This is a genomic window from Saccharibacillus sp. JS10, from assembly GCF_024436065.1.
Classification (GTDB): domain Bacteria; phylum Bacillota; class Bacilli; order Paenibacillales; family Paenibacillaceae; genus Saccharibacillus.
Map to the genome: position 1 here is coordinate 1 of NZ_JANFNS010000001.1, position 57,671 is coordinate 57,671.

General features: G+C 44.9%; 53 protein-coding genes (1 of these 53 running past the window's edge). 46 read left to right on the plus strand and 7 right to left on the minus strand.

Annotation, left to right across the window (positions count from 1 at the left end):
• From NOM90_RS00005 to NOM90_RS00100, 20 genes are all read left to right on the plus strand, one after another.
• The coding region (locus tag NOM90_RS00005; protein WP_255939046.1) for a hypothetical protein at positions 1-191 on the plus strand (191 nt) is incomplete at its 5' end.
• A 336-nt stretch (positions 192-527) separates the two neighbouring features.
• The gene (locus NOM90_RS00010) at positions 528-2,186 is read left to right on the plus strand and encodes a right-handed parallel beta-helix repeat-containing protein (protein ID WP_255939047.1); all 1,659 of its coding nucleotides are present in this window, start codon (positions 528-530) and stop codon (positions 2,184-2,186) included.
• Between the two features lie 276 nt (positions 2,187-2,462).
• Positions 2,463-3,641, plus strand: coding sequence for a right-handed parallel beta-helix repeat-containing protein (locus NOM90_RS00015; protein ID WP_255939048.1), 1,179 nt, complete (start codon positions 2,463-2,465; stop codon positions 3,639-3,641).
• Positions 3,642-4,254: 613 nt separating this feature from the next.
• The gene (locus NOM90_RS00020; RefSeq protein WP_255939049.1) at positions 4,255-5,010 is read left to right on the plus strand and encodes a YveK family protein; all 756 of its coding nucleotides are present in this window, start codon (positions 4,255-4,257) and stop codon (positions 5,008-5,010) included.
• Positions 5,011-5,022: 12 nt separating this feature from the next.
• Complete coding sequence (locus NOM90_RS00025) at positions 5,023-6,243, plus strand: glycosyltransferase (protein ID WP_255939050.1); 1,221 nt, start codon at positions 5,023-5,025, stop codon at positions 6,241-6,243.
• A 22-nt stretch (positions 6,244-6,265) separates the two neighbouring features.
• Positions 6,266-6,907, plus strand: coding sequence for a CpsD/CapB family tyrosine-protein kinase (locus NOM90_RS00030; protein WP_255939051.1), 642 nt, complete (start codon positions 6,266-6,268; stop codon positions 6,905-6,907).
• 56 nt (positions 6,908-6,963) lie between these two features.
• Complete coding sequence (locus tag NOM90_RS00035; RefSeq protein ID WP_370866541.1) at positions 6,964-7,656, plus strand: sugar transferase; 693 nt, start codon at positions 6,964-6,966, stop codon at positions 7,654-7,656.
• Positions 7,657-7,689: 33 nt separating this feature from the next.
• A complete protein-coding gene (locus NOM90_RS00040) occupies positions 7,690-8,850 on the plus strand; it encodes a glycosyltransferase family 4 protein (protein WP_255939052.1) in 1,161 nt (386 codons plus the stop codon).
• A 30-nt stretch (positions 8,851-8,880) separates the two neighbouring features.
• A complete protein-coding gene (locus NOM90_RS00045; protein WP_255940488.1) occupies positions 8,881-10,221 on the plus strand; it encodes a UDP-glucose dehydrogenase family protein in 1,341 nt (446 codons plus the stop codon).
• 37 nt (positions 10,222-10,258) lie between these two features.
• Positions 10,259-11,593, plus strand: coding sequence for an O-antigen polymerase (locus NOM90_RS00050; protein WP_255939053.1), 1,335 nt, complete (start codon positions 10,259-10,261; stop codon positions 11,591-11,593).
• Complete coding sequence (locus NOM90_RS00055; protein ID WP_255939054.1) at positions 11,586-12,728, plus strand: glycosyltransferase family 4 protein; 1,143 nt, start codon at positions 11,586-11,588, stop codon at positions 12,726-12,728. Before NOM90_RS00050 ends, NOM90_RS00055 begins: the two co-directional genes overlap by 8 nt.
• A 23-nt stretch (positions 12,729-12,751) precedes the next feature.
• The gene (locus NOM90_RS00060; RefSeq protein ID WP_255939055.1) at positions 12,752-13,882 is read left to right on the plus strand and encodes a glycosyltransferase; all 1,131 of its coding nucleotides are present in this window, start codon (positions 12,752-12,754) and stop codon (positions 13,880-13,882) included.
• Between the two features lie 42 nt (positions 13,883-13,924).
• Positions 13,925-15,391 carry an MOP flippase family protein gene (locus tag NOM90_RS00065; RefSeq protein ID WP_255939056.1) on the plus strand — a complete coding sequence of 489 codons (1,467 nt, stop codon included), beginning with the start codon at positions 13,925-13,927 and terminating at the stop codon, positions 15,389-15,391.
• A 47-nt stretch (positions 15,392-15,438) separates the two neighbouring features.
• On the plus strand, positions 15,439-16,347 hold the full coding sequence (gene galU / locus NOM90_RS00070; protein ID WP_255939058.1) for a UTP--glucose-1-phosphate uridylyltransferase GalU: 909 nt from the start codon (positions 15,439-15,441) through the stop codon (positions 16,345-16,347).
• A gap of 61 nt (positions 16,348-16,408) precedes the next feature.
• A complete protein-coding gene (locus NOM90_RS00075) occupies positions 16,409-17,806 on the plus strand; it encodes a sugar phosphate nucleotidyltransferase (RefSeq protein ID WP_255939060.1) in 1,398 nt (465 codons plus the stop codon).
• Between the two features lie 8 nt (positions 17,807-17,814).
• On the plus strand, positions 17,815-18,786 hold the full coding sequence (locus tag NOM90_RS00080; protein ID WP_370866542.1) for an LCP family glycopolymer transferase: 972 nt from the start codon (positions 17,815-17,817) through the stop codon (positions 18,784-18,786).
• A 22-nt stretch (positions 18,787-18,808) separates the two neighbouring features.
• Positions 18,809-19,528: a PIG-L family deacetylase gene (locus NOM90_RS00085; RefSeq protein ID WP_255939064.1), complete on the plus strand. Its 720-nt coding sequence runs from the start codon at positions 18,809-18,811 to the stop codon at positions 19,526-19,528.
• A gap of 46 nt (positions 19,529-19,574) precedes the next feature.
• On the plus strand, positions 19,575-20,831 hold the full coding sequence (locus NOM90_RS00090) for a polysaccharide pyruvyl transferase family protein (protein WP_255939065.1): 1,257 nt from the start codon (positions 19,575-19,577) through the stop codon (positions 20,829-20,831).
• A gap of 168 nt (positions 20,832-20,999) precedes the next feature.
• Complete coding sequence (locus NOM90_RS00095) at positions 21,000-21,374, plus strand: hypothetical protein (protein ID WP_255939066.1); 375 nt, start codon at positions 21,000-21,002, stop codon at positions 21,372-21,374.
• A 183-nt stretch (positions 21,375-21,557) separates the two neighbouring features.
• Complete coding sequence (locus NOM90_RS00100; RefSeq protein ID WP_255939067.1) at positions 21,558-21,686, plus strand: hypothetical protein; 129 nt, start codon at positions 21,558-21,560, stop codon at positions 21,684-21,686.
• 58 nt (positions 21,687-21,744) lie between these two features.
• Here the strand turns inward: NOM90_RS00100 and NOM90_RS00105 are convergent, their stop codons facing one another.
• Positions 21,745-22,149, minus strand: coding sequence for a winged helix-turn-helix transcriptional regulator (locus tag NOM90_RS00105; RefSeq protein ID WP_255939068.1), 405 nt, complete (start codon positions 22,147-22,149; stop codon positions 21,745-21,747).
• A 243-nt stretch (positions 22,150-22,392) separates the two neighbouring features.
• On the opposite strand from NOM90_RS00105, the gene NOM90_RS19185 reads away from it, so the two are divergent.
• Positions 22,393-23,232 (plus strand): methyl-accepting chemotaxis protein, encoded by an 840-nt coding sequence (locus NOM90_RS19185; protein WP_305120881.1) that lies wholly within the window; start codon positions 22,393-22,395, stop codon positions 23,230-23,232.
• A gap of 92 nt (positions 23,233-23,324) precedes the next feature.
• On the opposite strand, the gene NOM90_RS00115 is transcribed toward NOM90_RS19185, so the two are convergent.
• Entirely contained in the window at positions 23,325-23,567 is a 243-nt protein-coding gene (locus NOM90_RS00115; protein WP_370866543.1) for a hypothetical protein, read from the minus strand.
• A 372-nt stretch (positions 23,568-23,939) separates the two neighbouring features.
• On the opposite strand from NOM90_RS00115, the gene NOM90_RS00120 reads away from it, so the two are divergent.
• Together NOM90_RS00120 and NOM90_RS00125 are read left to right on the plus strand one after the other, a co-directional pair.
• On the plus strand, positions 23,940-24,737 hold the full coding sequence (locus tag NOM90_RS00120) for an SDR family oxidoreductase (protein ID WP_255939070.1): 798 nt from the start codon (positions 23,940-23,942) through the stop codon (positions 24,735-24,737).
• A 379-nt stretch (positions 24,738-25,116) separates the two neighbouring features.
• Positions 25,117-25,506 (plus strand): DnaJ family domain-containing protein, encoded by a 390-nt coding sequence (locus NOM90_RS00125; RefSeq protein ID WP_255939071.1) that lies wholly within the window; start codon positions 25,117-25,119, stop codon positions 25,504-25,506.
• Positions 25,507-25,597: 91 nt separating this feature from the next.
• On the opposite strand, the gene gluQRS is transcribed toward NOM90_RS00125, so the two are convergent.
• A complete protein-coding gene (gene gluQRS / locus NOM90_RS00130; RefSeq protein WP_255939072.1) occupies positions 25,598-26,545 on the minus strand; it encodes a tRNA glutamyl-Q(34) synthetase GluQRS in 948 nt (315 codons plus the stop codon).
• Positions 26,546-26,651: 106 nt separating this feature from the next.
• Between gluQRS and hrpB the strand changes: the two genes are divergently transcribed.
• The 11 genes from hrpB (at position 26,652) to NOM90_RS00185 (ending at position 37,629) form a co-directional block, all read left to right on the plus strand.
• Positions 26,652-29,189, plus strand: a complete 2,538-nt coding sequence (gene hrpB / locus NOM90_RS00135; protein WP_255939073.1) for an ATP-dependent helicase HrpB — start codon at positions 26,652-26,654, stop codon at positions 29,187-29,189.
• A gap of 138 nt (positions 29,190-29,327) precedes the next feature.
• Entirely contained in the window at positions 29,328-30,011 is a 684-nt protein-coding gene (locus NOM90_RS00140; RefSeq protein WP_255939075.1) for a general stress protein, read from the plus strand.
• 121 nt (positions 30,012-30,132) lie between these two features.
• Positions 30,133-30,756 carry a DUF4269 domain-containing protein gene (locus NOM90_RS00145; RefSeq protein ID WP_255939077.1) on the plus strand — a complete coding sequence of 208 codons (624 nt, stop codon included), beginning with the start codon at positions 30,133-30,135 and terminating at the stop codon, positions 30,754-30,756.
• 212 nt (positions 30,757-30,968) lie between these two features.
• Positions 30,969-31,334 carry a replication termination protein gene (locus NOM90_RS00150; RefSeq protein ID WP_255939078.1) on the plus strand — a complete coding sequence of 122 codons (366 nt, stop codon included), beginning with the start codon at positions 30,969-30,971 and terminating at the stop codon, positions 31,332-31,334.
• A 161-nt stretch (positions 31,335-31,495) separates the two neighbouring features.
• Positions 31,496-32,488 (plus strand): Gfo/Idh/MocA family protein, encoded by a 993-nt coding sequence (locus NOM90_RS00155; protein ID WP_255939079.1) that lies wholly within the window; start codon positions 31,496-31,498, stop codon positions 32,486-32,488.
• A gap of 154 nt (positions 32,489-32,642) precedes the next feature.
• Positions 32,643-33,932: an MFS transporter gene (locus NOM90_RS00160; RefSeq protein ID WP_255939080.1), complete on the plus strand. Its 1,290-nt coding sequence runs from the start codon at positions 32,643-32,645 to the stop codon at positions 33,930-33,932.
• A gap of 97 nt (positions 33,933-34,029) precedes the next feature.
• Positions 34,030-34,629, plus strand: coding sequence for an ArsR/SmtB family transcription factor (locus NOM90_RS00165; RefSeq protein ID WP_255939081.1), 600 nt, complete (start codon positions 34,030-34,032; stop codon positions 34,627-34,629).
• Positions 34,630-34,709: 80 nt separating this feature from the next.
• On the plus strand, positions 34,710-35,735 hold the full coding sequence (locus NOM90_RS00170) for an aldose 1-epimerase (protein ID WP_255939083.1): 1,026 nt from the start codon (positions 34,710-34,712) through the stop codon (positions 35,733-35,735).
• A gap of 38 nt (positions 35,736-35,773) precedes the next feature.
• A complete protein-coding gene (locus NOM90_RS00175; protein WP_255939086.1) occupies positions 35,774-36,358 on the plus strand; it encodes a nitroreductase family protein in 585 nt (194 codons plus the stop codon).
• 33 nt (positions 36,359-36,391) lie between these two features.
• Complete coding sequence (locus tag NOM90_RS00180) at positions 36,392-37,294, plus strand: aldo/keto reductase (protein WP_255940490.1); 903 nt, start codon at positions 36,392-36,394, stop codon at positions 37,292-37,294.
• Between the two features lie 86 nt (positions 37,295-37,380).
• A complete protein-coding gene (locus NOM90_RS00185) occupies positions 37,381-37,629 on the plus strand; it encodes a hypothetical protein (protein ID WP_255939089.1) in 249 nt (82 codons plus the stop codon).
• Between the two features lie 91 nt (positions 37,630-37,720).
• Here NOM90_RS00185 and NOM90_RS00190 read toward each other — a convergent pair whose 3' ends face one another.
• Together NOM90_RS00190 and NOM90_RS00195 are read right to left on the minus strand one after the other, a co-directional pair.
• On the minus strand, positions 37,721-39,067 hold the full coding sequence (locus NOM90_RS00190) for a hemolysin family protein (RefSeq protein WP_255939091.1): 1,347 nt from the start codon (positions 39,065-39,067) through the stop codon (positions 37,721-37,723).
• A 37-nt stretch (positions 39,068-39,104) separates the two neighbouring features.
• Complete coding sequence (locus NOM90_RS00195; protein WP_255939094.1) at positions 39,105-39,482, minus strand: hypothetical protein; 378 nt, start codon at positions 39,480-39,482, stop codon at positions 39,105-39,107.
• 261 nt (positions 39,483-39,743) lie between these two features.
• Here NOM90_RS00195 and NOM90_RS00200 point away from each other — a divergent pair, with 261 nt between their 5' ends.
• The 11 genes from NOM90_RS00200 to pepF all read left to right on the plus strand — a co-directional run bounded on the left by NOM90_RS00200 (position 39,744) and on the right by pepF (position 53,419).
• Positions 39,744-40,655 carry an NAD(P)/FAD-dependent oxidoreductase gene (locus NOM90_RS00200; protein WP_255939096.1) on the plus strand — a complete coding sequence of 304 codons (912 nt, stop codon included), beginning with the start codon at positions 39,744-39,746 and terminating at the stop codon, positions 40,653-40,655.
• A 117-nt stretch (positions 40,656-40,772) separates the two neighbouring features.
• Complete coding sequence (locus tag NOM90_RS00205; protein WP_305120883.1) at positions 40,773-41,126, plus strand: DUF3243 domain-containing protein; 354 nt, start codon at positions 40,773-40,775, stop codon at positions 41,124-41,126.
• Positions 41,127-41,394: 268 nt separating this feature from the next.
• Positions 41,395-43,095: a molecular chaperone HscC gene (locus tag NOM90_RS00210; protein WP_255939097.1), complete on the plus strand. Its 1,701-nt coding sequence runs from the start codon at positions 41,395-41,397 to the stop codon at positions 43,093-43,095.
• A gap of 1 nt (position 43,096) precedes the next feature.
• A complete protein-coding gene (locus NOM90_RS00215; RefSeq protein ID WP_255939098.1) occupies positions 43,097-45,577 on the plus strand; it encodes a J domain-containing protein in 2,481 nt (826 codons plus the stop codon).
• A gap of 84 nt (positions 45,578-45,661) precedes the next feature.
• Positions 45,662-46,243 (plus strand): DUF1266 domain-containing protein, encoded by a 582-nt coding sequence (locus NOM90_RS00220; RefSeq protein WP_255939101.1) that lies wholly within the window; start codon positions 45,662-45,664, stop codon positions 46,241-46,243.
• A gap of 103 nt (positions 46,244-46,346) precedes the next feature.
• Positions 46,347-46,949, plus strand: coding sequence for a nitroreductase family protein (locus tag NOM90_RS00225; RefSeq protein ID WP_255939103.1), 603 nt, complete (start codon positions 46,347-46,349; stop codon positions 46,947-46,949).
• Positions 46,950-47,220: 271 nt separating this feature from the next.
• Positions 47,221-47,775 carry a hypothetical protein gene (locus tag NOM90_RS00230; protein ID WP_255939104.1) on the plus strand — a complete coding sequence of 185 codons (555 nt, stop codon included), beginning with the start codon at positions 47,221-47,223 and terminating at the stop codon, positions 47,773-47,775.
• A gap of 192 nt (positions 47,776-47,967) precedes the next feature.
• Positions 47,968-48,129: a hypothetical protein gene (locus NOM90_RS00235; protein WP_255939105.1), complete on the plus strand. Its 162-nt coding sequence runs from the start codon at positions 47,968-47,970 to the stop codon at positions 48,127-48,129.
• A gap of 337 nt (positions 48,130-48,466) precedes the next feature.
• Entirely contained in the window at positions 48,467-49,702 is a 1,236-nt protein-coding gene (locus tag NOM90_RS00240) for an MFS transporter (RefSeq protein ID WP_255939106.1), read from the plus strand.
• Between the two features lie 141 nt (positions 49,703-49,843).
• A complete protein-coding gene (locus NOM90_RS00245; protein ID WP_255939107.1) occupies positions 49,844-51,424 on the plus strand; it encodes a cellulase family glycosylhydrolase in 1,581 nt (526 codons plus the stop codon).
• Between the two features lie 180 nt (positions 51,425-51,604).
• Positions 51,605-53,419, plus strand: coding sequence for an oligoendopeptidase F (pepF, locus tag NOM90_RS00250; RefSeq protein WP_255939109.1), 1,815 nt, complete (start codon positions 51,605-51,607; stop codon positions 53,417-53,419).
• Between the two features lie 55 nt (positions 53,420-53,474).
• Here the strand turns inward: pepF and NOM90_RS00255 are convergent, their stop codons facing one another.
• Both NOM90_RS00255 and NOM90_RS00260 read right to left on the minus strand, forming a co-directional pair.
• Complete coding sequence (locus NOM90_RS00255; RefSeq protein WP_255939111.1) at positions 53,475-54,068, minus strand: YjgB family protein; 594 nt, start codon at positions 54,066-54,068, stop codon at positions 53,475-53,477.
• A 113-nt stretch (positions 54,069-54,181) separates the two neighbouring features.
• Entirely contained in the window at positions 54,182-56,464 is a 2,283-nt protein-coding gene (locus NOM90_RS00260) for an AraC family transcriptional regulator (protein WP_255939113.1), read from the minus strand.
• 475 nt (positions 56,465-56,939) lie between these two features.
• Here NOM90_RS00260 and NOM90_RS00265 point away from each other — a divergent pair, with 475 nt between their 5' ends.
• Positions 56,940-57,671, plus strand: the 5' portion of a protein-coding gene (locus NOM90_RS00265) for an ABC transporter permease (RefSeq protein ID WP_255940492.1). The gene runs 231 nt beyond the window's last position; only the first 732 of its 963 coding nucleotides appear in the window; it begins with the start codon at positions 56,940-56,942; its stop codon lies off the right edge, out of view.

Here is a 57,671-nt window from a genome sequence, read left to right on the forward strand (position 1 = left end):
TAAGAGTGAAAGTTCACTCGAACAGAAACGTTGCCATAAAGATTAAGCGTCTTAAAGCTATCTTTTCCTTTGATTTTGTGATCTTGAACGACCTTGCAGCCGGCAACGCCGCTGCCTCTTTCCCAATGGCGGCGAGTTTAAGCCGCCAAGTCTTTGCTCCGTTCTACTCGCTCAAGCGCCGAAAGGCTTGAGCGATCTTCACTCCGAAGCCAGAAGGCTTTTTATTCAATCGAAGTGCCTTTGCCCTTTTCCCCATACCTCTAAATCTTTACTTTAAATGAAAGGGGAAAAGGACAACGAAGCGCAGATTGAAAAAAAAGCCCTCCCCACACATTAATTATGTCAAAATCGTAACCTTTTGATTAAAAATGTAGTAAGATAGAAGTTGAATATAATTATTACCCTATTATACGCCGATAAAACACAAAGTAGGGCTTTTTTTAAATTTTTTTTAAAAAAGTGTTGGTTGGAATGTTAATCGAAAAAGAAATCGTTTTGCGCAAAGCAATCGAATTAGGAGGTACATCTTGAAAAAACATAAATTTTTATCCGGATTGGTTGTTTTATCTTTAGGAATTACAGGAAGTATTGGAGGCTGGGCAGCTACCGAAGCCGCGGAAGTAAAGCACACTTATTCGGCTTCGGAAGCTTTTCAGAAAAATATACAAGGAGCAGGGCAGTGGTACTACGAAAAGCTGTCGGGTACCGCGTATTTGGATTTGGCGTATGATCAAAAAACGAAGCGCTGGGCAGCACCTGGCGGTTATCCGTGGATCAGTGCAACCGCTCTTCATCCTGATCAGAATTTTGATGCGGTACGCAAATGGGTTTCTCCAGGCAAAGGAACCATTTCGATCTCGGGCAGTGTCAAAAAAGAAAGCGCCGCTGGAGATGGAGTCATTGCCAGTATCAAAAAAGACGGTGTAAAGTTATGGAGCGCGACAATCAAAAATACAACAGCGGTTACACCTCAAAAAGTAACCAAGATCCCGGTCAAAGTAGGCACTGAAATTTCTTTCATTGTGAATAAAGCCGGTAATATGAATCACGATCATGTGTTATGGGAACCTAAAGTGGTATATCAAGGAACTGCTGCAACAACAAACTCGACAACTGGCGCAGCGGTCAAATCTAAAACTGGAATTACAGCAAAAAGCAAATCGTTGCCTTACGTATCCGTACTCGATTATGGAGCAAAGCCGAATGATTCCAAAGACGATTATGCTGCTTTTGTCGCTGCGATCGATGCTGCGAAGGCATCAGGAAAGTATGTGCACGTACCTGCAGGCAATTATAGACTAAGCAATATTTTGACGATTGATGGAGTAAAGGTTCAAGGTGCAGGCAAATTTTTGACAACATTAACCTCAACAAATCCAAAACGCGGTTCGATAGATCTTAAAGGAAATGGCGTACAGTTGAGCAATCTGAAGCATGCGTATCAAACGACTGTACCACGTGGAGATGGATCGAATGAGAAAAATAATATCACGGTCAGAGGCGCAAAAAACTTTAAAATTCAAAATGTCTATGTAAGCAAATCCAGCACAGCAGGAATTATGGTGACTTACGGAGCATCTAATGGCATCATTCGCGGAAACACCGTAGATTCAACAGGCGCAGATGGTATTCATATGACAGGTGCCAGTCAAAATATTACGGTTGAAAACAATATTGTGCGCAAAGCTGGAGACGATACGATCGCTGTAGTGAGTTATACCGATAGTGATGTAAATCCTGTTAATCAGATCACGATTCGAAAAAATCATGTCGGTTATGGCTCCAAAGCACGCGGAATTGCTGTAGTAGGCGGAAACGATGTGAATATTTCCAATAATTCGATTCAGGATACCTCAATGGCAGGCGTATATGTAGCTGTGGAAGCTTCTTACAATACAAGAAATGTGAATCGAGTGAATGTAACGAATAATTTGATTAATCACACGGGTACTGCGAAACCACAAAATCATCCAAATGTACTTGTATATGCTTCTCAAGGTACGATTGATAACGTCGTATTTACAGGAAATACAATCAAAAATGGAGCACATCGAGGGATCGGAGTTTGGGGAAATGGTACAATTAAAAATATTACGTTTAACAAAAATACGTTGATCAATCGTGTAGGCAAATCTACAACATTTGTGAACGGAAATATTAAGTTAAATCAAAATGTAGGGTTTTAGAAGGTAGGATTTTTGCGTATAAAAGAAGGAGTTTTTAGAAAAGAAAAGCGGATTTCGGCGATTGCCGGATTCGCTTTTTTTGTTGGTTTTTGAAAAGAGTTATGAAAATGATGCTTAGAAAAGAAAGAGGGGGTTTAAATAACACTAATCCTACGTAACCGCTTTTGACCTTTTTGAAACACAAAAGGAAAGGTTTTCCGGATTGCGGTTTGGAGAAAAATCAGAAAAAAGAAACATGGTTGATGGAGAGACAAAGAATGTGTTGAAGGAGGAATTATGACAAAAAAATCAACTCGAAACATAGCTTGGATTATTGCCATCCTGGTTGTGTTAGCAGCGGCGTTTGGCATTTGGAGAGGATATATCGCAATGAATACAGACCAGTCGTCTAATGATTCCAATCCTTCTCAGAATGGACCGACAGCAGATGTGCCTAAAGATGCTCTTTCGATTGTAGATGAAGGAGCAACGCCGGACGATGATACGGATGATTTGGAAGCTATTCAACGTACACTCGATCAAGCCGCACAAAACAAACAATCGGTGTATATTCCTCCCGGTAATTATCGCTTGGGTGGAATTTTGAAAGTAAACGGAGTGAAGCTTTTAGGCGATGGGGCTAATCAAGCCATTCTTACTTCTACAGATCCGGAGAACGGTTCGATTGATGTGGAAGGAGATGGAGCGGTATTAAGCGGCTTTAGCCATGTCTATGAAAAGACGGTAGAACGAGGAAATGGAGCCAATGACAAAAATAGTATTACGCTGCGAGGAGCAACAAACTTTACGATTGAAGGGCTGATGATCGATAAATCCAGTACAGCGGGAATATTTGTAGGCGATGAATCTTCTAACGGTAAAATCGTAGGAAATACACTTCAGCAGACAGGAGCAGACGGTATACATATCACGAACGGGAGTCATGACGTGATTGTAGAAAATAATAAAGTAAGTGAAGCCGGCGATGATACGATTGCTGTAGTGAGCTACGAAGAAAATACGAATGTAACTCAAAATATCGATATTCAAAATAACGATGTCGGGTACGGTTCAAAAGCACGCGGAATCTCGGTCGTTGGCGGAGAAAATGTAACGATCGAAAACAATCAAATCCAAGATACCGAAATGGCAGGGATTTATATTTCTGTCGAAAAAGAATGGAATACGAGAAATGTCAAAAACGTAGTGATCAACAACAACACGATTGAGCATACCGGCACGAGAATGGGATCACAGCATCCGAATGTGTTGGTATATGCTTCGCAAGGAAATATCGACGAGGTCAAATTTAATGGCAATACGATCGCGAACTCTGTACATGGAGGCATTGGTGTATGGGGAGAAGGAGATATTGGGAATATTTATTTTGATGCAAATAAACTGGAAAATACGAAAGGTCTTGCAACGAATTTTAAACGAGGAACGATACATTCTGAGGGGAATGTAGGGTTCTAACCTTCAAAAAGAAGCCGATAGCTTGCTATCAGGCTTCTTTTTGTGCCTTTTGCTTGCTAGTTCTCTTAAAATAGGAAAAATGGTGTGAGTATATGTAAGGTATGCTTAGGTATTTGGAACCAAAAGTAGTATATAAAATTTGAAATTGATTCAATGAAAAATAGGGCGTTTATAAACTACACATTGCAAAAGCAAGTCCAGTCAAATCAATCTTTACGAATCATGACCTCTAAATCATGCTGTTACAATCTCGATTAACAAGATCCATTTACAAACCGGGACAACAGAAGGGTAGGTGAAATGATCGTATTGATAGCAAAAAAAAGAAAAAGGACTTTTGGCATCCTAACCCGTCGACATCTTTCGATTCGACACGACCATATCACGGAAAGGGGTGACACAAAGTTTGAGTGATCTACATAATCAAACTAAATACGAAAATGTATATTGGACATTTTTTGTCGTAAACCCGAATCAGGCTGATCTTAAGCCATAGGGTCAAATTTTTGTTTTCAGTTTTGAAAGTGTGAGGAATTTCCAAATTATTTACAAAAATGAATAAGATTTTTCAAAAGAACAATCAACCATTTTATTGAACGCGGAGGGATCGTGCATGGAGTTAAAAGAATACTTGGGTGTTATCAAAAAAAGATGGTGGGTATTGGCATTAACGGTGCTGGTATGCGTGGTAGCTGCGATTGCATTTAATTCCAGATATCAACCTCTTTACAAAGCATCGGTCGATTTGATCGTCAATGAACCTTCGATCAGCAGTACAGGACAAGCACAAGTCGATTCAAACTCGATTGAAGCCAATCTGAAGCTCATTAACACGTACAAAAAAATCATTACTTCAGATTCGATCACAAAACTTGTTGTCGAAAGACATCCTGAGTTGAATCTAACTTCGTCGCAGATCAGCGACAAGCTGATGATCGATTCCACCCAAAACACGCAAGTCATCAATGTATCAGTTCAAGATTCGTCCTATGAAAAGGCAGCAACGATTGCGAATTCGACAGGTAATGTATTCATCAGTCAAATTCCAGAAATCATGCAAGTCAACAATGTCAGTGTATTGAATGCAGCAGATCCTAATTTGTCTCCAACTCCGGTCAACGATCATAGACAGATGGTAATTATTTTAAGTCTGGTTGTCGGATTAGTCATTGGTTTAGGCATTCTGTTCTTGATGGAATACTTGGACGACTCGGTGAAAACAGAATTTGACGTCGAACACGCTATTGGATTGCCGGTACTTGCCAAAGTCGAACGTGTTGCAAAAAGCGATTTAAAAAATCGACAGGTGCATGGTCCGGATTCCGCGGAAGAAACGGCTGTACTCCGACCTGCTAACGAGCAGCGATAAACGAGGCCCACTATGAAACCTATTCAACCGGAACTTCCCATTCTCATCTATCGTGATCAAATCTTGCCGCCGTCCGAGACGTTTATCAAAAGTCAGGCTGAACATTTTGAGTCTTTCCATTCGTACTTTATGGGTTCTCGTCTTGTACCTGGGTTACAGATCGAAGCCGATAAGCAGATTATTATCAACACCGGGGGAGTATCAGGTCGAAAAAAGGAGCTAGAATTTAAACTTAGAGGACCTGGGCGAAGACTAACTCGCAAACTCCAAGACATCAAACCCAGGTTGATTCATGCACACTTCGGTCCAGAAGGATGTTTGGCGCTACCTATTGCGGAAAAGCTCAATATTCCGTTAGTCGTTACCTTCCACGGTTACGATGCAACGACGAAAGACGAATATGCTAGAAAATCTTATTATACGCACCGAAATTATTTGAAAAAGCGTGCCAAGCTTCAAAAGAAGGGCGATCTTTTTATCGCAGTATCTGATTTTATTCGAAGCAAATTGCTCAGTCAGGGTTACCCGCCGGAAAAAGTTATTCGGCATTATATCGGAATCAATATCGAAGATTTTGCGCCAAGCCCTAAAGTCATTCGGCAGCAGACGGTTTTGTTTGTAGGACGTCTGGTTGAAGTTAAAGGCTGTGCGTATCTGATCGAAGCAATGTCGAAAGTCCAACAAAAAAATCCTCATGCGGAACTGGTCATTATCGGCGATGGACCGCTGCGTGGCGAATTGGAGCAGATGGCAGCGCAAAAATTGAAAAAGTTTCGATTTTTGGGTACTCAACCTCCTCATGTTGTGAAGGAATGGATGAACCAAGCCAAAGTGTTTAGCGTTCCAAGTATCCGAGCTGAGAATGGAGCCGAAGAAGGATTAGGCATGGTGTTCTTGGAGGCAGCCGCGATGGGGCTTCCGGTCGTAAGTTTTGCTACAGGTGGAATTCCCGAAGCTGTCGAGCATGGCAAAAGCGGATATTTAGCACCTGAACGCGACCATGCCAAATTATCTTTTTATATCGATGAACTATTGAACAAAAAGCAAGTATGGAAATCGTTTAGCGATTACGGTCAAGACCGGGTAAGAAGCCAATTTGATTTATACGAGCAGACTCGAAAAATCGAAGAGCTCTACAAGATGGTGATCGCAAAGCAATGGAATGGCGATCCATCCACATCAGATTCACAAGATTCTATATTGGCGCCAATCATTGAAGCCCAACCTATTTGATCATAGAAAGGTGAAGATACTCATGACCAGAGCAATGAGCAGTGGAACTTACTTGGTCGCGAACAAAAACGCGACTGCTGATGCTTCCGAATCTTATCGAACACTTCGTACCAATATTCGCTTTTCAACAATGGGACGTTCTTCAAAAGTTTTACTTGTCACTTCTGCCAGTGGTCAAGAAGGCAAAACAACGACGGCGACTAACCTCGCCGTATCGTATGCACAAGAAAACAAAAAAGTATTGTTGATTGATGGAGATTTGCGAAGCCCTTCGTTGCAAGAAGTTTTTCCTCGTTCGAACAAAAAAGGGCTAACCGATATTTTAAGTGGACAAAGTCAATGGGAAGAAGCCGTATCTACGACTGCTATTAGCAATTTGTTCGTTTTGACAGCGGGAACGGTTCCGCCGAATCCTTCTGAAATCTTAGGTTCTGATCAAATGCAGCAATTGTTAAATCAGATGTCCGTATACTATGACGTGATTTTGATCGATTCACCTGCTGCTTTGGATGTATCGGATGCTCAAATTCTTGGAACAATGTCGGACGGTGTGGTATTGGTGGCTCATCAAGGAAAAGTAACCAAAGATCAATTGAAGCGCGTAAAGCGCAGCATGGAACATGTAAATGCACATATTTTGGGCGTTGTATTAAATAAAGCATAAAGAAGTTTCGACAACATTGATGCCCACAGACAACAAAGATGAACGGAGGGGAACCCATGAGTGTCGTAAACAATGAAGCAGAAGCTACAGAATATAACAAGTCGGCGTTTGAAAACCTTACATGGGATCGGGGAGTCGCATTTCATATGACAAAACGGAGTATGGATATGGTGGCGTCTCTTATCGGATTGGTCTTGTTATCGCCTTTGTTTATCGTATTGGCGATTTTGATTAAGATCGAAGATTCGAAAGGCCCTGTTTTTTTCAAACAACAACGATTCGGTAAAAACTCGAAAATGTTCAATATCTACAAGTTCCGCTCGATGGCGACGAATGCCGAGCAGAGACTCAAAGAAGACCCTGTTTTATATGAAAAGTACGTCGCAAATAACTACAAGTTGGAACAAGATGAAGATCCGCGTATTACTTCAATCGGTCGTTTTCTTCGGAAAACAAGCCTCGATGAATTGCCGCAATTGTTCAATGTCTTCAAAGGCGAAATGAGTTTGGTCGGTCCAAGACCGATTGTAGCTCAAGAACTTAAGGAATATAAAGATCGTAAAGACGATCTGCTTTCTGTGAAACCCGGCGTTACGGGATATTGGCAAGTGAGTGGGCGTAGCGATGTTGGTTATCCTGAACGTGTAGATCTGGAACTATTTTACGTCTATCATCGGACAATCTGGCTAGATATTCGGATCTTGTTTGCAACAGTCATCAGCGTGCTTCTCAAAAAAGGCGCGTATTAAGATTCTATATCTAAAACGAAAGGATGTGTTCGGATGAAAGTCGCGATTATTCATGATTGGTTAACGAGCTATGCGGGATCTGAAAAAGTGCTAGAGCAAATGATTGAACTTTTCCCGGAAGCGGAACTGTATAGTTTGGTCGATTTTATGCCGGAAAAAGACAGAGGGTTTCTGCGAGGGAAAAAAGTACATACCTCTTTTATTCAGAAATTACCGCTCGCTAAAAAGCAATACCGTCAATATCTCCCGTTTATGCCGCTTGCAATCGAACAGTTCGATTTGTCATCGTACGATCTGATTTTATCCAGTTCTCATGCAGTAGCAAAAGGCGTAATTACCGGGCCAGATCAATTGCATATTTCTTACGTTCATTCGCCGATTCGATATGCGTGGGATATGCAGCCGCAATACTTGAAAGAGTCGGGTTTGGAAAAAGGGCTCAAAGGTGCGATGGCTAAATTGATCCTAAGCCGAATTCGGATGTGGGATTACCGAACGTCGAATGGTGTCGATCATTTTGTCGCAAATTCTCAGTTTATTGCAAATCGGATTTGGAAAGTGTACCGCCGCGAAGCTTCGGTTATCTATCCTCCGGTGAACGTATCTGCTTTTACCGCGCAAGAGCAAAAAGAAGATTTTTATCTGACGGCATCGCGAATGGTTCCTTACAAAAAAATGGATATGATCGCAGCGGCTTTTGCCCAAATGCCAGATAAGAAGTTGGTCATTATCGGAGATGGTCCAGATATGGAGAAAGTACGCAAATATGAGTCGCCGAATATTCAAATCCTTGGTTATCAGCCGGATCATGTATTGGTCGATCATATGCAGCGTGCACAAGCGTTCGTTTTTGCAGCCGAAGAAGATTTCGGAATTACGCCAGTCGAAGCACAAGCTTGCGGAACTCCCGTTATCGCGTATGGCAAAGGTGGCGCTTTAGAGACGGTCAAAGGGCTGGAAGAAGTGGCGCCTACGGGAGTCTTTTACCATACACAAACTACAGATGCGTTGATAGAAGCCGTACAACGTTTCGAAGTCGAAAAAGCGAAAATTTTACCGGCAAATTGTCGAAAAAATGCAATGCGCTTTTCACCAGAAGTGTTTAAGCAAAATTTGCAAACGCATATTCATAATAAACAAAACGAAGAACAACGTAGATTTGGTGCAGAACGAATGATTTCACGGGTGCTATAAACCGATTCTCAAAACAAAGGAGACTTCATGATGAAACTCACATTTATCGGAACAGGGTATGTCGGTTTGGTATCGGGTGTTTGTTTTTCGGAGATTGGCAATCAAGTCACTTGTGTAGATAAAGACTTGGAAAAAGTCGAACGGCTAAAAGGCGGCGAAGTTCCGATCTATGAACCGGGCTTGCAAGAGTTGATGGAGAAAAACAGTGCTCTAGGAAATTTGAAGTTCACTTCAGACTTGATGAATTCGGTCAACGAAGCAGACGTCGTGTTCATCTGTGTCGGAACACCTTCGCTCCCGAGCGGTGAAGCGAATCTGGAATATGTCGAGCAAGTGGCTCAAGATATTGCACTGGCGATGAACGGATACAAGATTATCGTGACGAAGAGTACGGTGCCGGTCGGAACAAACGATAAAATCAAAAAAATCATCAGCCAGTTAAGCCCACATCCTTTTGACGTTGTATCGATTCCAGAGTTTTTACGTGAAGGCTCGGCAGTAAAAGATACACTTCATCCGGATCGAATCATTATCGGTACAGACAGCGAACGTGCAGCTGCAACATTGACAGAGCTGCATACGCCGCTGACTCAAGAAATTATGGTCACGGAAGTGCGCAGCGCAGAAATGATCAAATACGCGTCGAATGCTTTTCTCGCGACCAAGATCTCTTTTATCAACGAGATCGCGAATATTTGCGAAAAAGTCGGCGCAGACGTTACGCATGTGGCACAAGGGATGGGCTATGACAAACGAATCGGTTCTTCGTTCTTGCAAGCCGGTATCGGGTATGGCGGATCATGCTTCCCGAAAGATACACATGCTCTGATCCAAATTGCCGGTAATGTCGATTACGAATTCAAGTTGCTCAAATCCGTTGTAGAAGTGAATAACGATCAACGCTTTAATATCGTAGCCAAGCTTAACCATTCACTCGGTAATCTACAAGGCAAAACGATCGGCATTTGGGGATTGGCATTCAAGCCAAATACAGATGATGTACGTGAAGCTCCAGCACTCGATATCATCAAAACGCTGCTGCAAGAAGGAGCAACGGTAAAAGCTTACGACCCGATCGCAACCGAAAACTTCCGCCGCTTTTTCCGCGATGACCGTGAGGTACAGTGGTGCGAATCGGCGATGGAGACTGCTGAAGGCAGCGATGCGTTATGTTTGCTGACAGATTGGTCTGAGTTCAAAGAAGTAGATTTGAACGAATTAAATGGAGCAATGAGACAACCGATTTTGATCGACGGACGAAATGTATATTCCCGAGAGCAATTGGCAGATACCACGTTCCAATATTATTCGATCGGACGTCCTGAACTGGAAAGTTTGTCGCCGTTTCGTAATACGGTCGCCTCGGATTGATCCGAGGCGTTCCCCATAGCAGAAAGGAGGATCGAAGATGACAGATCAGGTCACTAAAAATCTTATCGAAAAAAAGGTACAACGAATATGGTGGTTAAATCCGATTGTAATATTCGCTTTGTTAATGACAGCGATCTTAATCGGAGCGTACTACATACCGGCAGGTAGTTACGAATCTTTTTATCGCGTAAACAAGTTCATCGATGAATCCAATATCATCTATTCGATTCTTCCGGTCTGCTGCTTTATCTTTGGAGGGATTATCGCTCTTCTGGCAGGAAGAGGAACGAAGCCTTCTCAAGCATTCGGCGAAGTGATGGAGAGAAAAGATTCGTTTATCAAGATTTGGATTGGCGTTTTATTCGCTTTTACTATGTTCGGTTATGCGATGTGGTTTCTGATTATGCTCCGTAACGGTTTTAGTCTGGGATTGTTCGTCAATGTACTGAGCGGAGAACCCGGAGCGATCTACGGCATCAAAGAAAGCTTTGATAATGTAGCGGGCGTAACTTCATTCACGAATTTCAGCGTTCCGTTCGTTATTTTGACCAGTTACTACCTGTTTTACAACAAAAAGAAGATTTACATAGCGATGCTCGCAATCGTGTTCGTCTTGACGATGCTCAGAGCCATATTCTTTTTGGAACGTCTGGCAATTATGGAATTTATCGTTCCCGCAGCAGTCGTGTATTTCTCAATGCGGGCGAAAATGGGTAAACGAACACGGTTTGTTGGGATCTATCCAATCATTGGCGTTATTGCTTTGGTCGGATTTTTCGGAGTCAGTGAATATTTCCGGTCATGGCTAAGCTACTACGTGAACTATTATCCGTCTTTTTGGGAATTTATCGTCACTCGGTTTTTCGGCTATTACGTCACTGCAATCAACACCGGAACTTTGTATTTTCAACATTTGGGCTTCCACTGGTTGCCTTTCCCAAGTTCGACCGCCGAATTTATATGGAAGTTCCCCGGTGTGCCTGATACCGCTTATGAATCGATCTACGGATTTGAACCTCAAGCGGTCATTAACAACACGTTAGCGACAATGGGGAATCCAGAGTTCAACAATCCGTCGGGTCTATTGCAACCATATAGCGATTATGGATTTACAGGCGCTTTGATCTTCTGGGTAATCGTAGGGTTGCTTACAGGGCTTCTATATAATCACTTCAAAAAAGGTCACACGTTCGGTATGATGATCTACCCGATTTGGTTAGTCGGCGTACTTGAGATTCCACGTTACTTCTATTTCGGTAGCGGACGATTTTTCCCATGTTGGATCATTATCGTCGCCTTTACATTAATTTTGCACTATAACCGTAAAAAGCTGACCAGTTGGCGGATGAAAGGAGTAGGAGTCAATGACTAACACAAAGATCTACGTGAACGGGCGGTTTCTTAAAGCTTCTGTAACAGGCGTTCAACGTTATGCGTACGAGTTGCTACGAACGATTGACCAGTTAATTGGGCAAGATGATCTAGCGGTTCGCGGTTATGAGTTTATTGTGCTAGCACCGAAAGGTGAGATTCATGAACTAGGAACAACGAATATAGAAGTCCGTCAAGTCGGCAAATTAAGTGGACAGTTATGGGAGCAGATTGAATTGCCGATGTTGGCGAAAAACGGTTTTTTGCTGAATCTATGCAATACGGCGCCACTCCTCAAACGCAAACAAGCCGTAACTTTGCATGATGCAGCTGTATATTCGGTGCCCGATACGTATTCGACGGTATTCAAACTTTGGTACAAGTTGATGTTCCGTACCCTCGGAAAAGTGTCACCGCTTATTCTGACTTGTTCGGAAAATTCGAAAAAAGAGTTGATGCTTCATTGTGGGATTAATGAAAACAAAATTCGCGTGGTGTATCACGGCAAAGAGCATGTGCTTCAAAGCGGCAGTGCACCCGATTACCCAGCTCAGCAAGGCCTAGAGCGACCGTTCGTCCTTGCTGTAAGCAGTCGTAGTCCGAATAAAAATTTTCGTTCCATCGTTCGTGCAGCCGAGCTGATCGGAGATCAAGGGTTCGACTTCGTGATCGCTGGAGGAACCAATCCTAAAATATTCAAATCGGAAGACGCTGAACTGGGGAATCATGTCCGGCATATGGGCTATGTGGAAGACGAAGAATTACGAACCTTGTATGATCGAGCAGCTTGCTTCGTGTTCCCATCCTTCTATGAAGGCTTCGGATTCCCGCCGCTTGAAGCGATGGCATGCGGATGCCCGGTTGTCGTGTCGGATACGGCATCTTTACCGGAAGTATGCGGAGATGCCGTTCTGTATTGCGATCCCAATCGACCGGAAGATATTGCGGAGAAGATTAACACAGTGATGCAAGATCCGGAATTGCAACGCGTAATGAAGCAAAAAGGTTTGGCGCAAGCGGCTCGTTTCTCGTGGGAAAAATGCGCATACGAGACCTTAGCTGAACTTAAAGCCCATACGATCGGACGTCATGCTGCTACTGTCACGCATAGCGAAAGTCGCAACGCTCAAGCTTAATAGAGAAAAGGAGAAGAGACGGTATGAATATCATGTTTGCGAGCCATACGTATATGGGAAGCCCGTTCGTTGTCGGCTCTCATCATCTGTCCCGGGAAATGCAAAAGCTGGGGCACAACGTTATTCATGTCAGTACGCCCCTTAGCGTCTTTCACCTTTTGAAATGGAAAGATCGGGATATTCAAGCTCGGTTTCGAATTTTAAAAGGAGAAAAAGTCGATACTTCAGCAGTCGTTAATTCGGTGCCGATGTCGATCTTGCCTTGGGAACTTGCAGGGCCTATTTTCAAAAAAACACAAAAAAACTGGATGTTACCTTCTATTAAAAAGGTGATGCGCGAGCATCATATGGACTCGGTCGATTTGCTGCTTATCGACCAGCCGCGTTTTGTGGGTCTGGAAAAGCTCGTTTCGCCCAAAGTAACGATTTACCGCCCTACAGATATCTACAGTAAGATGACCGGCGATGCTTCGATCGCGAGTGCCGAACAAACGTTGATGTCGGTCGTAGACGGATTGGTCTCGACTTCCGGGCCTGTGTTGTCGGAACTACAGCCTTATAATCCGGCAGTACCTACGCTGCTACTTGAGAACGGAGTTGAATACGATCATTTTTCCAAACCAACGGTAGAACCGGAGGATCTGAAAAATATTCCTTCTCCGCGTGCAGTCTATGTAGGCGCACTGGACGAGCGGCTGGATCTCAAAGGATTAAAACTGCTTGCCGAGCAAAAACCGAATATCCAACTTGTTATTATCGGTCCAATCAGCGAAGAAACGAAAAAAGATTTCGCAGCATTCCAAAACCTTCATTTTCTCGGCGCGAAAAAGTATCCAACCGTGCCTGCATATTTGCAGCATTGCGATATTGCGTTACTTCCGCTTAGCAATCATGCCGCGAATGCAGGGCGAAGCCCGATGAAGCTGTACGAATACGCAGCGGCAGGATTGCCTGTTGTCGTGACCGAGACGCCTGAACTGCTTCGTAGACAAGAACGTTTTCTTCACTTTTATAAAGATAGCGCGGAGCTGCCGCAAAAAGTCGAAGATGCTCTGGAAATTCGTGCAGATCGGATTGGGATTCGAGATATGGCAAAAAGTCATGCTTGGGAAACTAAAGTGAATACGCTACTCAGTTTCGTCGATCGTCTATAGATCCCAAATAGATAAAGAAATGCAATGATAAGGAGTGGCGACATGTCTTCATTAAAAAAGAAAGGGATCAAAGCGGCGAAATGGTCGAGTATCGCGACCATTGTCACGATTGTGATTCAGTTGTTGCAACTGGTTGCACTATCCCGCATTTTGAGTCCGATCGATTACGGTCTGATGAGTATGACGATGGTCGTCGTAGCCGCTGCGGTCAATCTTACCGATGCAGGCATTTCCAACGCCATTATTCATCGTCAAGACGTAACCAAAAACCATCTATCCAGTCTCTACATACTTAATTTGGCTACTGGAGCATTAATCGCAGTCATTATCTTCTTTTCGGCACCGCTTGTCGCTTGGTTTTATAACGAGTCGCAATTGGTCAATCCGATTCGTTGGATGGCGCTGCTTTGTTTGTTACCTGCTTTCGGCCAACAATTCGAAGTTTTGTTCCGCAAAGAACTCAAGTTCGATAATATTGCCAAAATTCAAATCGTTTCGTATACGGTTGGTTTGATTTTGGCGGTGGGTGGAGCGATTGCAGGGCTGGGCGTCTATGCGCTTGTTTTGTCCAATCTCGGTAATGCTTTTGTTAAGTCGTTCATGTTAATGATCCAAGGTTGGAAAAAATGGACGCCTGCGCTTCATTTTGCGAAAGAAGATCTGAAAGGCTACTTGAGCTTTGGCGTGTATCAGATGTCTTCGAATGTCATTCAGTCGTTGATGTCCAATATCGACTATATTCTGATTGGTCGTATCTATAGCGCTCAAGTACTTGGCTATTATTCGTTCGCCTTCCAGCTCTGCACAATGCCTGTACTGAAGCTGACACCGCTGATCAATACGGTGAGTCTGCCGCTATATGCCAAAATGCAAGACAACGTGGAGCGACTGCGTAACGGCTATATCAAAACGATCAGCCTGGTTAGTTATCTGAACGCACCGATCTATCTTGGGCTGCTTGTCACCGCGCCTGTACTTGTGCCTTTTATTTTCGGAGCAAAATGGGAACCTAGCGTAATCCTTATTCAAGTGCTTTCCGTTGCAATGCTGCTTCGTTCGCTGATTGTGCCGATCCAACCGTTGCTTCAGGCAAAAGGACGCACCGATATGTATTTCCGCTATACGCTAATGAGTATGTGCGTACAAGTTCCCGGGCTTGCAATCGGAACGTGGTACGGAGGCATCATGGGCACATGTATCGCTTATGTCGTCATTCAATTGATTTTGACCGTGATTCAATACCATTACGCAATGCGACGTATGATTGGCCCTTGCTTAAGCGAATATATGCGAAGCATGGCACCGGGGCTAATCTATGGAGTCATTATGGTTGCAGGCGTGCTGTTGATCAATATATTGTCGGTTGCTGTATTTTCTCAAGAAGCGAATTTTATCATTCAAGTCGCAGTTGGCGCACTTATTTACTTTTCCGTTATCTTTCTTTTTAACAAAGATTTGTTTCAAAACATCAAAAATAGGCTTATAAGTAAAACTAAGTTAGCTAAATGACGGTGAAGCGTTAAATAAGTTCACACATCCAGAGGAGGGCATCAACCATGACTAGAGTGAAAAAAGCGATTATCCCAGCAGCAGGCTTAGGAACAAGATTTTTACCGGCGACGAAGGCTATGCCAAAAGAAATGCTTCCGATTGTAGATAAGCCAACCATCCAATACATCGTCGAAGAAGCCGTTTCATCCGGTATTGAAGACATCATCATCGTAACCGGACGCAGCAAACGAGCGATCGAAGATCATTTCGATAAAAATATCGAGCTAGAAGCTGATTTGGAAGAAAAAAATAAAGAAGAACTGCTGAGCATCGTGCGTGAAGTGACGAATCTGGTAGAAATCCATTGTGTTCGCCAAAAAGAACCGCTTGGACTCGGACATGCCATCTGGTGCGCACGCAAATTTATTAACAACGAACCTTTTGCGGTGCTGCTCGGCGATATGATCATCGATAGTCAAGTTCCTTGCCTCAAGCAAATGATGGACGAACAAGCACGTACCGGCGGGAACATGATCGCTGTCGAAGCGGTGCCGTGGAAAGACGTTAGCAGCTACGGCGTAATCAAAGGCGACAAGTTGACAGACAACTTGAATCTGATTACCGATCTGGTGGAAAAACCAAAAACAGATGCCCCTTCGAATCTGGCGATGATCGGTCGTTATATTCTGGAACCGGAAATCATGGATATTTTGGAACATCAAACAGCAGGCGTAGGCGGCGAAATTCAATTGACGGATGCACTCAAAAAACTCGCAGAACTGTCCAGAATGTACAGCTTCCGTTATGACGGCACTTTGTATGACGTAGGTAGCAAAATCGGCTATCTGAAAGCGAACGTCGATTTTGCATTAAAACGTAACGGTCTCGGCGATGAACTTCGTGAGTATTTGATGGAAAGCTTGATTGACCCGGCAGTAGCCGCAGAAAAGAAAGACAATCTCAAAATCGTATAAATCAGTCTTGATCAAATAAGCACCCATACAACAATCGACTCGACAGAATGGAGGGGCACGCATGAAATTGGTATTATTGTCCGGAGGTTCAGGTAAACGACTATGGCCGTTATCCAATGACGCTAGATCGAAGCAATTTTTGAAAGTGTTAGAAAATCGAGATGGTGAGATGGAATCGATGGTGCAGCGCGTTTGGGGACAAATCAAAAGTGCGGGATTAGCCGATTCCACCGTCATTGCGACAAGCAAAGTACAAGTCGAAATTTTACAAAATCAACTCGGTGGCGTACCGATTATCGTAGAGCCCGAACGTAGAGATACATTCCCGGCTATCGCGCTTGCCGCATCGTATCTGTATTCGCAAGGCGTAGGGTTAGACGAGACAGTATGTATTTTGCCGGTTGACCCGTACGTCGATGATCGTTTCTTCGACCGTATTGCGGATCTGGAAGGCGCCTTGCATAATTCCGGAGCAAAAATGGCATTAATGGGCGTAAATCCTACGTATCCTTCTTCCAAATACGGATATATCGTACCGGAGTCTGACGATACAGGCAGCGGCTACCAAAAAGTCGGACGATTCACTGAGAAACCGAGCGAAGATCGGGCGGAGCGATTGATTGAACAAGGCGCGCTATGGAACTGTGGCGTCTTTGCATTCAAGCTCAGCTATATGATGGATCACCTGCTGCGCGCTGGGCTGCCGATGCAGTATGAAGATCTGCTGGCTCGTTATGCAACTTTGGAAAAAATCAGCTTCGATTACGCAGTTGTTGAAAAAGAATCGCATATCGCAGTCATTCCTTATGATGGATATTGGAAAGATCTTGGCACATGGAATACGCTGACTGAAAATATGGGCTTGCAGCGTATCGGAAAAGGCGCAATCAGCGAAGATTCGACCAATACGCATCTTATTAACGAACTGGATATTCCGGTGACCATTATCGGCCTTAGCGATGCCATTGTAGCCGTTAGCCCGGACGGAATTCTCGTATCGGATAAAGAAAGCAGTCCGAGAGTTAAAGATATGGTGGATGCCGGTCAACGTCCGATGTATGAAGAACGCCGTTGGGGTTGGTACCGAGTTCTTGATTATTCCAAATTCGACGATGGTACTGAAGTGCTGACGAAGCGAATCGGGCTTGAAGCAGGCAAAAACCTGGGGTATCGCAAACATCTATATCGTACAGATACATGGACGATCATTAGCGGCGAAGGCATCTTGGTCAAAGCAGGAAGCATCTCGCGTGTGCAAGCCGGTGACGTGATTACGATCGAACCGGGTACGTATCATTGCTTAAAAGCTTTCCACAACATGGAATACATCGAAGTCCAAAAAGGCGAAGTTGTACAAGAAGAAGATTTCGAAGAAATGTTCAGTAGTTGGAACGATATTGAAAAGCACTGCGTAGTCAGCGGAGCGAAGGTGGCGGCAAATAGCCGTAATGCACAATGAAGCGCTGGGTGAAAATCACAACGGCTAGTGCGCTTGTCGTTGCGATCGGAATTGGGGGCTATGCGTATTCGATCTATCGCCCTGTGGTGGATACGATGGAATCGATTTACGAACCCCTCAAATCCGATGTTGCTGTAGGTGCCAATGAGCCGAACACCGCAGGCGGAGCCGTGACAGCTTCTGTAGGGACTAGCAGTGCTGAACAAGCCGCGCAGACGCTCCCTGCGGATCTCGGTCAAAATCGACCATTCAATCTATTGATCTTGGGCGTGGATGAACGAGAAAACGATGTTGGACGTTCTGACGCCATCATGATGTTAACCGTCAATCCGCAAAAACATTCAATCTTGATGTTCAACATTCCGCGTGATACGCGTACCGAAATCGTAGGTAAAGGAAAAGTCGACAAAATCAATCATGCTTATGCGTTTGGCGGCGTCGATATGTCTGTCAATACGGTAGAAAATTTCCTCGATGTTCCTGTTGATTACTACGTTAAAGTCAATATGGAAGGTCTGGAGCAAATTATCGACATTTTGGGCGGCGTTACCGTTAACAACCCGTTTCAATTCGATTTCGAAGGTACGGATTATGTCAAAGGTCCAATTCATATGAATGGGCATGAAGCGCTGATGTATTCACGTATGCGTTACGATGATCCCAAAGGCGATATCGGACGTAACGACCGTCAACAGTTGGTCTTGTCTGCTTTGATCGAAAAAGGAAAAAGTATTTCGAATTTGACAAAAGTGAATGCGCTGCTTGGTGCGGTGCAAGATCATGTCAAAACCAATTTGACCAAAGAAGACATGATGGATCTGGTTAGCAATTATCGAACCGAAATTCAAGATGTGAATAAAGATGAAGTACAAGGTAGCGGCAAAAAGATCGACGGGATCTATTATTATATGGTGAGCGATAGCGAAAAAGCACGTATTCACACAGAAATCACCGAACAGCTTCAGACCGAAAATCCATAATTATGGTAAGGAGTAGACGTGGATGGCAGTCAATCTATTTTTTATCCCACACCAAGACGACGAAGCTCTGACGTTTGGAGCAGCGATTCGAAATCATCTCAATGTTGGAGATGAATGTCACATCATTTTGTATACGGATGGTTCTTCTTCCAATGTGGTGCGTCAGCTTAACGGAGAAACCAAAAGTAGTATGCACCGCAAAACGTTGAACCCTGAACGCGAAGGTTATGCCCCGCTCAGTCGTGACGACCTGGTGCGATGCCGAAATGATGAATTTTTGCGTTCGTGCCTTGCGCTCGGCGTTCCCGCCGATCATGTTCATTTTGTGCAGCAGTTGCAAGACGGAACATCTACCGTCGAAGATTGTGAAGAATTGATTCGTGCTTTCACCGACCAATACCATGGAGCGCGAGTCAAAACCTTTACTGATCTTGGCAACAATCATAAGGATCATGCGAATATGGGCGCAGCAGCACGGAAGTTATATCAGCAAGAGCGTATTGCAGATTTACGTCTATACGTAGAACCGTATAATCTACGTCAAGCGAAAAAAGCAGGTTCAGGTATTCAAATCTTAAAAGAAAAACCGGAAAGTGACCGAGATAAAGTAGTCGCGGCGCTTCAGGAATACAAAAAGTGGAATCCGGCGCTTGAGCAGTTTGCGATTGGGTATCATTCCGTGCGAAAAGAAATCGATGCCGTCATCGCCCGTCCCGTTTCTTATTATCATAAGCCTTATTAATGCTTAACTTCTTCGACCCTAAATCAATGTAAGGAGTGATGAAAAAATGAGCAAAATTTTAATTGTAGGCGGACAAATGGAGAACAAAGGTGCTCAAGCTATGACCTTTACGGTGATTAATGAAATTAAAAAACGTTTTCCTGACAAAGAAATTTTAGTCAATTGTATCGATCCGGACCGCGGTTACGCATTTGATATCATTAAAATCGGTAAAAAACTTAAAATTGAAATGCTAGGCGGCGTTTTTGGAACATTAGGCAAACTGATCCCAAATGCTGAACACGTCAACGTAACGCGCGGTGATATGGAGCGAATTATGAAAGATACAGATATGATGATCGATATTAGCGGATTCGCATTGTCTTCACAATTTACCATTCGTCATTCTGTGAATTATCTGGTCAATATTATGCTGGCAAAACGGTATAAAGTACCGATGGTCTTGATGCCTCAATCTTTCGGGCCTTTTGAATACGAAAGCAAGTATAAATCGATCATTATGGCTTTGATTAAAAAGTACATCACTTATCCGACTTACATATATGCACGTGAGGATGAAGGGATGCAGTTTATGAGTCGCTTTACGACTAAAAATTTGAAGCGTTCAATGGACTTGGTTTTGCAGGGCAGCAGTGATTATGATTTGGACGTATTGTTCAAACCCGGGGCGTATCAACCGAATGAACGCGTCTATGTCAAAGCAAATTCAGTTGGTATCGTACCGAATGTCAAAACGATGAAGTACGGTTCGCGCGAAGATCTGCTGCAAGCTTATCGCAAAATGACCGATCATCTGCTCAAACGTGGCAAAAACGTCTATCTGCTTCGTCATTCGACCGAAGATTTAGAAATCTGCAAAGGCATCAAACAATATTATCCCGAAGATGCGCGGGTCGTACTTCTGGAGAATGAATATGATTGTATCGAAATTCATCATATTTTGGATCAATTTCAATTTATCGTCGCGTCGCGTTACCATTCAATCATCCATGCGTACAAAGACGGGATTCCGGTATTGGCACTCGGTTGGGCAACCAAATACCAAGAACTTCTGGGTCGATTCGGGCAAAAAGATTATATGTTCGATGTTCGCGACCTCGCGCATGTAGAACGAGAAATCGAACAAAAATTAGATTTGATGATTGCGCGCCGTGACGAAGAATCGCAAAAAATCAAAGAAGTCACCGCAGAAGTACAAAGCCACACGATCTTTAGCGAAGTATTTGGCGAATTGCCAACTTCCAAGAAAGTGCAAGTCGAAGAACCGAAAGAGATCGAAGATGTCTCTTTGCAAATCGGTTAATTCTAAAAAGAATATATAGGGGCTGTGTGAAGAAACCTTTATTGAAGATATTCATCGTCTTCGGTAAAGGTTTTTTTGCGTCAAACATCCGTAGGCAAAGGTAGGGATATATGCTAACCTTACCGAAGTGCAGAAGAAAGAAAGCTAAAAAAGGAAGGAAGAATCGAAATGACGCAGCAATTGTTTATCGGAGACATTTCACTTAGCGATGGAACCATCGAATCGGTATTATTACTGGAATCAGCAGCGAGAATCGAATTTCGTCTATGGGACGGAAGCAAAGCGATTTTTCGATTCAAAGGAGTTATAGGAAGCCGCGATCGCAACGCAGTCGGTCAAGAACTGGAAGCTTTGGATACGTATGAACTGCTTCCTATTACGATGGCGAAAGCCGATCCCTTTATCCAAGAAATATTGGAAGATCGACCGGAAGGGCGACAAGCAGAGATCACTTGTTATGCTTTTATCAGTTCGCTAACGATGCGACCGATTCTTGAAATTTACGCAGAAGAAGTCGAAAGCGAACGGACATCCGCTTTTTAGATCGATTTGGAAACGACTGGCGTACATACAAAATATTTTGAACCGCCATATCGTTTAGGATAAAAAAAATGTGTTTATTTAGGGCATGTAGAACGTGAAGTGTTCTTCTTTTGTCGTAGATTAAAAAGGTTGTATTCATTGTATAAGCTGATCTTATTTCGTAAGTTGAGGGAGCTGAAACGTATGTCGATCGATCGTTTTATTTGGAGTAAGCTTAGCCATGTAACCAGTGATAAAACCAAAAAAAACTTAGCCAAATTGTTGGCAATTCGCATTCGTGAAGCTGAGAAAGCAGAGCGATTGACTTCTTAATTTTTTTTCTACGACAAAAGTGAAAAAAGCAAAAATAAGAGGCTCCCGGAGGAACCTCTTATTTTGTTTGCATATTGGCTTCGGATTCTTCGCAATCCAAAGCAGGTTGAGTCATTTGCTCTTGACAAGATGCAAGAGCGTCAGAAGATTCAGGCTCGTTAATCCATTCGTCCGACCATCCTTGAATACAAGCGATCGTTGATTGGAGAGCATGGCCTTTTTCAGTTAATTCATATTCAATTCGAACAGGCGTCTCTGCGTATACATGGCGTACAACGATGCCTTCTTTCTCAAGGTCTTTGAGACGTTCAGATAAAAGACGTCCACTCACAGGGAAAGCCGATTGAATATTGCAAAAACGCTGCGGCCCGGATAATAAACGATAAATAATCAACCCGTTCCAGCGTTGCGATAAAATTTGCATCCCGCGTTCAAAACGAGGACAAAGTGTTGAGTTCTTCATGAGTTCACCTCCAAACTTCCCACAGGAAAGTTAGTGTTACCAATGCTAAGATTCTTTTAATTATATCATGAATTGTAAACAGAATGCGGATTTTACTCATTTATTTTATGTCGGATCGTGAAATTAAGGAAGAACCTTTCTTTTTGCACAGTAGCTCTTTATAAAAACAGTGAATATGACGAAGATAAGGAGTAAGCAACCATACCATCAGAGGCATCGCGCCTAAAGAGAGAAGGAAACATCATGAATATTTTGGAAGCGCTTGTAATAAGTATCCCTTACTTGAAAAAAATCACCAACGAAGACTTTATGATCGGCCTTACGGACCGGGAAAAGTTTCTGTATTATGCACCGTCTACAGATCTTGATTTCGGCTTAACTGCCGGTTCGCCTATTCCACCGGAAGATCTAAATTTGAAAAAAGCACTTACCGGGCAATTATCCAGTGCTCGTCTTCCTGCTGCTGCTTATGGAGCGGAGCTTGAAGCGAAAGGGATTCCGATATTCGACGAAGAAGGCAAAGTCGTCGGCGCATTAGCTGTCGCTTACACACTAAAGAGCGAAGAATTCTTGTACGGCTTCGGAGAACGGATGGAGTCGGTTAGCCGTTCTTTGACAGACTTCGTGGCTTCGATCGCGGCGCAATCCCAGCAATTGGCAGCTGCGACGACAGAGATTCGGGAAAATTCGGGTCGTGCGGTTAGCGATGCGCGCGAGGTGAACAAAGTTACATCGTTTATTCGTGAAATTTCGGAACAAACGAATATGCTTGGCTTAAACGCCGCAATCGAAGCGGCTCGCGTTGGCGAACTGGGTGCCGGATTCCAGGTCGTAGCAAGCGAAGTACGTAAATTGTCTGTCGATACGAAACAAGCTACGCAAAGTATCGAACAAGCATTAAATAATGTCCAAGACAGCATCGTACGGATGCAGCAGGAAATCACCTCGATCTCGGATGCTTCTAACGAACAAGCACATCTGCTCGGAGAATTTAGTAGCCTGACCGATCAACTGAATCATCTGAATAAAGAATTTTCGGAATTTACGCAAAAACTGTTGGATGAACGTGTGAGTATGAGTTAAACCCTATACATCTCAGTCACAACAAACAAAAGCATGAAAAAAGACATTCCGGAATTTCGGAATGTCTTTTTTATGTACCGCTACTTGGTTGTTTAGTACAAGGATAAAGCAAGAGTGTCGCTTTCGCGGTACGAATGCAAAATGGCTTCAGAGCCGACAATTTCAATACTAATCAAAGAAGAGATACAGTTTTTCAAAGCGCGTTTACCGTTGGTTAACTTATTATCTAAAGCGCTTGTCAACAATCGAATCATTTTTTGCGCAGGTTGAGTATTCTCGGCGTCAAGGTAAACGGGGACTAATTTTTCTTGAACTGTAATCGTCGTCGTTTTCACTAAAATCACCTCATGTTTTTTTGTGCTTACGTGTATTATAAACTTGCTTCCTTAAAAACAAATTAAAAAACAATTAAATTTCTTCGTAAATATTACTATTTTCTCGATTTTTTTTGAAAGTGCTTTAAATTCCTCCTTAGGAACCGTTATTCCGAATACATTCTCACTGTATTTACATAAGTGTTTACCCCGCTCTACCCCGTAATGAAAACCTTTTTATCAGAAAAATATGTCGATTTTCGAAAAAGGTTGGAAAAAGCAGAAAATGGTTGAATGAACAAACATTTGGGGTAATGATTTTTTGGTATCAAAGCAGCCGTCTAGCTGTCTTTTATATGACTATTTATATTAGAGAAAAAGGAGTGGGTTGCAATGGCATCACCTCGTTTCGAAGGCAAAACTGTAATTGTTACCGGCGCAGGTTCAGGAATCGGTCTGGCAGCCGCTATAAAGTTTGCAGAAGAAGGAGCCAATGTAGCTTTATTCGAACTGGATCCGGAACGTGCAGAGTTTGCACAAAAAGAATTAGAAAAGATTCGAGCAGGTTCGGGCTTGGTTCAACTGGTCGATGTCTCTGATCCGGTAACGATGGAAGCTGCATATCGAGCGGTAGATGAACGGTTCGGAGGACTGGATGCTGTATTCGCGAATGCGGGAATCAACGGTGCAAAAGGTCCAATCGAACATATGGATATTAATGAGTTCCGTAAAACGATTGATGTGAATTTAGGCGGCATGTTTTTGTCTGTGAAATATGCGATTCCTTATATGAAAAAACGCGGTGGCGGTAGTATTATCATCACGAGTTCCGTTAACGGAAACACTCGTTATTCCAGCGTAGGAATGTCTCCGTACAGTACCTCGAAAGCAGGACAAGTTGCTTTTACGAAAATGGCGGCTTTGGAGCTTGCTCGTTATAAGATTCGCGTGAATGCAATCTGCCCTGGAGCGATCTCGACCAATATCGATGAAACGACGGAAGAAGATGCACGCATGGATGAGATTGCGATTCCATTGGAGTTCCCGCGTGGAGGCGATCATCCGCTTGCAGGTCGTCACGGGACGCCGGAAGAAGTCGCGGATTTAGCGGTGTTTCTTGCTTCTTCGGACTCTCGGCATGTGACGGGGGCTTCGATTACGGTTGATGGTGGGGAGTCTTTGCTGTTCTGATCTTTGGTTGGAGTGAGCGAGGGGCATCGAGAGTGGGAGACCGCGAGAGCGATTCCGCCCCTTCGCTCCGGTTGTTTCCCTACGGGAAGCCAAAGTCGCTCCGGTCCGGAATCGCTCTCGCTCCGCGCTCACCGTCCTCAAAGTGAGATAGGGTGGAGGATAGGGGGAGTACCCGGCTCTGTGGCTGAGCCGGGCTGTAAGATCGACACCGGCAAGATCCAAGAGCAAGGTCAAAGATAAGGTCAAAAGAGACAGCTGCGTTGCAGGCTGTAAGGGCAGGAAAAATTAAAGAGAATACATAAAAGCCCAGCGAATGAATATTCGGCTGGGCTTTTCGGGTATAATGGAATCAATAAATCTCGGGATCAGGAGGGAACTTATGGGATGGTTATCGTGGTTGGCAGAGAAGAAGATCGATGAAGCAGTGAAGAATGGAGAGTTTGATGATTTACCGGGGAAAGGGAAGCCGATTGAGTTGGATGATGTCTCAGGGGTTCCTGAAGAACTCCGGGTTTCTTATCGGATTTTGAAAAATGCGGGGATGTTGCCGCAGGAAGTGGTTTTACGGAAAGAATGTTTGGAGTTGGAAGATTTATTGGCGGTTTGCCGGTCGGAAGTCGAGCGCAAAGAGATTGGAGATCGGTTGAAAGCGCAGCGGCTGAAGCTTCGGATGTTGGAAGAAGAAAGAGGATGGAATGCACGGGATGGAGCGTATTCGGAATACGCGGATCGGATCAAAGAACGATTGAACGGAGAGGGGAAAGATTAAATGATTCGAAGCTTTTCGGAAACCGACATTCTGATTGTTTAATGGGATATGGAGATTAAGAAATCAGATGTCGGGGTTTCGCGAAAAGTTTTTATAGATTAGGAATATCGACGACGACAGCTTCGCGGGGGATCAAAGACAGATTAAAAGACGGAATTAATTCGGAAGCAGAGATACTTTCCGGGCGATCGATCAGACCGCTGACATAAGCTAACCAACCGACAACCCGTTCAGGCGGGATGCCGCGTTCGCGAAAAGAAGAAATGGCGATACCGCCGTGACGTTTCGCTAACCGTTTGCCATCAGGGCCATTTAATAAAGGGACATGCAAAAAAGCAGGAGCTTCAAGTTCCAAAGCTTCGTAGAGTAAAATCTGTCTCGGTGTAGAGTCCAGTAAATCATAGCCCCGAAGGACATCGGTGATTCCCATATCCGCGTCGTCCATCACGACGGACAATTGATAAGAATATAGACCGTCTGCGCGGCGAACGACAAAATCACCTCCGCTGCCGGCGGCAAAAACTTGTTTTCCGGCGATGCCGTCTTCAAAAGACACGTCACGATGTTCAGGCATCGCAAAACGTAGCGAAGGGCTTTTTTGCAGGGCTTTTTCCACACGTTCTGCGGGAGTCAGATGCCGGCAAGTACCGGCGTAAGCTTTGCCTTCGGAACGCAATCCATGCGGGGCGCTGGCTGCAGATAAAATATCGGCGCGGCTGCAATAACAAGGATAGACAGCGCCTTTGGCTTGAAGGTGTTGTAAGCCGGCTGCATACCGATCCAGTCGCTCGCTTTGGGTATAAGGAGCATAGCGGCCGCCAACGTCCGGGCCTTCGTCCCAATCTAAACCGAGCCAGCGTAGATCAAGCAGGGCTAACTTCGCCCATTTTTCACGCGAACGTTCGGTATCGATATCTTCCATACGTAGCACAAACTCGCCTTTGAGCGATCGGATATGCAGCCATGCCAGCAGAGCGGTACGGGCATTTCCCAAGTGCATTTTTCCCGATGGCGTCGGGGCGAAACGTCCGCGTCTCATCGTTGTTCACTTCCTTTGTGTTGAAATCAACTTGTACGTTTAAGTATACGACACGAAAATCGAACGACCAAGAATCAAGATCAAAATAAAAGGAGCTTTTGTACGGATGGCTGAAGAAAAAGTTCAAGAACAATTTCCGGTTGATCATGTTTTGCCAAAACTCAAACATAGTCTGACACAAAATCGTCCGACAATTTTGATTGCACAGCCGGGGGCAGGCAAAACGACAAGGGTTCCGCCTGCTTTGTTGCAAGAAGCTTGGCTAGAAGGACGCAAAGTTTTGATGCTGGAGCCGAGGCGATTGGCTGCCGTATCGGCTGCGGATTATATCGCCGAATCGCTTGGCGAAAAAGCAGGCGAGACCATCGGTTACCGGATTGCACTGGATAGCAAATCCGGCGCAAAAACCCAAGTCGAAATCGTGACGGAAGGGATCTTGACGCGTATGCTTCAAAACGATCCGTCGCTTGAAGACGTCGGGTTAATTATTTTCGACGAATTTCATGAGCGCAATTTGCAAGGAGATCTAGGTCTTGCTTTTGCGCTGCAAAGCCGCGCGGTATTCCGTGAAGATTTGCGGATTTTGATCATGTCGGCGACGATTGATCCGGTGCCGCTGATTCAGCTCTTGGGCGGAGCGGATGTCATCGCAAGCGAAGGCAGGGTCTATCCGGTAGCAACCGTACATATCGGAAGCAGCCGGGAACTTCCGCTGGAGCGGCAAGTCGCGCAAGCGGTGCGCCGAGCTTGGGTTGAAACAGAAGGCGGAATTCTCGTATTCCTGCCGGGGGTGCGCGAGATTTCGCGCGCACGGGAAGAACTGCTGCGCTCCGGCGCATTGCCGGACGCGGAAATCCACGCCCTGCACGGCGGGCTGGGGCAAGGCGAGCAGCGCCGCGCAGTCAGAGCTTCCGCGGCTGGCAAGCGGAAGATTGTATTGTCGACGACGCTTGCGGAATCGAGCATTACCGTCGAAGGAATCACCGCTGTCGTCGATAGCGGTCTGATTCGGACCCAGATGTTTTCGCCGCGAACCGGCATGTCGCGGTTAGTGACCTTGACGGAATCGATCGAGTCCGCCGATCAGCGTCGAGGTCGCGCCGGGCGAACAGCGCCGGGTATTTGTTACCGGCTATGGAGTCTTGAAGAAGAGTCCGCGATGCCCACTTCGCGCGTGCCGGAAATTTTGCAAAGCGACCTGGCGCCGCTAGCGCTTGAACTTGCCGCATGGGGCGTCCGCGACCCAAACGAGTTGGACTGGATCGATGCACCTCCGGCAGCCGGATTTGCCGAAGCGCAAAAATTGCTTCAGCGATTACATGCGCTGAATGCAGAGCATCAGATCACCGAAGAAGGAATCGCGATGAATACGCTCGGCGTGCATCCTCGCTTGGCGAGAATGATTCGCCGAGCCGCGAAGATGGAGAGCGGATTGCCGGGAATGGCTTGCGATCTGGCAGCATTGCTGCAAGAGCAAACTTCGGCTTCATCGGCAACAATCGGCAATGTGACCGATCATGTCTCGTTATTACCTCGTTTGCAAGAATTGCAAAATTCATCGGCATCATCGGCAAAAAGATCGTCAGTGAATTCCCGTTCGCCGCAAGATCGAATAATTGAACGTGCTGCTCGATTACGTCGCCTTGCCGGCGCTCCCGAGGTCGATCACTCTAACATGGATCATAACCGAGCCGGATTGCTTTTAGCCTATGCTTTCCCTGATCGGATTGCGCAGCTTAGAGGAAAAGGAAAGTTTTTGCTAAGCGGAGGACGAGGCGTGTATCTGTCTGAGCGAGAGTTATTGTCGCGCGAACTTTATCTGGTCGTTGCCGATATCGACGATCAAGGCGTAGAAGGACGAATTTGGCTTGCCGCGCCACTGGATTCCGAAGATTTGAATACTTTTGCCGCCGAAGAAGGGATAGAAGAAGTTGTCGTGGAGTGGCAGCGAGATCAAGAACGCGTATCTGCGCAGCGGGTACGCCGCATTGGAGCGGTGATTCTTCAATCGGTGCACGTATCTGATCCAGACCCGGAATCGGTAGCGGCGGCATGGATCGACGGTATTCGTACGACCAAAGGACGATTGTTGCCGTGGAGCAAACCTGCCAAAGAACTGCAAAGTCGGATGATCTTTATGAATCATGTCGATCCGCAGTTTCCGGCTGCTGACGATGATTCCTTATTAATGGAACTTGAAGAGTGGCTTATGCCTTATTTGTCGGGTATTCGAAATATTGCTCAATTCAAAAAGTTAAATCTGTTGCAAATTTTAGAGCACCGATTGCCGTGGGAGCAGCGGCGCGTTTTGGATGATGAAGCTCCGACTCGTTATACCGTACCCAGCGGTTCTCGAATCGCGATTGATTACAGCGATCCGCATCGTCCTTTTATTGCCGTGAAATTACAAGAGATGTTCGGACAAATTCAAACGCCGAAGATTGGATACGGACGCGTAGCTTTGACGATTCAGCTTCTTTCTCCTGCTCAGCGTCCGGTTCAAATCACATCGGATTTAGAAAACTTTTGGAAAGAAACTTATTTTGATGTGAAAAAAGATTTAAAAGGTCGATATCCCAAACACTATTGGCCGGAAAATCCTTATGAAGCGCAAGCAACCAGACAGGTGCGTCCTCGAAATTAAAACTTTTTAGAAAAGATTTTAATCGATTTAGCGATCAAAACTTCATCAAAATATCGTTTAATGCCTTCTGCGCCGGGTAATAAAGAAACGAACGTAATCCCAACCCAGAGTGGAAAACGATGAAGGAGGAGTTTAGACATGGCTAAGAAGATAGTGGGCGTTTTTGCAAACGAACAGGAAGCTTCGCAAGCGATACGAAACCTTCAAGACCGTGGATTTACATCAGACGAAATTTCGGTAGTGGCAAAAGATCGCAACGACCTCAGAGCGATTGACGAGGAGACTGGTACGAAAGCACCGGAAGGTCTTGCGGCAGGTGCAGCGACAGGCGGCGTACTTGGCGGCGTAACCGGATTGCTGGCAGGTGTGGGCGCTCTCGCAATTCCGGGTATCGGACCGATCTTGGCGGCGGGACCTCTAGCAGCGTCTCTAGCCGGACTAGCAGTCGGAGCCGGTGCGGGAGGTCTGGTCGGCGGTTTAGTCGGCTTAGGTATTCCGGAGAACGAAGCGGAAGAATACCAAGACCAGCTGAATCAAGGTAATATTTTGGTATTGGTCGATGAAGACAGCCGGAGCGGCGATGTGTATAGTTCGTTCCGCGATAACCGTTCGTTGAATGCAGACCGTTATGGCATGACCGAAGAAGGTTATGGTAACGAAATGCGTACCGGGGGTTCGATAGATTCGGAAATGAATCGCGAAGGCGAACAAGTGGGCATGACGAATCGGTATTCGTCTGACAATCTTAGCGAAGCGGATCGACGTCGTTCCGTCGACGATCCTTCGGATACGTTGCCGCCGCGTGGCGATCGGAATATGTAAAGTCGCTTATTTATATGAATAGTCTAAAAGACGCCTTCGGGCGTCTTTTTTGTGTTTTGACAAACACGTTGTATTCGGGCATCATCGAAGCCAAGCGCAAATTAGCAAGGAGGGTTTTTCAATGAATAGTTCTTACAATTCTAATCACTTCTCTGACTTAGTCGACCCACCGACCGGGGAAGAAGGATTACGCTGGCTGGAGCAAGGCAGTGAAGAGCAGCAACGAATCGCAAAGCTATTGCACGACAGCATTATACTGGTTCAACTAGCGGCTTATTCGCCGTCTATCGCAGGGACTTTTCCGATCGGGCTAAATATTCCGGGAAGCGATATCGATATTTTGTGTGAAGTCCCTGATTTTGACGAGTTTTTAGAAACTTGTCAGACGCTTTTTGGCGAATTCGAAAAGTTTATGACCTTACACAGTAATACAGAAGACGGTGAAGCTTGTGTGATTGTTCGGTTTACGTTGCAAGGGATTCCGATTGAGTTATTTGGGCAAAATAAGCCGGTACACGATCAGAATGGATGTCGGCATATGATTGCAGAGCGGAGGCTGTTGGCTTTGGATGTTCCGGCAGCTACCGAAAAAATCCGTCAGCTTAAAATCGAAGGATTGAAGACCGAACCTGCTTTTGCTCTTTTTTACGGATTAATTGCCGATCCTTATAACGAGTTGTATCGTTTGTCCGAAGCTCCAATAGGCGAATTGAAATTGATTATTGCAGAACGTCCTAATTTTTAATTATTTCAATACATGAAAAATTCACAATAGAAAAACAAGATTACTTCCTTCATTTACTGCGTATACGTTTCGCTTTGATCTCCTTCTGAAAAAAGGAAAAAAGGTTCGCTACGCTCTTTTTACAAGAAAAAAGATAAGAAAAGATGTGAAAGCCTGCAAAGTTGTTTATAATAATAGGGAACAGACGTTCACCCGTAAAGGAGGAGAAAAGCATGGCCTTCATGATCGCCCAACGGGCATTTATCAAACTGTACCTGATCACCATGGTTGAGCAGCAGCGCGGATACGGATATCAGATGCTCGAAGAAATGAAGGAAAACTTCAAGCCCTTCGGGTATGTTCCTCCGCAAAGTGAAATTTACCGTGCTTTGCACGAACTGGTACACGAAGGTGTTTTTTATCGCACGAAGCAGCTCAAAGGCAATGACCCGCGTGTCGATTTCCAAGAAATCGTATTGTATCATTTCACAGAAGATGGACCTGAGAAAGCGAATTTGTATAAAAAACAAGTGAAAACGGATCTGGATCGCTGCTTGGGGATGTTGAACAAAGCGGCTGAAGATAATTTCGGTACGTAGTCCAAGATCAGGATTCAAGCACAGTTGATCAAATAAAGTACATCAAAAAGACACGCTACTCGTTCCAGAGACAGGCGTGTCCTTTTTGAATAAAAAGATCATTGGCAAACGAAGAAGAAAGCGTTACCATCGAAGAAGCTCAACATAAGGAGGGACGCAGGATGAATAAAAAGTTAAGATGGGGAGTTGTAGGAACAGCGGCAATAGCCGAACATGCTTTTATCCCGGCTACGCAGCAATCTGAATTAGGACTTGTGCAAGCGATCGCCAGTCGCGATGAAAGCAAAGCGCAAGAGATGGCGCAACGGTTGGGTATCGAGCGTTATTACGGCAGCTATGAGCAGTTGATCGACGATCCTGATATCGATGCACTCTACATTCCGCTTCCGAATCATCTACACCGGGAATGGGCAATACGCGGCGCTCAAGCCGGAAAGCATATTTTATGTGAAAAACCAGCGTCTTTAAATACACAAGAAACAATAGAAATGGTAGAAGCTTGCCGAGAGAATGGGGTTTGTTTTGCGGAAGCTTTTATGTATCGATATAGTGACAAGCACCGCCGGGTACGCGAAATTATGGATTCGGGTGAAATTGGAGATATTCGCTTTATGCGAGGCGTTTTCAATTATTGCACACCGGATGATACGGGAAATGTCAGATTTCATCAAGCGATGGGCGGGGGTTCGATTTACGATATCGGGGTATATCCGATCTCGGCAGCCCGAATGATCATGCAAAGTGAACCTCTATGGGCATCCGCGCATGCTTTCTTTTCTCCCGAACACGATCATGTCGATATGGCGGCTTCTGGATTATTAGCTTTTCCGGGCGGCATATCGTTGATGTTCGAATGCAGCATGTGGGCGTATAACCGATCGTTTTTTGAAATTACAGGTACAAAAGGGCGGATCGAACTTCCGTTTATGTTTGGTTGGCGGGAAAATCCGCAAATCATCGTAGATACCGATCAAGAGCATCGCGAAGAAAAAATCCACGGAATCAATCACTATATTCTTCAATCGGATCATTTTGCGCGTGCGGTATTCGGTGAACAAGAGCTTCCTTATTCGGCTGAAGATGCGGTACATAATATGAAACTGGTCGAAGCGTGTATTCGCTCAGCGCGAGAAGGCGTACAAATCAAAATTTAAACAAGCCAAACGTCTTGCTTTGAAGCAAGGCGTTTTATTTATGTAGCCACGTCAAAAAAAATTTAACGAAACCTCTTGCAAATAGATTAATGATCGTTAAAATAAGATTAACATTAAAAATATTTTAACGTTAATTAAATTTTGAGGAGGAATCATGATGCAAGATACGGCAATCCCGACTCTTACGACCGCTCCATCCAAAAAAGGAGGGTTGAAGTCACTTTGGAACCATCGATCGTTTCGTCAGATTTTAATCTCACGTGTGTTATCCAATTTTGGAGATTCTGTAGACGTTATCGCTTATAGTTGGCTCGTTTATTTGCTGACCGGATCAAAATTGCTGATGGGTACTTTATTCGCTGTCGGTACTTTACCCACGATTGTATTAGGTGTTTTTGCTGGAGTATGGGTAGATCGATGGTCAAAAAAACGTACGGCAATCGTCAGCGCTGTTATCCGAGGCGCAATCGTTGCTGGAACCGCTTTGCTTTATATCAGCGGAACGATTGAAGTATGGCATCTATTTGTTCTTTCGATGTTATTATCGTCCGTCGCCGCGTTTTCGAATCCAGCCATGATGTCGTGGTTGCCGCAACTGCTTTCCAAAGAACAGATTATGCCCGGAAATTCGTTAATGGCTTCGGCGGCACAGACCGCTAGACTCGGCGGATTTGCATTATCAGGCGCATTGATCGCTTGGGTCGGGCTTGGCGGCGCATTTGGGCTTAACGTACTCATGTTGCTGTTATCGGCTTGGGTATTGCTGGTCGTTCCGTCTCCGCGTTCGGATCAGGAAAAGGCTTCTGGAAATTTATCGGCGTCACGGTTTGGGCAAGAACTATTATCTGGATTTTCTTATCTGATTCATCAAAAAATGCTACTCCTCATTATTGGTTTGGCGACTTTTTTGAATTTTGCGGTCTCACCGATCGAAGCTTTGGAAGCCGCTTATGTAGGAGAACTTTTGGAGCAAGGTCCAAGTGCGCTGAGTGCGCTCAGTATTGGTATGGCAGTCGGTATGATTATAGGCGGATTGATTCTCGGGCAAATCGGATCTTCGGTGCGAAAAGGAACATTGATGATTGCCGGATTTGTAATCATGGGAATTTCGATTGGCTTGATGCCGCTTCCGCCACTTATTCAATCGCCGCAGATCGCTTTGATCTTTGCAGCAGGTCTTTATCTACTATTAGGATTATCGATCAATCTGATTGCTTCACCGGCTACCGCTTATGTGATGGAAGAAACACCGCCTCAGTTGCTCGGTCGCGTAGCTTCCTTATTTAACACGTTATGTCTAGCAGCTTTCCCGATCGGTAGTGCGTTATCGGGTGCACTCGCTGAACAAATTCAGTTATCTCCTTTGTATCTCATTATGTGTGGGCTGGTTTTGATCCCGACAGTCGTGATCGTCATGACTCCAAAACTTCGTACATTAAAATAGAAGGTTTTTGTGCACCCTGTTCGTTTTCACCTATAATGAAAAAGGACAGGGTTCGTTGTATAGACGAGCCGACGACGAAAAATCGGGAGCTGGAAGCGTGGACAATCAAGATAATAAAATCTTAAATACGGTGGAAGAAATCAAGATTTATTCAGATCCGTATCGGCTTCGAATTTTAAAAACATTTTTGGATTTTGGCAGACCGGCAACGGTAAAAGAAGTCGCGGATCGTATGGGCGAAGTGCCGGCAAAAGTGTATTATCATGTAAAAAAATTAGAATCTATTGGTCTAGTGACGATCGATCATACCGAAGTCATTAACGGCATTGTGGCAAAATATTATGCGTCGTATTCCGGTCAAATCGAGATTAAAGCCGCAGAAATTCAACCTGAAATGCGCGGTGTGTATTGGTCGAATGTTCGCCGCTTGATTGCCGAACAATTCGATCAAACGAAAGAAACATTTTTGGAGCGGGTTACAGGCGAAGGCGATAGCGGAAAGTTTATGCAAAATAAGCTATATATGAACCCGGAAGAAGCGGAAGAACTTTTCCTTCGTATGCAAAAGTTATTCGAACCTTATGAACGAAAGCGCGGCGGTGAGCAGATCCAATCTTATGAGTTGTTTTTGGCTTTTGGAGCGGATTTGCCAAAAACAACTCCCAATAAAAAAGAAGATCAGTCAGATTCTGATTAAAAGTCATTTGAAAGCGCCTTAAGGGTAAGGATATAATGAAAGTTGAGCGTTTCCATTTTGATTTAAAGGAGCCTATATCCATGAATCCAATTCCCGGAACACCTCCAGTCTATGAAGCCAAACGTGGCGAATATCAAGGAGAAGAAGCAATTTGGTTGAATTACGGTGATTATGAAGCAGCCGTGCTTCCGAAAATTGGCGGCAATCTGATCGCTTTTCGCGATAAGAAGCGTGAATTTAATTTTTTGCGCGAACCTGAAGATATGCAAGCTTTTGTAGCTGATCCCGGTACGCATGGGATTCCGCCATTGTTCCCTCCGAATCGGTACGACGGGGGTCTGTTGAAATGGAACGGTGAAGAGTATCATTTCCCGATCAATGAAGAAGCAACCGGTAACTTTTTGCATGGGTATGTACATACGCTACCGTGGGAAGTCGAAGCGTTCGGAGCTTCGGAAGCCGAAAGTTTTGTGACGGTTACTCATCGCGTTGACGAAGGTCATCGGATGTATGAATATTTTCCTTATGCGTTCACTCTGCGAATTCGTTATTCGTTGAGCGCTTTGGGTCTTGAACAAGACGTAACCCTATTGAACGAATCAGGACGGGAATTCCCGGCATTGCTTGCTTTCCATACGGCGTTGAACGCGCCTTTTGCCAAAGAAAGTCAGTCGGACGATTGCACAATCAAAGTTACGATCGGGCAGCGCCGAGAAATGAGCAATCGTATGCTCCCTACAGGAGAATTCCAAGCTTTGACCGAGTGGGAAGAAGAAATGCGCGAACTCGGCGTCAATCCTTATGTCGATTCGATGGACAATCATTATACAGCAGTGCCGCAACAAGGGCGTAACCGTGCAGAGATTACCGATACTCGGATTGGAGTCAAAGTCGTATACGACGTTGGTACTTCATATCGTCATTGGATGATTTGGAACAGCGGAGCCGGCGGATCATTTATCTGCCCGGAACCTCAAGTGAATATGGTCAATGCACCGAATGAAAAGCTGCCAAGCGACGAGATCGGATTGTTTGCGATTGAGCCCGGCGAAATTTGGCAAGCGACAAGCCGAATCTATGCGGTCGATCTAGTAAGCGGCGTCTAATTTATATTTTTGCATGTAGGTAGGAAAGGGGAATTGTAATGGAATTGTTTGAAGCGATCCAGACTCGTCGCAGTATCGGAGTCCTTAAAGATGAAGAGGTACCGCGTGAACTCATCGAGCGTATTTTGGAAGCGGGAACTTGGGCACCGACGCATCGTCGAACTGAACCGTGGCGGTTTTTCGTATTGCAAGGAGAAGGGCGTTCGCGTCTGGTTGCCGCCATGGTCGATACAGAAGCCGCAGAAAAAGGAACGCAGCCTTCAGCGGAGGAAAAAGAAGAACTGCTGATCTCGGCAAACAAAAAAGTGTCGCGTGCTCCTGTTATTATTGCGGTAGGTTGTGATCCTGTCGAAGATCCGAAAATTATTCCATTGGAAGAAACGTTGTCTGTCGGAGCGGCAATTCAAAATATGCTGCTTCAAGCGCATGCTTCGGGTCTCGGCGCTGTATGGCGCAGCGGAACCGCTTGTTACCATCCCGTGATGGCAGAATCTTTCGGTCTAGGGGAAAAAGGTCAAATGTTAGGCTTTATTTATCTGGGATACCCGGATCGCGAAGCTGGCGAAGGCAAACGCGAACCGGTGTCATCCAAAACGGTCTGGATCGATCGCGCCGAAGACTGAAATTTGAAGTTGTAGGAGGATCAAGGCATGAATTTGAAGCAAAACAAACTTGGACATTCGGATCTTTCCGTGAGTGAGATCGGTTTTGGTTGTATGTCGATCGGGACAGAAGAAAAGCAAGCCGTTAGTCTTTTGCATGAAGCACTAGATTTAGGGATTAACTTTTTGGATACGTCCGATCTGTATGACGCGGGGCGAAACGAAGAATTAGTCGGCAAAGCGATCAAAGGACGACGTAGCGACGTAATCTTGGCGACTAAAGTCGGGAATCGCCGAGTACCGGGTCAAGAAGGCTGGGTCTGGGACGCTTCCAAAGACTATATTTTATCCGCGGTCAAAGACAGTCTGCATCGGCTGGGTACGGACTATATTGATCTGTATCAACTTCACGGAGGGACGCTCGACGATCCTATTGATGACACTATTGAAGCTTTCGAACAATTGAAGCGTGAAGGCGTAATTCGCTACTACGGCATTTCGTCGATACGACCCAATGTAGTACGTGAATATGTGTCTCGTTCTTCGATTGTCAGCGTAATGAGTCAATACAGTATTTTTGATCGCAGACCGGAAGAAGATATCATCCCGCAGCTTCAATCTAAAGGTATTGGAATGCTGGCACGTGGCCCTGTGGCAAGCGGCTTGTTAACGGATCGCGGCGAAAATAAGCTTGCTAAAGGATATTTGGGCTACGACGAGTCTCAATTGCGAGATTTCCGTTCGGGAATTGAGCAAGCTTCTGATCGTCCGATGCTAGAGACCGCGCTTCGCTATCCATTAGCTTCTTCGACGGTGTCTTGCGTACTCGCAGGGGCGAGTAGTTCGGAGCAACTTCGTGCCAATATTGACGCTGTTTCCGCATCGGCTCTTAGCGAAGCAGAACTTGAAGCCATACGTTCGGTCGTTCCGGCAAACCAATATACGCAGCATCGTTAATTGGACAATATTGGATTCGGCGTTTAGTTCGCCTGATGTTACGGGTAAAGGTGAGAAGAACCCGATAACAGGAGGTGTTTCAGACGATGGATGAGAAAAAAGAAGAAAAAAAGCAACTTGAGCAAAACCAGGACGATCGCAATCGCGAAGGAGCGCTCGATCATCCCGAACAATATCCGACAGAAAATGAAAGCTTGTTCGATATGCACGAGTCGGAGAAGAATGTCGATGCACTGCCTATAGAAGATATTCGCCTTGAGCAAGAAGAAGAAAAAGACAAAGACGGAACGAAGCAACGTTCTTCGAGTAACGATAAATACAACAGCGGTTTTTAACGTATACGATATCGATAAAAACAGCCTTTACAAACAAAAAGCCTTCCGGCGTACCGGAAGGCTTTTTGGTATTCGATTTTATAACCCACAATCACACTTCTTCATGCAAAGCATTTTGTTCCAAATTCTCATCTGCCACTACCGGATGTCTGACAATTTCAAGTTTGCGGTAACGACGTGGACCACGGCGAAGTACCGTAAATTCAAGATTTTCATACGTCCATTTTTGTCCGACGGTCAGATCAGGCTTATGCCCGTATAACCAACCGCCAATCGTATTCAACTCTTCGTCATCCAAATCGATCGTCAACAATTCGTTAATGCGATGAATAAATACTTTTCCGTCTACGACCAGATCGTTTTCGGACATTTGAACCAACTCGGCTTCTTCCGCTTCGTCGAATTCGTCGCGAATATCCCCAACGATTTCTTCCAAAATATCTTCAATCGTTACCATACCGGATGTGCCGCCATATTCGTCAACCAAGATCGCTAGATGCGTATTTTCCCGTTGCATCTTTTTGAGCAAGTCTTTGACTGCCATACTTTCCGATACGGACATCACCGGATGTACAAGCGAAGCAACATCCAAATCCGGATTGTCTTCCAACGCCAAAAAGTATTGCTTCGTGTTGATCATCCCGACAATATTGTCTTTACTCGAATCAGCAACCGGGAAGCGTGTGTACTGTTCTTGTACAATGATCCGGCGATTGTCTTCACGGGATTTGTCGACATACAAGCATGCCATATCGGTACGTGGAACCATAATTTCGTTGGCGAGTAATTCATCGAAAGCAAAAATTCGGTTCACATAACCCAGTTCGCTTTGATTGATTTTGCCGCTCTCATAACTTTCATTCAAAATCAATCGCAATTCTTCTTCGGAAAAAGCTTCGCCATGCTCGCTGGCAGGTTTCATTCCGATCAATCGTCCGATCTGATTCGCTGAACCGTTCAATAACCAAATGAAAGGATACATCACTTTATAAAAAACAAGCAGTGATCCCGATACCGCTAATGTTACGGCTTCCGACTTTTGAATCGCGACTGTTTTTGGGAAAAGTTCGCCGACGACCACATGCAGATACGTGATGACTACGAATGCCAACACATAAGACAGCACGGAAGCTACTGCGACTGGAATCGCCGGAATCGCTTCGAATACCGGATGAAGCAGTAGCTCCATCGTCGGTTCGCCGAGCGAGCCGAGTCCGAGTGCGGTGATCGTAATTCCCAACTGACAAGCGGACAACGATCCGTCCAGGTTAGTAATGACTTGTTTGGCTTTCACTGCGCGTTTGTTGCCTTCCAAAATTAACTGATCGATCCGACTTGCGCGGACTCGAATAATAGCAAACTCCGTAATAACGAAATAAGCGGTTGCGGCAATAAGTAGAGCAACCAACGTAAGATTGGTAACAATCGTAACTCCCATGATGTAAAAATTCTCCCTTCGTGTATAAAACGCTTTTTTAACTTAAGGAAAAGCGATTTTTATGCACGTAATTCGAGAGAAACTTGAGCGGCATCAGTAACATTCTTTTCAAATGAAGCCAGACGACCCAGCCAATCAACCATACAAAACTATGCAGCTGGAAAAACAAAGGATCGGGCGGCATCGGATCAGATTGAAGCGGAATTTCATCCGGTACCCAGATCACTGACGATAAACCGGAAGGTAAAAGACCGACTCCGATATCTGCGCTGTTGTAATTATCGAGCGCTTCATCCAAATCAATCGGATCAATATCTTTTAAAATAGCAGGCGATAAACACAGGACGACCGTCAACAATAAAGTAAAAAAGAAATGGCCCCCGTTTTTCGTTTTCCGAGAAACGTTTTGGGGCATGATTATTCGGTTCGGGAAAACCAACAACCCCTTTCAATATGGAAATCAACCTATATAAGCAATCATTAAATATGCAAAAGATGAAATAAGAATAGAAGCTACACAAATTGTATGAACAACTGCACTGCATGTCAAATAAACGTTCAAAAGCTTCGATTTGGTTTATATACTTTTGAAACCAACTGGTTAAAAGCAAGCAATATTGCAGTCATAAGTAAAGACTGACTTCTAGGTTTGCATATCGGAGAGGAGCCTTTTGTTATGGTGTACGATTGTATCATTATTGGAGGAGGAATCGCGGGTACGCAAGCTGCGATCCAACTCGGACGTTATAGTACGCACAATGTTCTCGTCGTCGACTCCGGGCATGGTCGATCTTCCGTTTGTCATACGTATCACAATATTATTGGCTGGGAAGAAGGCGTAACAGGTGAACATCTGCGCCAAGTCGGAAGAAAGCAAGCCGAGACGCTAGGCATCGAATTTATGGAAGCGACTGTAACGGAAGCTTCAAGAGACGGTGAACGTTTTGTGCTGACAACAGGCGACGGTACACGCTTAATTACGCATACGGTATTGATTGCAACGGGGTTGCTGGATCGGTATCCGGAAATCGAAGGGTTGCGTCATGCGCTGGGCTATAGCATTTATATTTGCCCGGATTGCGACGGTTACGAGATTGTAGACCGCAAAACGGTACTGATCGGCTCAGGTGAGCATGGTTCGGGTATGGCTGTATTGCTTGCTGAACGTACGCCGCATGTAACCTATATCAATCATGAACAACAACCGATCGAACCTAAATTGTTGGAGCATTTGCGTGAAAAAGGAATTCGATACGAAGAACAAAAAGTAATCGAAGTACGTTCAGACGAGCATCGGGATATTCAATCGGTTGTGCTGGAAGATGGGCAAGTGATTGAAGCGGAAAAAGGTTTTATTGCTTTTGGCGGAAATCATGTGCGGACAGAATTGGCGCAGCAACTTGGGGTGACGTTGGAGAGCAACCGTCATATCAAAACAGACCCTCGAAGCAAAATGACAGATGTAGACGGCGTATGGGTAGCCGGAGATATTGGGCTGCACTCCGAACTCTCGACGATTGCAATGGGAGAAGGAACGCAAGCAGCTATCTGGATACACAAAAAATTGCGCAAAATTCATAAAAGCTAAAATGTTCAGGTTCATATTCGCCAGAGAGGTTAATAATAGTGCAGCAGGTGCTTGAAGCTTTGAAGCAATGCCGTTAGATCCGCTTAGAGAAACCCACACCCGAGAGGAGAACTAACCATGAGCGACAACATCAAAGAACAACAGCACGCAGTAACAAAAGACGGAGAATTGCATACCGATAAGGTAGAGCAAACGATCGATCGCATTAGCGACGATAAAAAGGATAAAATTTTACAAGATTTCGAAGAATTCAAAAAGTATTTGCATAACCGTATCAAAATCGGCGAAAGCATCGGGCTTGGCGAAGAACAACTCGCTAAAGTTGCAGAAAAAGTAGCCGGTTACCTGGCTTCTCACGAAGAGCCGCGCAATAGCGAAGAAAAGCTGTTGCAAGAGCTGTGGAAAGTTGGCGACGAAGATCAGCGTCATAAGCTGGCGCATCTGTTGGTACGTTTGGCTCAAAATTCCTAAGAATTATTCGGAAATTGCGGATGTACCGCCAACCGGGCGGTTTTACAAAAATCGGACCAACCTTTATACACACCTTACGACGTACAACCAAGCAGTTACCGATTTTGGGAAAGCCTTCCGGGTATCATGGGAGGCTTTTCTTTTTTGATTTTATCGATCTTGATTTTAACCTCAACGAAACGCACAAATGTGCCGTATATAAAGTATAAGCTAATATCGAATGGTTATAGATTTTCTTAAAATTAAACCGAAGTACGAGGTGAACATCATGCCGATTATCGGGATCGATTTAGGAACAACAAACAGTTTAGCATCGTATCGAACAGAAGAAGGCAGCACATTGATTCCGAACGCACTCGGAAATGTACTAACGCCTTCGGTTGTTGGTGTAGACGATAATGGTCAAATGTTGATTGGTGAGATTGCAAGGGAGCGTCTCATTACACATCCAGAGCGCACAGCTGCGCTTTTCAAAAGATACATAGGAACAGATCGACGCTATCAATTGGGCGAACATGAATTTTCTGCGGAAGATTTATCGGCTTTTGTATTGCGTTCGCTAAAAGCAGATGCAGAAGCTTTTTTAGGCGAGCCTGTCGAAGAAGCTGTGATCAGTGTTCCCGCTTATTTCAACGACATTCAGCGCAAAGCGACGAAGCGTGCGGGAGAACTGGCAGGGCTTCGCGTGGAGCGATTGATTAACGAACCTACGGCTGCTGCCGTGGCATACGGGCTGCATTTGGAACAAGAAGAAAGTCAATTTCTTGTATTCGATCTTGGCGGAGGAACGTTCGACGTCTCGATTTTAGATATGTTTGAAGGCGTGATGGAGGTCAAATCAGTTGCCGGCGATGCTTTCTTGGGCGGAGAAGATTTTACAGATCTATTGATTGATCGTTTTTTGGAACGCTTCGAATTAGATCGGGACGGTCTGGATAATCGAACGATGGCAGCGCTACGCAAGCAAGTCGAGCAAGGCAAACGATTGTTAACGATGCAGCAAGACGCCAAGCTTTCATGCACCGTTGATGGAACAACGCATGAATGGATCATTGATCGCGGTCTATTCGACCATTTATCGAAGCCCCTTCTGAACCGCTTGCGGCATCCGGTTGAACGTGCACTCAAAGACGCTGCGCTCAGCCCAAAAGAATTAAATGAAATCATTCTGGTCGGAGGCGCTACGCGTATGCCGCTGATTTATTCGTTTGCGGCTCGGTTATTCGGACGTTTTCCGGCTGCACGGATTCATCCAGACGAAACGATCGCGATCGGAGCAGGCATCGTAGCCGCGATGAAAGAACGCCGCGAGGAACTTAAAGAAGTCGTATTGACTGATGTATGCCCGTATACGCTTGGGACGATGGTTACGGTGAAAAATAGTTCAGGTGGCTACGATAACGGACACTTTTTCCCGATTATTGAACGTCATACGGTGATACCGGCAAGCCGCGTCGAACGGTTCTTTACGGTAAGCGACGATCAGAAAGCGATCCGGATCGAAATTTATCAAGGTGAAAACCGCTTAGTTCGTAACAATATCAAGCTTGGACAATTGGAGATTCCGGTTCCGGCAAGCAAAGCGGGCGAAGAAGCGGTAGATTTACGTTTTACGTATGATATTAACGGTATTCTTGAAGTGGAAGCGACGACGTTATCGACCAGCGAAACCCACCGACTGCTGATTCGTGAAGATGCAAGCGGAATGACGCTCGAAGAAGTGGAAAGTCGTTTTCTCGAATTGGAAGCGATTAAAATCCACCCGCGCGACAAAGCGGAAAATCGATTGCTACTCGCTCGCGGCGACCGGATCTACGAAGAATCGTTGGGTAGCGTGCGCCCTCGGATTGCGGGAGCTTTGAGACGGTTCGAATCGGCATTGGGACGCCAAGACGAGCGAGAAATCCGCAAAGAAGCAGGAATGTTAAAAGAATTGCTGGAATTGGCGGAAAAGCAGCCGGAGGATTGATATGAATATTTGGGCGACATTGGGCATTGAACCCACATCGGAAATCAAAGCGATTAAGCGCGCCTATGCGCGTCGTTTGAAAGAACATCATCCCGAAGAAGACCCGGAAAATTTTCAACTGGTGCGGAGCGCTTATGAAGCAGCACTGGAAGAAGCTAAATTACTCCAGCAAGGCGAATCTGTTCCGCTGCTTAACCAAGACGAACTTGAACAGCTGAGAGATCCCGCTCCAGCGGCGGCTACGCCGGGAGAAGAATCGCCAATCCGTATCTTTTTACAACGTTGCGAAGAACTATATGCCGATATTACGAGCCGTGTCGATCCGGAAGAATGGCAGTCGTTGCTTGACGACGAACTATTTTGGCCGATCGAGACGAGAGAACGGATAGGCGACGCGTTGTTTGGATTTTTGTTAAAACATCCTTTTGTTCCTCAACAAGTGTTGCATCAATTAGATCGACATTTTGAATGGATGATCCGAGAACGCAAATTGGCAGAAAGTTACGATCAAGCGCAAATCACTTTATTTATGGAACGTTTTTCGACGTTTTGGGAACTGCGATATGATCGATTGTGGACAGACGAACCTTATGATTACGATGCTTTTTTACAATTTCGCGAACAAGCTCATTATGCGCTGGCGGTCGATGATCTAGAACTTGCCGAAAAAGCACTCAAAGGCGCTGCGCTTCTTCACAATCGGGAACCGGACTGCCTGCGTCTGATTGCGGTATTTTATATGCGGAAAAATCAACTGGAGTCTGCGCTTCAAGTGTTGCAGGAATGGATTGAGGACGAACCGGAAGAACCTGAAGCTTTATTGATGCGAGCTGAAGCACAGTTTCGCTCTCAACGTTGGGAGCAAGCTTTGGCGGATTATACTTCGGTATTGACGTCGTTGCCTGGAAGTATCCATGCACTGAGCGGTATAGCAGCTTGCCAAGAAGCGCTGGATCAGCCGTGGGAAGCCAAAGCCATCTATGAAAATTTGTGTGCGTATTACCCGGAAGATTTAGATGCGCAAATTAGGCTATTGAACTTGAATAACCGCTTAGCCGCAGAGACCACCCAGAGTGAAAGCGATCCGCTTGAGCAGATTCAAAAATTAGCCGAGTTGTATTTGGATACAGGCCGACCTGGGGAATGCGTAGACTTGTTGCTTGAAGCCGAGAATCAACATCCGTTATATGCAGAGCTAAATTTCTTGCTTGGAAAAGCATTCGGAAAAATGGAGCGTTATGCGGAAAGTGAGCAACGTCTGCATCAAGCGATAGCTCAGACTGAATCGGAACCTTCGAAACAAGCCGATATTCTCAAACTTCGCGGGCTTATTCGAATCGCGCTTGCACGTTATGAAGAAGCGCGAAGCGACCTCACACGTGTATTGAAGTTGCAACCTTCTGATCCAGAAGCTTTGTATCGGTTTGGGGAATCGTTACGAATGGAAGGCAAATACGAAGAAGCGCTTCTTTTCTTTAATCATGCGCTGAATCTATCTTCCAACTGGTATTACCATTCAGCGCGGGGAGATTGTTTTTATTCGCTGCGGCAATATCCAGAAGCGCTGCTTGATTATCTGCGCGTGATTCAGTACGACCGTGGGCTTAATGAAGCTTGGTTCCGCGCAGGTTATTGTTTTTTGCGTATCGGAGATTATCCGCACGCGTTAGAGTATTTCGGCGAAGCGCAAGAACGTGGATTTCCACAAGCCGTTCAATTGCTTATTGCCGAAGCTCATTTTCGCTCAGGCGATCTGCAACTCGCGACTGAAGTGGCAGCTGCTTACAACGAAGAGCGACCTGAAGAGTATTATGGGCTTATTGTGGAAGGCGATCTGTATCGGATGTCCCAGCGGTATGAAGAAGCGTTGGAACGTTATCGGCGTTCTGCACATATCGCAGCCAATGAGTATCTTCCACTTCGTCTGACAGCAGAAATGTTATTGAAGCTTCATCGTGTGCAAGAAGCCAGCGTTGAGTTGGATCGACTTGTCCAACATTATCCGCAGCGAGGTTGGGCGCATCTTCAACGGATTCGATTACGCGTTGAAGCGGGTCAATGGAAAGAAGCGGAATCCGCGATCGTTTATTATACAGAGCAAGTTGAGCCAAAAGCACAAGATACATTGGTATTGCTCTATGGCGGGTATATTTTGATGCGGATGGCGCAATACGAGCAAGCCCTTCAATTTTTGGAAGCGGCGAGTAAAGTGGGTCTTCATCAAGAAGTAGCCGAGTATTTGGTGCGTTGTTATGCGGCAATAGGAAAATACGAGCAAGCGGAAAAAGTGTTGGCGCAAGCGCTTGAAATCTATCCGCATGATGCGGCTCTACTTGAAATCTCAGAAGTGTTGAAGCAGCGTCATTCCCGGAAATGGAAATTATTGCGTCGTTTACGCGAAGTTGAGTTACCGCCGATTGAGTCTGATCCACAAATGCCGGAACCTCAAGGAGAACCATTGCCCGATATTCATGGATTTTAAAAAAAGGAGCTGAGCGTTATCGAATCGTTAGAGCTGGAACCTAGATCTTTGCGCTCATTTGCTCTAGGTGCTGTACTTTTTCGGATGAATGGATTGTGGGAAGAAACAGGGTTTGCTTGGCATTCGTCTCGCAAAGAAGAATTGCGGAAGCTACTTTCCCATACATGGTCGATCCATGATGAGGAGTCGCTTGATAAGCATTTGAATTTTTTGTGGGCGGAAGGAGCCCAAGCTTCGTATCACAAAACAGAAGCTTTTTTGAACACTTTATCTTTTCGCAACCGAGAAGCTTATTTCGAACGGCTAAACGGAAATACGGCTCTGTTCAATCATGCTCGGCTGGTACAGATGTATAGCGGCAAGCTGCCGCCATCCGGCATTGCCGCTTGGGATTTGGGACAGTACGTTTTTATCTGCAAAGCCGCGTATTCGGCAGGATGGATGACGGAAGAACTTGCTATTGAACGTGCGATGAAAGCTGCCAAACGTTGCCAAACGTTATACACCGGATGGAGCGAGTTCGGTATTGCGTATTTGGCAGGAAGACAGATTTGGACAAACCAGCCTTCGGCAGAAGCTGCAAAACCTTATGTGGATTGTGTCTCGCAACTGCTAACCGATGCCCGTAGTTTGTGGCAAAGACTGCCTTGGGATATGTCGCTATAGCGGAAATCTTCCTTATTAGTTGACTTGCTAAATGAACTGATATATAGTTTATTACGAAAAGTTATTAAAATACTTTTGTAATTGACTAAGGAGGATTTTTACTGTGGCAAAAGCATTTTTTGAGGCTCTGAAATCTAGACGTTCGATCTATGGTATTGGCAAAGACGTTTCGGTAAGTGAAGAAAGAATCCAAGAAATTGTAGAAGAAGCAGTGAAATTCACACCAACTTCGTTCAATTCTCAAACTTCCCGTGCTGTCGTTCTGTTTGGAGATCAGCATGATAAAGTCTGGGATCTTACATTAGCTGAATTGAAAAAAGTCGCAGCTTCGGAAGAAGCTTTTGCAGCGACAACCGATAAAATTAATTCGTTCAAAAGCGGTTATGGCACGGTTCTCTTTTTCGAAGATCAAGACATCGTGAAAAACTTGCAAAACCAATTTGCTTTATACGCGGATAACTTCCCGATCTGGGCAGATCAATCATCAGGTATGCTGCAACTTGTAGTCTGGACAGCTTTGCACGACGAAGGTCTGGGCGCTACTTTGCAGCACTACAATCCGCTGATCGACGCAGGGGTACAAGAGGCTTGGAACTTGCCGGCAAGCTGGAAACTAAGAGCGCAAATGCCTTTCGGTCAACCGCTTGCGCCTGCCGGAGAAAAAGCAGTACAACCTGTTGAGGAACGCGTGAAAGTGTTCAAATAAAGCTGAGTTCAAGAAATCAGATCAAGAAGTGGCTCTATATGCGCCGCTTCTTTTTTTGTTGCTTTTTGTTTTCAAACTGTCATGATTTTGTTCCAAAAGAGTCGATATTGTAAGAACTTTTTGATCAAATCGACACTCTTTTTTTGATACCAGGTCCTATAATGAAAACAAGAAGGAAATTTGCAAAAAAAGTTTCCGCAAGCAAGCCTTCGGGTAATAACACTTACCGACAACTTGCAAATTCAGGAACTTCTGAAAGGGGAGAGCAACTATGAAAAAAACAACACTCGGAATGATCGGTACAGGAATTTTAGCTTTTATGATCGGATTTGGATACTTTCCAACATCGAACGTTCTGACTCAGGCAGAAGCTGCTCCCGCAGAACAAACGACTCCTACAACGACGGAACAAACCTATACAGTATTTATTAACTCGGTTCAAAAAGAACAAGACGGCAAGCTTCAATTGGAAACAGATCGCATCGGTTGGTACACAGGCGCAGCGGCTGATAAGCTCTTTTTGGAAGAAAACCCGGATGCAGCTGAAGAACTGGGCGGAGCACCAGACGGTTATTACATCGTCAACAATGACTTGACTGAAGTGAAACTTCCAGTTGCAGCTGATGCTGAAGTATTGATGCAAATCTACGATCGTACTGGCAACTACGAAGATATGGACATTCAATGGAATGAGCCAATCACAACAAGCAAGTTCGATGCGCAATATAACAATCCGCTTGGATTGCTTGACCTGAGTGCATTCCCTTACCATATCACGGTAAAAGACGGCGTGATCGTCAAAATCGTACAACAATACATTCCATAAAATTTGTAAATGATAGACTCCGGCGGAAGGTTTTCCGACCGGAGTTTTTGTTTGGAAAAATGGTGTTTACAACGTATGCAATTTCTTATATAGTCAGGCTATACTTATTAACGTGTCTACGGCAAATCCTGAATCTAAAGCATGAGAACGCTTTTATAACCGGGGAGCCGAACTAGCTGGAGGCGAATATTCATGGTGTCATCCAAAGTCAAAATTGCAGGTTGCGCATTGCTGGTCGCTGTATTCGAAGCGGCGGGAATCCGATCGATTTTGTATCCGGATTATGTTCAAGCAGTTCTTTATGCAGGTGCAGGGATTGTATTGGCTTCTTCACTGATTCGTCGTAAAGTGTAAGCGTACGCATAGGCTTGGTTATGCCGAAAATCACCAATGATCATGGATGTGATCAAAAACGTTTTTCAATCCCGATCCCGGGTTTGAAAAACGTTTTTGATTTTCGCGTAATTTTTCTTTACATGTGAAGCAAGACAGGATAGACTGTGAAACAGACTCGAAAGAGATCCCGGCGCGTGCCAAAGGAAGTTCAGGTTTGTCTTCATTGAGTAATTTTTCACAAAGTCGATGGAGATAACCGGTTCTTTTTTGTGGCTAGTCTCGGATAGGAGCACGTGGTTCATCTACGTAATCGCTCCGAGGCCGCGCCCACCAAGAGGAAATGGGGAGAAAAAGAATGGAACAGGTAAAGGTACTTAGCAAGCCGAAACGAAGAAGTTTGCTTACGAGCGTAGGCATGAGTTGGTTGTTCGATGCAATGGATGTGGCGTTGATTTCGTTTGTCGCCGCTGCGCTTGCCGTTGAATGGTCGCTCGGACCCCAGCAGTTGGGTTTGTTAGCTGCAATCAACTCGGTCGGTATGGCAGTAGGTGCTGCATGCGCCGGCATTATGGCAGATCGTTTTGGACGTAAGTCGGTCCTGCTTTGGACCTTATTGATCTTTTCGCTGGCAAGCGGACTGTCCGCTGTCGCAACGGGTTTTATCATGCTATGTATCTTACGGTTTGTGTCGGGATTCGGCTTAGGCGGAGAACTGCCAGTCGCTTCCACGTTAGTATCCGAATCGGTGCCCGCCAACGAACGCGGCCGAACGGTGGTCTTGCTAGAAAGTTTCTGGGCAGGCGGCTGGATCGTAGCTGCACTGATCGCATACTTCATCATTCCGAATTTTGATAATGGTTGGCGGATCGCATTTGCACTAGGTGCATTACCTGCGTTTTATGCCCTATACTTACGCAGAAAAATCGACGATTCACCGCGCTTTATTTTACAACAAAAAAAGAAAACGAAAGCCGAACGTATCAGTCTAAAACAACGGTTCGCTCAAGTCTGGGCGCCGGAGTATCGCAAAACGTCGATCATGTTATGGATTTTATGGTTTACCGTTGTCTTTTCGTATTACGGAATGTTTTTGTGGCTCCCTCAAGTCATGGTCTACAAAGACTATAGTTTAACGAAAAGTTTTGAATATGTGCTGATCATGACATTGGCACAGCTTCCGGGTTACTTTACGGCTGCTTACTTTATCGAAAAGTTCGGGCGTAAATTCGTTCTTGTGGTGTATCTCGTACTGACCGCAGCAAGTGCGATCTGGTTCGGTCTTGCCGACACGACAGCGACTTTGATCGCCGCCGGCATCTGCCTTTCCTTTTTCAATCTGGGCGCTTGGGGCGGGTTATACGCGTATACGCCGGAGCATTATCCGACAAGTATCCGCACTACGGGAGCAGGGCTTGCCGCATCGTTTGGACGGATTGGCGGAATCATCGCTCCGTTCCTGGTCGGCTGGTTGATTTCGCAAGGCGTAGCGATTACAAGCATATTCGCAATGTTCTGTGTGATGATCTTAATTGGAGCGGCAGCTGTCGCATTTTTGGGCAAAGAAACCAAAGGAACCGAACTCGCAGAATAATCATGTATTTATATAGAAGAAACACGTATAGCGCAATCATCCAATCTATTGTCCGATCCCTATAGGGGTCGGGCTTTTTTGTAGTGTTTTTACCAGTTATATGGTATTTTTTAAAAGACGACAAATTCACGGAGGGATGATATGGACAATTGCTCATGGAAAACAAGCAAAAGCATAGTATTGATGTGTCTAATCACAATTTTGCTTGCAGCTTGCATAGGGACTAGCGGGTCTGCGTCTGCCAAAGAAGCATCCAGCAGTAAGACCCAAAGTTTTGTCGACAAACATGGACAGTTATCGATTGTGAAAGGTCAATTAACCGATCAGCACGGAAAGCCTGTTCAGCTCAAAGGAATGAGTTCGCACGGGATTCAGTGGTACGGAGATTACGTCAATAAAAATAGCATGAAGTGGCTTCGCGATGATTGGGGAATGAATGTATTTCGGATCGCAATGTACACGGAATCCGGCGGTTATTTGTCTAATCCTTCTTTGAAAAATAAAATGAAGCAAGCCGTCGACGATGCGGTAGATTTAGGCGTGTATGTCATTATCGATTGGCATATTTTATCCGATGGCGATCCAAATACCCACAAAAAAGAAGCGAAAGCTTTTTTCAAAGAAATGGCGCAATTATACAAAAACACACCGAATGTCATCTATGAGATTGCGAACGAACCGAATGGCAACGTAAATTGGAGTCAGCAGATTAAGCCTTATGCTCAAGATGTGATTGCTACGATCCGTAAAGAAGACCCTAAAAATCTGATTATCGTAGGTACCGGAACATGGAGTCAAGATATTCATGATGCCGCCGCTTCACCATTGACCGATAAAAATGTACTGTACGCGGTTCATTTTTATGCAGGTACACATGGAGCTTGGTTACGGGATCGAATTGACGCGGCGATGGCAAAAGGCTTGGCGGTATTCGTAAGTGAATGGGGAACGAGCGATGCTTCGGGTAACGGAGGGCCTTATCTGACTGAAGCCCTGCAATGGACAACATTTATGAATACTCGCAAAATCAGTTGGACGAATTGGTCGCTTGCGGATAAGCAAGAAGCTTCAGCGGCTTTGGCTCCGGGAGCAAGTGTGAATGGAGGTTGGACACAAGCGCAGCTTAGTGCGTCCGGTAAGTTTGTGCGTCAGCAGATGTTAGCAGGGTCAACAAGCAGTGCCGCGCCGAGTACAAAGCCGCCTGTACAAAGTCCGAAGCCATCAAAGCCTAATCCTGCTCCGGCGAAGCCATCCGCTCCTTCTACAACTGTGGGTGATCTCACGTTGCTTTATCGCAACTTGGACAATAATCATTCTGACAATGCAAGACGTCCGGTATTCAATATCCGCAATAACGGAAGCCAGTCAATTGATTTGAAAAATCTCAAAATCCGTTATTATTTCAATCAGAAAGATGGGGCGGCGCTGCAATATTTTTGCGACTGGGCACAGATCGGTGCTTCCCATGTCAAAGCAAGTTTTGGCAAAACGAAGTCTGATCCAACAATCCAGTACGTTGAACTTTCGTTTACATCAGACGCAGGAGCCATTCCGGCAAAAGGTGAAAGCGGAGAAATCCAATCACGAATTCACCGAGCGGATTGGAGCGAATTTGACGAGCGTCAAGATTACTCCTACAAACTCGGTCAATCGAAATTTGCAGAGTCACAAAAAGTCGTATTGTATCAAAATGGAAAAAAAGTTTTGGGGCTAGAACCGTAAAGAAAAGCACATTCCAAACCTTACCTGCTCTGGCATTTTTGCAACGTTGAAAATTAAACGATAGAATAAAGAAGCAGATTTGCAAAATAGACAACTCATGTATAGGCGCAAGCATCGTCGGATCAGGATTGTTGCTGACCCGAAGCTTGCGCCTTATTTGATGAAGAGGAGTGGCGACAAATGAGTGACAAGATGTTAACGCGCGCAGAAGTTCCGGAATCTTCGACTTGGAATCTGGAGCATTTATTTTTGAGCGAAAAAGAATGGAACGATGCGTTGCAGCAGGTACTGGACAGTGTGCATGAAGTTACCGTATTTCAAGGTCGTTTGGGGCAAAGTTCAAAAGCCCTGTTGAAATGTCTACATGCACAAGAAAAATTGATGGAAAATGCGTACAAGGTCGGGGCTTATGCACATTTACGCCAGACCGAAGACGGGACAAACCCGGAAAATCAAGCGCGTTCGGCAAAATCGGGCGATGCTTTGACCAAATTGTCTTCGGAATTGACGTTTATCGAATCCGAAATTTTGAGTTTGCCAGACGGCACGATTGAACGTTATTTACAAGAAGAACCTGAACTCGCCGATTTTGAACGCAGCTTAACCAAGCTGCTGGAACAAAAACAACATCGCCTATCTCCGGAAACGGAAAAAGTATTGGCTTCGTTGTCGGAAGTTCATGGAGCGCCTTATCGTACATACTTGCGTGGTAAGCTCGCAGATATGACTTTTGAAAGTGTAGAGGTCAATGGACGTCATTATCCGGTGTCTTTCGCTTCTTACGAAACCGATTACGAAATGAATGCGGATACCGATCTGCGTCGCAGTTCGTTCGCTTCGTTTAGCAAAGGTTTACATGCTTATCGCAATACCTTCGCAGAAGCCTATGCAGCCGAAGTCAAACGTCAAGTGGTGATGTCTCGTGTTCGTCATTACGACTCGGTCACAGAAATGCTGCTAGGTCCCCAACAAGTGACGGAAGACATGTATAGCGCGATCTTGGATACCATTCAGACGGAATTAGCTCCACATATGCGCAAGTACGCAGAACTGAAGAAAAAAGTGTTAGGTCTGGATACGATGTATTTTTGCGATTTGAAAGCACCGCTAGATCCCGAATACAGCCCTTCGATTACCTATGAAGAAGCTTGCAAGATCGTACAAGATTCGCTGAGCGTACTGGGCAAAGAATACAGCGAAATCGTTGAAGCTGCGTTCACGCAAAGATGGATCGACTATGCCAGCAATATCGGCAAATCCACAGGAGCTTTTTGCGCTTCGATCTACGGTATGCACTCGTATATTTTGATGTCGTGGTCAGACAATATGCGTGGAGCATTTACACTGGCGCACGAAGTGGGTCACGCCGGTCACCTCATGTTGGGAGCTCGTTATCAGCGAATGACGAATTCGCGTCCGTCGCTTTACTTTATCGAAGCACCTTCGACGATGAACGAATTGCTGCTTGCTGAACATCTGCGTTCGCGTTCGGATGATAAGCGTCTACGCCGCTGGGTTATTATGCAGCTGCTGAATACGTACTATCATAACTTTGTCACGCATTTGTTAGAAGGCGAATTGCAGCGCCGCGTATATGCACTTGCGATGGACGATCAAGCGATTACGGCTAAAGTCTTGAGCGAATTAAAAGGGGAGGTCTTGACTTCGTTCTGGGGCGATACGATGGAGTTGACGGAAGACGCGAAGCTGACATGGATGAGACAGCCTCATTACTACATGGGACTGTATCCTTATACGTATTCGGCAGGATTAACGTTATCGACTGCGATGATGCAAAAAATCCGCGAAGAAGGTCAACCGGCAATCGATCGTTGGTTAGAAACGCTCAAAGCCGGCGGTTCGAAAACACCGCTGGAATTAGCTCAGATGGCAGGCGTTGATATGTCGGATGCCGCTACGATTTCTAGCGCTGTCGGTTATGTCGGCTCATTGATCGACGAGTTATGCGAATTGTTCGAAGAAGAGATCCACTAGAAAACAAATAAAAAGACCGTGTGCAAGCTGTCGCCAGCCTGTACACGGTCTTTTTTTAGCCTTTAAGCAAATTGATATGGGACAGATCGAGTGAGTTGTTGAAAATAAATTCGATTTTATAGTTACCGCGTTTATAGGTTAATTTAGTTTGCGTCGTATTGCCATTTTTAATCGTTGATGTCGACGTTGGCGCGTACCAATTTTTTTTCACCATAGCGATTGTCATCCCGCCAATATTGGTTTGCCGCTCAACGTTCGTACCAAAATAACGAATTTCTTTCAGTACGCCGGATGGGGTATAAGCCATCGCATAACCGGGATTACCCATGTCGGCAGTGTAGCTGTCATAGCCGTTGACCGAAGAACGGGTCACATCAGGTGAGCCAAATTTTTCGATTACTTCGGTGCGAGTTGTCTTGCCAACAACAAATCCAGCAGGGTTGCCAGGGAATTCACCTTTTAAAGCAGGCTTGTAAAAGGTATTTAATTTTTTTTGCGCCATTGCTGTATCCGAAGCAGTAGGCGTTTGAGCTGCGGAAGCCGATGGTAACGTCAGAGAAGTCGCCGCACCGATCGAGCCTATAGCGACTACGCTTGCAGCGGACAAAGCTAATAATGTTTTGCGAACAGGCATAAGATTTTTCATCATAATTCCTCCTTCAAACCACGATAAGTACTTACGATCACCTTACTTCAAGAATACTACGAACGTAGCACCTTATTCAAATGATGCTCGTACCTACGTAATTTCTCTTACTCTTTTCATACACCTTTTTGCGAGTCGGCAAACAGTTTTCGATATTGTCCGGGTGTATGACCGGTTTCTTTTTTGAATTTGCGTATAAAGTTTGGCGCATCTTGATAACCGATACGCCCAATAATTTCTTTGAGCGGTTCGTCTGTCGTTGTCAATTGAACGATGGCTTCCGCCATACGCTTTTGCCAAATATATTGAACAAAGTTTGTCCCGACTTTTTCTTTGAAAGACCGGCTGAAATAAGACATCGAAATCGAATATTTGTGCGAGATCATTTCTAAACTCAGCGAATGATCCGCATAATGCTCATCGATATACGCTACGATCGTATCCATTAGAGTATGAGCTTCACATTCTTCTTTTTGCTCCATCTGTTCGCAAAGGATATGAACCATATTCAATAAGTAAGGCTCCAGTTCTTCGGGTGAAGCAAAAGAATCCAGAGGAGGAATACTGGATTGTAGATTGTCGACATTCGCTTCGTTACCTACCTTCAAGATCGTATTCAAGATATCGAATCCGATACACCGCATATAACGTCTCGATAAACCCGGAGTACGCAAGGTTTGCAAAGCTTCAAGCACAGAATCGGCTGCAACATCTGCACTGCCTTGTTTGAGACTTTGGCTCAATTTGAGCAATGTATTTTTGGGAACCCAATACGATTGATCGGATTCTTCTTGAAGATCGCTGAAGTAAATCAGAATAGCTTCGTCTGTATGGGTTCGGGATTCGAATGCCGAGCAGGCTTCGATAAATGATTGGCTTAATCGCTGCGTTCCTTCCGAACTTGTTCCGATTCCGATCACTGGATTTAGACGTCCGATGCTTTGAAGATGGTCATGCACCGAATAAGCGATTCGATCCATCTGCTGCCGCTCATCGTTATTTTCGATCGGATCAAAGCCGACAATAAGCGCAATCTGATCGGGCTTTTGCAATTCGACACTGTATAAAGTCGTTTGCAATTCTGGATATTCCGCTTCGGATAGCAAATTCAACATCAATTGCCAATCCCGAGTCTCATCCGTTGTCACATCTGAACGTCCAGAACCGATTAACATCGTCACATAACGTGACCGTTTGAAATGTAACCCGAAAGACTCCGACCAATCCGAAGAGAATTGTTCATTTCCGCTATGACGCAGCAGCATCCATAGCACGTGGTTACGCGCAAAAGGTTCTTGTAAATCGGCTCTTGCGCTATACGTTTGCAGGGCTGAACGAATTCGATCCAATTCATTGCCCGAAAAGACTTCGGGTTCATGTTCCAGACTTTTCGAAGTAGAAGGCTTTGAGTTTGCGAACTCGGACAATTGAAAAATAGGGCTATATTGCCGCCGTGCCAACAGCCAAGCGCCTACAGCACCAAATAAAACGACAATCGAAAATAAAGCGACAATGAAGCTTCGAATATGCAGCACGCTACTGAAAAACTGCGAACTCGGCATCAACGTCACGTATTCCCATCCATTCAGCTGAGATTGAACAGACACGACCGAATAGGGAATGCCTTCAATATTGAGACTATGCGTTCCAGTCGATAACGACACAAGCGAGCTTAACGCTTCCGTATTCAGACTTTGATCTTGATTGCTTTTGACCGCAAGCACTTGCCCTTCGCCATCAAAAATATACGAAGAACCTTCATACCCGCCCAAGATAGAATCGATCAGCCCGGTTAACGTGGATTCTTTGACAAAATACATCAATGTGCCATGCGGATTCGGGCTATTTGGCACAATCGGAACCAAATAAGCCAGTGTCGATTGTTCGAAAGTCGATCCACGGCTGACTAAATCAGCCGGACGCATCGTTGCGTAACGAGATTCATTTAAATCGCTTTCGATTGCGCTGGAACTCCAGTTGCGGAAGCGGTATTTATCGGCGAATACATCCAAATCATACATACCTATACTGGAATAAATACGCGGATCACCGCGGAAATACAGAAACATCTCGTCAATCATCGGGCTTGCGGCTTTATAATTGCCCAGCGCGTCGATCGTTTCCAGACTGTAATAAGGATCATGCGCTCGGTATCGACTCAGTCTTGGATCGTAAGCAGCACGCGAAGCAATATCGTTTAACTGTTGCAGATGGGTATCGACGATATTTTCCGCTTGAGTCAATTGATTAAAATGAGATTGTTCGATTTGCGCACGTAAGTTTGCCGCCGTATTGTGATACAAAATGAACGTTAGACACATTAACGGAATAAGTAGGACGAACAAATAAGAAGAAATATATTTGAGAAACAGCCTAGATTTGAAATAACTTGGCTTCATCTTTATTCTCCTTTCCCTATTCAAATGATGCGTAAATGCCAGATTGTCAGGAAATATGTAGAATTTGACCTCTGATTTGATATGTATTTTTTGACTTTTAACCTTTTTGACCTCGCGTTAACGTTTCTTCACAATGTAAATTTTCAACGAATTCTTAAAGAAAAGCATTGATTCTGTAATGTATTCTAACACATTTCTTCTCTGATAAGATTGTCAAAATTTCCAAAAGAGCCAAAACTACATATTTACGAGCCTGGAACCCTTCTGTAAACTCACGGTAAACCTAAAAACGAAAAACGCAATACAAAGCCAATGGAAATGCTTACAAAAAAACAAGGCTGCATGAAAAGAACATTTTTACAGAACGTTCTTAAGAAATGCGACGTAATCGAAAGGGGAAGAGGCTGAGGGATATACTTGTTAGGTAATATGACTTTCATTGATTCAAGTATGCCATAAAGGAGTGAGCGTAATGATGCAGGAAGAAGCAAAAGCTGTGCTGAGTTCACAAGACGTTTCGACTAAACCGAAAAATAAAAAGCTTTTTCATAAAATCGTACGCAACTGGCAGCTGTATATTTTTATGGCTCCTGCTCTGCTTACTGTAATTATCTTCAACTATGTTCCGATGTACGGGATTCAAATTGCGTTCAAAAATTATATTCCGGCACTGGGTATGACAGAAAGCAAATGGGTAGGCTTTGATCATTTCGTGCGGTTTTTCGAATCGTATTATTTCTGGGATCTGATGTGGAATACGCTGAGTATCAGTTTGTATGGATTGTTGGTTGGTTTTCCTTTACCGATCTTGCTCGCTTTGGCTTTTAACGAAATACGTACCGGGCCTTTTAAAAAGACGGTTCAGACCGTTACATACGCTCCGCACTTTATCTCAATGGTCGTTATGGCAGGGATGATTATTACATTCTTGACGCCTTCTACAGGGATGATTGTCAATCTGCTTGAAGCCATAGGCATTACGCCACCCAGCTTTTTGACCGATCCGCGCTGGTTCAAGACGGTCTACGTGCTATCCGACGTCTGGCAAGCGACAGGTTGGGGAACGATTATTTATTTGGCTGCATTGACCGCGGTTGACCCGGGTCTGCATGAAGCGGCAATTCTCGATGGAGCTTCAAGGCTGCAACGGATCAGGCATATCAACTTCCCGGTCATTATTCCGACGATTACGATCTTGCTTATTCTC

Coding starts and splice junctions, on each gene's coding strand:
- NOM90_RS00085 (WP_255939064.1), top strand. CDS start 18,809: ATGGCAGTCAATCTATTTTTTATCCCACACCAAGACGACGAAGCTCTG.
- NOM90_RS00040 (WP_255939052.1), top strand. CDS start 7,690: ATGAAAGTCGCGATTATTCATGATTGGTTAACGAGCTATGCGGGATCT.
- NOM90_RS00145 (WP_255939077.1), top strand. CDS start 30,133: ATGAATAGTTCTTACAATTCTAATCACTTCTCTGACTTAGTCGACCCA.
- NOM90_RS19185 (WP_305120881.1), top strand. CDS start 22,393: ATGAATATTTTGGAAGCGCTTGTAATAAGTATCCCTTACTTGAAAAAA.
- NOM90_RS00220 (WP_255939101.1), top strand. CDS start 45,662: ATGAATGGATTGTGGGAAGAAACAGGGTTTGCTTGGCATTCGTCTCGC.
- NOM90_RS00215 (WP_255939098.1), top strand. CDS start 43,097: ATGAATATTTGGGCGACATTGGGCATTGAACCCACATCGGAAATCAAA.
- NOM90_RS00260 (WP_255939113.1), bottom strand. CDS start 56,464: ATGAAGCCAAGTTATTTCAAATCTAGGCTGTTTCTCAAATATATTTCT.
- pepF (WP_255939109.1), top strand. CDS start 51,605: ATGAGTGACAAGATGTTAACGCGCGCAGAAGTTCCGGAATCTTCGACT.
- NOM90_RS00025 (WP_255939050.1), top strand. CDS start 5,023: ATGAAACCTATTCAACCGGAACTTCCCATTCTCATCTATCGTGATCAA.
- NOM90_RS00185 (WP_255939089.1), top strand. CDS start 37,381: ATGGATGAGAAAAAAGAAGAAAAAAAGCAACTTGAGCAAAACCAGGAC.
- NOM90_RS00045 (WP_255940488.1), top strand. CDS start 8,881: ATGAAACTCACATTTATCGGAACAGGGTATGTCGGTTTGGTATCGGGT.
- NOM90_RS00030 (WP_255939051.1), top strand. CDS start 6,266: ATGACCAGAGCAATGAGCAGTGGAACTTACTTGGTCGCGAACAAAAAC.
- NOM90_RS00050 (WP_255939053.1), top strand. CDS start 10,259: ATGACAGATCAGGTCACTAAAAATCTTATCGAAAAAAAGGTACAACGA.
- NOM90_RS00170 (WP_255939083.1), top strand. CDS start 34,710: ATGAATCCAATTCCCGGAACACCTCCAGTCTATGAAGCCAAACGTGGC.
- NOM90_RS00095 (WP_255939066.1), top strand. CDS start 21,000: ATGACGCAGCAATTGTTTATCGGAGACATTTCACTTAGCGATGGAACC.
- NOM90_RS00060 (WP_255939055.1), top strand. CDS start 12,752: ATGAATATCATGTTTGCGAGCCATACGTATATGGGAAGCCCGTTCGTT.
- NOM90_RS00200 (WP_255939096.1), top strand. CDS start 39,744: ATGGTGTACGATTGTATCATTATTGGAGGAGGAATCGCGGGTACGCAA.
- NOM90_RS00140 (WP_255939075.1), top strand. CDS start 29,328: ATGGCTAAGAAGATAGTGGGCGTTTTTGCAAACGAACAGGAAGCTTCG.
- NOM90_RS00155 (WP_255939079.1), top strand. CDS start 31,496: ATGAATAAAAAGTTAAGATGGGGAGTTGTAGGAACAGCGGCAATAGCC.
- NOM90_RS00105 (WP_255939068.1), bottom strand. CDS start 22,149: ATGAAGAACTCAACACTTTGTCCTCGTTTTGAACGCGGGATGCAAATT.
- NOM90_RS00255 (WP_255939111.1), bottom strand. CDS start 54,068: ATGATGAAAAATCTTATGCCTGTTCGCAAAACATTATTAGCTTTGTCC.
- NOM90_RS00065 (WP_255939056.1), top strand. CDS start 13,925: ATGTCTTCATTAAAAAAGAAAGGGATCAAAGCGGCGAAATGGTCGAGT.
- NOM90_RS00020 (WP_255939049.1), top strand. CDS start 4,255: ATGGAGTTAAAAGAATACTTGGGTGTTATCAAAAAAAGATGGTGGGTA.
- NOM90_RS00055 (WP_255939054.1), top strand. CDS start 11,586: ATGACTAACACAAAGATCTACGTGAACGGGCGGTTTCTTAAAGCTTCT.
- NOM90_RS00240 (WP_255939106.1), top strand. CDS start 48,467: ATGGAACAGGTAAAGGTACTTAGCAAGCCGAAACGAAGAAGTTTGCTT.
- NOM90_RS00245 (WP_255939107.1), top strand. CDS start 49,844: ATGGACAATTGCTCATGGAAAACAAGCAAAAGCATAGTATTGATGTGT.
- NOM90_RS00230 (WP_255939104.1), top strand. CDS start 47,221: ATGAAAAAAACAACACTCGGAATGATCGGTACAGGAATTTTAGCTTTT.
- NOM90_RS00125 (WP_255939071.1), top strand. CDS start 25,117: ATGGGATGGTTATCGTGGTTGGCAGAGAAGAAGATCGATGAAGCAGTG.
- NOM90_RS00100 (WP_255939067.1), top strand. CDS start 21,558: ATGTCGATCGATCGTTTTATTTGGAGTAAGCTTAGCCATGTAACCAGT.
- NOM90_RS00090 (WP_255939065.1), top strand. CDS start 19,575: ATGAGCAAAATTTTAATTGTAGGCGGACAAATGGAGAACAAAGGTGCT.
- hrpB (WP_255939073.1), top strand. CDS start 26,652: ATGGCTGAAGAAAAAGTTCAAGAACAATTTCCGGTTGATCATGTTTTG.
- NOM90_RS00190 (WP_255939091.1), bottom strand. CDS start 39,067: ATGGGAGTTACGATTGTTACCAATCTTACGTTGGTTGCTCTACTTATT.
- NOM90_RS00160 (WP_255939080.1), top strand. CDS start 32,643: ATGATGCAAGATACGGCAATCCCGACTCTTACGACCGCTCCATCCAAA.
- NOM90_RS00075 (WP_255939060.1), top strand. CDS start 16,409: ATGAAATTGGTATTATTGTCCGGAGGTTCAGGTAAACGACTATGGCCG.
- NOM90_RS00015 (WP_255939048.1), top strand. CDS start 2,463: ATGACAAAAAAATCAACTCGAAACATAGCTTGGATTATTGCCATCCTG.
- gluQRS (WP_255939072.1), bottom strand. CDS start 26,545: ATGAGACGCGGACGTTTCGCCCCGACGCCATCGGGAAAAATGCACTTG.
- galU (WP_255939058.1), top strand. CDS start 15,439: ATGACTAGAGTGAAAAAAGCGATTATCCCAGCAGCAGGCTTAGGAACA.
- NOM90_RS00035 (WP_370866541.1), top strand. CDS start 6,964: ATGAGTGTCGTAAACAATGAAGCAGAAGCTACAGAATATAACAAGTCG.
- NOM90_RS00210 (WP_255939097.1), top strand. CDS start 41,395: ATGCCGATTATCGGGATCGATTTAGGAACAACAAACAGTTTAGCATCG.
- NOM90_RS00235 (WP_255939105.1), top strand. CDS start 47,968: ATGGTGTCATCCAAAGTCAAAATTGCAGGTTGCGCATTGCTGGTCGCT.
- NOM90_RS00120 (WP_255939070.1), top strand. CDS start 23,940: ATGGCATCACCTCGTTTCGAAGGCAAAACTGTAATTGTTACCGGCGCA.
- NOM90_RS00175 (WP_255939086.1), top strand. CDS start 35,774: ATGGAATTGTTTGAAGCGATCCAGACTCGTCGCAGTATCGGAGTCCTT.
- NOM90_RS00205 (WP_305120883.1), top strand. CDS start 40,773: ATGAGCGACAACATCAAAGAACAACAGCACGCAGTAACAAAAGACGGA.
- NOM90_RS00195 (WP_255939094.1), bottom strand. CDS start 39,482: ATGCCCCAAAACGTTTCTCGGAAAACGAAAAACGGGGGCCATTTCTTT.
- NOM90_RS00150 (WP_255939078.1), top strand. CDS start 30,969: ATGGCCTTCATGATCGCCCAACGGGCATTTATCAAACTGTACCTGATC.